Origin of the sequence: Flavobacterium lacus (genome assembly GCF_003268815.1) — a bacterium.
GTDB lineage: Bacteria > Bacteroidota > Bacteroidia > Flavobacteriales > Flavobacteriaceae > Flavobacterium > Flavobacterium lacus.
Genome location: NZ_QLSV01000004.1, coordinates 115344 through 173014 on the forward strand (window position 1 = coordinate 115344; position 57671 = coordinate 173014).

Annotated in this window: 42 protein-coding genes, 2 tRNA genes and 1 pseudogene (2 of these 45 cut by a window edge); 28 read left to right on the top strand and 17 right to left on the bottom strand. The window is 34.9% G+C overall.

Annotated elements, in window-relative coordinates; genetic code table 11:
- Nucleotides 1-177: the 5' portion of a DUF1456 family protein gene (locus B0I10_RS05130; RefSeq protein WP_112085424.1), read on the bottom strand. The gene continues 261 nt to the left of window position 1, outside the view; 177 of the gene's 438 nt are visible here — the first part of the coding sequence; the start codon lies at nucleotides 175-177; the stop codon falls past the left edge of the window.
- A gap of 311 nt (nucleotides 178-488) precedes the next feature.
- Here B0I10_RS05130 and pdxH point away from each other — a divergent pair, with 311 nt between their 5' ends.
- A complete protein-coding gene (gene pdxH / locus B0I10_RS05135; RefSeq protein ID WP_112085425.1) occupies nucleotides 489-1133 on the top strand; it encodes a pyridoxamine 5'-phosphate oxidase in 645 nt (214 codons plus the stop codon).
- 222 nt (nucleotides 1134-1355) lie between these two features.
- Nucleotides 1356-1847: a CAP domain-containing protein gene (locus B0I10_RS05140; protein WP_112085426.1), complete on the top strand. Its 492-nt coding sequence runs from the start codon at nucleotides 1356-1358 to the stop codon at nucleotides 1845-1847.
- A 40-nt stretch (nucleotides 1848-1887) separates the two neighbouring features.
- Here the strand turns inward: B0I10_RS05140 and B0I10_RS05145 are convergent, their stop codons facing one another.
- Nucleotides 1888-2724 carry a DUF6929 family protein gene (locus B0I10_RS05145; protein WP_112085427.1) on the bottom strand — a complete coding sequence of 279 codons (837 nt, stop codon included), beginning with the start codon at nucleotides 2722-2724 and terminating at the stop codon, nucleotides 1888-1890.
- Between the two features lie 47 nt (nucleotides 2725-2771).
- Here B0I10_RS05145 and B0I10_RS05150 point away from each other — a divergent pair, with 47 nt between their 5' ends.
- The 5 genes from B0I10_RS05150 (at nucleotide 2772) to B0I10_RS05170 (ending at nucleotide 12840) form a co-directional block, all read left to right on the top strand.
- On the top strand, nucleotides 2772-3653 hold the full coding sequence (locus tag B0I10_RS05150; protein ID WP_112085428.1) for a PPK2 family polyphosphate kinase: 882 nt from the start codon (nucleotides 2772-2774) through the stop codon (nucleotides 3651-3653).
- Between the two features lie 315 nt (nucleotides 3654-3968).
- Nucleotides 3969-8933 carry a translocation/assembly module TamB domain-containing protein gene (locus B0I10_RS05155; RefSeq protein WP_112085429.1) on the top strand — a complete coding sequence of 1655 codons (4965 nt, stop codon included), beginning with the start codon at nucleotides 3969-3971 and terminating at the stop codon, nucleotides 8931-8933.
- Nucleotides 8934-8936: 3 nt separating this feature from the next.
- On the top strand, nucleotides 8937-11228 hold the full coding sequence (tamL, locus tag B0I10_RS05160; protein WP_112085430.1) for a translocation and assembly module lipoprotein TamL: 2292 nt from the start codon (nucleotides 8937-8939) through the stop codon (nucleotides 11226-11228).
- Between the two features lie 68 nt (nucleotides 11229-11296).
- Nucleotides 11297-12415 (top strand): PQQ-dependent sugar dehydrogenase, encoded by a 1119-nt coding sequence (locus B0I10_RS05165; protein WP_112085431.1) that lies wholly within the window; start codon nucleotides 11297-11299, stop codon nucleotides 12413-12415.
- Nucleotides 12415-12840: a c-type cytochrome gene (locus tag B0I10_RS05170; protein ID WP_112085432.1), complete on the top strand. Its 426-nt coding sequence runs from the start codon at nucleotides 12415-12417 to the stop codon at nucleotides 12838-12840. Before B0I10_RS05165 ends, B0I10_RS05170 begins: the two co-directional genes overlap by 1 nt.
- Here B0I10_RS05170 and B0I10_RS05175 read toward each other — a convergent pair whose 3' ends face one another.
- On the bottom strand, nucleotides 12841-14925 hold the full coding sequence (locus tag B0I10_RS05175; RefSeq protein WP_245942951.1) for a TonB-dependent receptor: 2085 nt from the start codon (nucleotides 14923-14925) through the stop codon (nucleotides 12841-12843).
- Between the two features lie 125 nt (nucleotides 14926-15050).
- Between B0I10_RS05175 and B0I10_RS05180 the strand changes: the two genes are divergently transcribed.
- Nucleotides 15051-16430: an MATE family efflux transporter gene (locus B0I10_RS05180; protein ID WP_112085576.1), complete on the top strand. Its 1380-nt coding sequence runs from the start codon at nucleotides 15051-15053 to the stop codon at nucleotides 16428-16430.
- Nucleotides 16430-16861: a hypothetical protein gene (locus tag B0I10_RS05185; protein ID WP_112085434.1), complete on the top strand. Its 432-nt coding sequence runs from the start codon at nucleotides 16430-16432 to the stop codon at nucleotides 16859-16861. Before B0I10_RS05180 ends, B0I10_RS05185 begins: the two co-directional genes overlap by 1 nt.
- A 53-nt stretch (nucleotides 16862-16914) precedes the next feature.
- On the opposite strand, the gene lpdA is transcribed toward B0I10_RS05185, so the two are convergent.
- Nucleotides 16915-18318, bottom strand: a complete 1404-nt coding sequence (gene lpdA / locus B0I10_RS05190; RefSeq protein WP_112085435.1) for a dihydrolipoyl dehydrogenase — start codon at nucleotides 18316-18318, stop codon at nucleotides 16915-16917.
- Nucleotides 18319-18585: 267 nt separating this feature from the next.
- Between lpdA and pckA the strand changes: the two genes are divergently transcribed.
- The 3 genes from pckA to B0I10_RS05205 all read left to right on the top strand — a co-directional run bounded on the left by pckA (nucleotide 18586) and on the right by B0I10_RS05205 (nucleotide 22656).
- Nucleotides 18586-20205: a phosphoenolpyruvate carboxykinase (ATP) gene (gene pckA, locus B0I10_RS05195; RefSeq protein ID WP_112085436.1), complete on the top strand. Its 1620-nt coding sequence runs from the start codon at nucleotides 18586-18588 to the stop codon at nucleotides 20203-20205.
- Nucleotides 20206-20338: 133 nt separating this feature from the next.
- A complete protein-coding gene (locus tag B0I10_RS05200; protein WP_112085437.1) occupies nucleotides 20339-21553 on the top strand; it encodes an RsmB/NOP family class I SAM-dependent RNA methyltransferase in 1215 nt (404 codons plus the stop codon).
- 5 nt (nucleotides 21554-21558) lie between these two features.
- The gene (locus B0I10_RS05205) at nucleotides 21559-22656 is read left to right on the top strand and encodes an endonuclease (RefSeq protein ID WP_112085438.1); all 1098 of its coding nucleotides are present in this window, start codon (nucleotides 21559-21561) and stop codon (nucleotides 22654-22656) included.
- Nucleotides 22657-22769: 113 nt separating this feature from the next.
- On the opposite strand, the gene B0I10_RS05210 is transcribed toward B0I10_RS05205, so the two are convergent.
- From B0I10_RS05210 to purL, 7 genes are all read right to left on the bottom strand, one after another.
- Entirely contained in the window at nucleotides 22770-24560 is a 1791-nt protein-coding gene (locus B0I10_RS05210; RefSeq protein ID WP_112085439.1) for an acyl-CoA dehydrogenase family protein, read from the bottom strand.
- Between the two features lie 104 nt (nucleotides 24561-24664).
- Entirely contained in the window at nucleotides 24665-25846 is a 1182-nt protein-coding gene (locus B0I10_RS05215) for an acetyl-CoA C-acyltransferase (RefSeq protein ID WP_112085440.1), read from the bottom strand.
- Between the two features lie 81 nt (nucleotides 25847-25927).
- Nucleotides 25928-28318: a 3-hydroxyacyl-CoA dehydrogenase/enoyl-CoA hydratase family protein gene (locus tag B0I10_RS05220; RefSeq protein ID WP_112085441.1), complete on the bottom strand. Its 2391-nt coding sequence runs from the start codon at nucleotides 28316-28318 to the stop codon at nucleotides 25928-25930.
- Nucleotides 28319-28450: 132 nt separating this feature from the next.
- Nucleotides 28451-28882: a MarR family winged helix-turn-helix transcriptional regulator gene (locus B0I10_RS05225; RefSeq protein WP_112085442.1), complete on the bottom strand. Its 432-nt coding sequence runs from the start codon at nucleotides 28880-28882 to the stop codon at nucleotides 28451-28453.
- 183 nt (nucleotides 28883-29065) lie between these two features.
- Nucleotides 29066-29476, bottom strand: a complete 411-nt coding sequence (locus tag B0I10_RS05230) for an OsmC family protein (RefSeq protein WP_112085443.1) — start codon at nucleotides 29474-29476, stop codon at nucleotides 29066-29068.
- Between the two features lie 117 nt (nucleotides 29477-29593).
- Nucleotides 29594-31366, bottom strand: a complete 1773-nt coding sequence (locus B0I10_RS05235) for an AMP-dependent synthetase/ligase (protein WP_112085444.1) — start codon at nucleotides 31364-31366, stop codon at nucleotides 29594-29596.
- A 136-nt stretch (nucleotides 31367-31502) separates the two neighbouring features.
- Complete coding sequence (gene purL / locus B0I10_RS05240) at nucleotides 31503-35174, bottom strand: phosphoribosylformylglycinamidine synthase (RefSeq protein WP_112085445.1); 3672 nt, start codon at nucleotides 35172-35174, stop codon at nucleotides 31503-31505.
- 191 nt (nucleotides 35175-35365) lie between these two features.
- On the opposite strand from purL, the gene B0I10_RS05245 reads away from it, so the two are divergent.
- Nucleotides 35366-36106, top strand: a complete 741-nt coding sequence (locus B0I10_RS05245) for an FkbM family methyltransferase (RefSeq protein ID WP_112085446.1) — start codon at nucleotides 35366-35368, stop codon at nucleotides 36104-36106.
- A gap of 5 nt (nucleotides 36107-36111) precedes the next feature.
- Here B0I10_RS05245 and B0I10_RS05250 read toward each other — a convergent pair whose 3' ends face one another.
- Entirely contained in the window at nucleotides 36112-37671 is a 1560-nt protein-coding gene (locus tag B0I10_RS05250) for a hypothetical protein (RefSeq protein WP_112085447.1), read from the bottom strand.
- A 127-nt stretch (nucleotides 37672-37798) separates the two neighbouring features.
- On the opposite strand from B0I10_RS05250, the gene B0I10_RS05255 reads away from it, so the two are divergent.
- The 4 genes from B0I10_RS05255 (at nucleotide 37799) to B0I10_RS05270 (ending at nucleotide 40164) form a co-directional block, all read left to right on the top strand.
- On the top strand, nucleotides 37799-38230 hold the full coding sequence (locus B0I10_RS05255; protein ID WP_112085448.1) for a PaaI family thioesterase: 432 nt from the start codon (nucleotides 37799-37801) through the stop codon (nucleotides 38228-38230).
- Nucleotides 38230-39255, top strand: coding sequence for a chorismate-binding protein (locus B0I10_RS05260; RefSeq protein ID WP_112085449.1), 1026 nt, complete (start codon nucleotides 38230-38232; stop codon nucleotides 39253-39255). Before B0I10_RS05255 ends, B0I10_RS05260 begins: the two co-directional genes overlap by 1 nt.
- A gap of 1 nt (nucleotide 39256) precedes the next feature.
- Entirely contained in the window at nucleotides 39257-39979 is a 723-nt protein-coding gene (gene bshB1, locus B0I10_RS05265) for a bacillithiol biosynthesis deacetylase BshB1 (RefSeq protein WP_112085450.1), read from the top strand.
- A gap of 109 nt (nucleotides 39980-40088) precedes the next feature.
- Nucleotides 40089-40164 (top strand) — tRNA-His (locus tag B0I10_RS05270).
- A 76-nt stretch (nucleotides 40165-40240) separates the two neighbouring features.
- Here the strand turns inward: B0I10_RS05270 and B0I10_RS05275 are convergent.
- On the bottom strand, nucleotides 40241-40831 hold the full coding sequence (locus B0I10_RS05275; protein ID WP_112085451.1) for a hypothetical protein: 591 nt from the start codon (nucleotides 40829-40831) through the stop codon (nucleotides 40241-40243).
- A 118-nt stretch (nucleotides 40832-40949) separates the two neighbouring features.
- On the opposite strand from B0I10_RS05275, the gene B0I10_RS05280 reads away from it, so the two are divergent.
- Complete coding sequence (locus tag B0I10_RS05280) at nucleotides 40950-43025, top strand: M1 family metallopeptidase (protein WP_112085452.1); 2076 nt, start codon at nucleotides 40950-40952, stop codon at nucleotides 43023-43025.
- Between the two features lie 13 nt (nucleotides 43026-43038).
- Here B0I10_RS05280 and B0I10_RS05285 read toward each other — a convergent pair whose 3' ends face one another.
- Both B0I10_RS05285 and B0I10_RS05290 read right to left on the bottom strand, forming a co-directional pair.
- The gene (locus B0I10_RS05285; protein ID WP_112085453.1) at nucleotides 43039-43641 is read right to left on the bottom strand and encodes a transglycosylase domain-containing protein; all 603 of its coding nucleotides are present in this window, start codon (nucleotides 43639-43641) and stop codon (nucleotides 43039-43041) included.
- An 11-nt stretch (nucleotides 43642-43652) separates the two neighbouring features.
- Nucleotides 43653-44177 carry a DUF7935 family protein gene (locus tag B0I10_RS05290; protein ID WP_112085454.1) on the bottom strand — a complete coding sequence of 175 codons (525 nt, stop codon included), beginning with the start codon at nucleotides 44175-44177 and terminating at the stop codon, nucleotides 43653-43655.
- A gap of 303 nt (nucleotides 44178-44480) precedes the next feature.
- Here B0I10_RS05290 and B0I10_RS05295 point away from each other — a divergent pair, with 303 nt between their 5' ends.
- The 9 genes and pseudogenes from B0I10_RS05295 (at nucleotide 44481) to guaB (ending at nucleotide 55016) form a co-directional block, all read left to right on the top strand.
- Nucleotides 44481-45161, top strand: coding sequence for a hypothetical protein (locus tag B0I10_RS05295; protein ID WP_112085455.1), 681 nt, complete (start codon nucleotides 44481-44483; stop codon nucleotides 45159-45161).
- Between the two features lie 82 nt (nucleotides 45162-45243).
- Entirely contained in the window at nucleotides 45244-47565 is a 2322-nt protein-coding gene (locus B0I10_RS05300; protein WP_112085577.1) for an ATP-dependent helicase, read from the top strand.
- A 187-nt stretch (nucleotides 47566-47752) separates the two neighbouring features.
- The gene (locus B0I10_RS05305) at nucleotides 47753-48229 is read left to right on the top strand and encodes a DUF6495 family protein (protein ID WP_112085456.1); all 477 of its coding nucleotides are present in this window, start codon (nucleotides 47753-47755) and stop codon (nucleotides 48227-48229) included.
- Nucleotides 48230-48272: 43 nt separating this feature from the next.
- A complete protein-coding gene (gene ligA / locus B0I10_RS05310) occupies nucleotides 48273-50264 on the top strand; it encodes an NAD-dependent DNA ligase LigA (protein ID WP_112085457.1) in 1992 nt (663 codons plus the stop codon).
- Nucleotides 50265-50350: 86 nt separating this feature from the next.
- On the top strand, nucleotides 50351-51664 hold the full coding sequence (locus tag B0I10_RS15630) for a hypothetical protein (RefSeq protein WP_181456902.1): 1314 nt from the start codon (nucleotides 50351-50353) through the stop codon (nucleotides 51662-51664).
- A pseudogene (locus B0I10_RS05320) lies at nucleotides 51663-52097 on the top strand (BRCT domain-containing protein); the annotation flags it as partial. The gene B0I10_RS15630 and the pseudogene B0I10_RS05320, both read left to right, overlap by 2 nt.
- A 9-nt stretch (nucleotides 52098-52106) precedes the next feature.
- Nucleotides 52107-52277, top strand: coding sequence for a hypothetical protein (locus B0I10_RS15635; RefSeq protein WP_181456898.1), 171 nt, complete (start codon nucleotides 52107-52109; stop codon nucleotides 52275-52277).
- Between the two features lie 174 nt (nucleotides 52278-52451).
- Nucleotides 52452-53303 carry an alpha/beta hydrolase gene (locus B0I10_RS05325; protein ID WP_112085459.1) on the top strand — a complete coding sequence of 284 codons (852 nt, stop codon included), beginning with the start codon at nucleotides 52452-52454 and terminating at the stop codon, nucleotides 53301-53303.
- 240 nt (nucleotides 53304-53543) lie between these two features.
- A complete protein-coding gene (guaB, locus tag B0I10_RS05330) occupies nucleotides 53544-55016 on the top strand; it encodes an IMP dehydrogenase (protein WP_112085460.1) in 1473 nt (490 codons plus the stop codon).
- Nucleotides 55017-55429: 413 nt separating this feature from the next.
- Here guaB and B0I10_RS05335 read toward each other — a convergent pair.
- Both B0I10_RS05335 and B0I10_RS05340 read right to left on the bottom strand, forming a co-directional pair.
- Nucleotides 55430-55511: transfer RNA gene (locus B0I10_RS05335), tRNA-Tyr, on the bottom strand.
- A 151-nt stretch (nucleotides 55512-55662) separates the two neighbouring features.
- Nucleotides 55663-56796 carry a TlpA disulfide reductase family protein gene (locus tag B0I10_RS05340; protein ID WP_181456899.1) on the bottom strand — a complete coding sequence of 378 codons (1134 nt, stop codon included), beginning with the start codon at nucleotides 56794-56796 and terminating at the stop codon, nucleotides 55663-55665.
- Nucleotides 56797-56963: 167 nt separating this feature from the next.
- Between B0I10_RS05340 and B0I10_RS05345 the strand changes: the two genes are divergently transcribed.
- A protein-coding gene (locus tag B0I10_RS05345) for a Gfo/Idh/MocA family protein (protein ID WP_112085462.1) crosses the window boundary here: on the top strand, nucleotides 56964-57671 show its 5' portion. It continues 270 nt past the right edge of the window; the window shows 708 of its 978 coding nt (coding positions 1-708); the start codon lies at nucleotides 56964-56966; its stop codon lies off the right edge, out of view.

Genomic DNA, 57671 nt, shown 5'->3' on the forward strand with positions numbered 1-57671 from the left:
ATTACGAAGGACTTGATCGCCACATTCCATAAAATTGGGATGGTCTTCGTTACGGAAAAAAGCTCCTAACTCAGCTTTCGAAATGCGAAAATCAACTAATTCTAAAATTTCTACAATTTGATCATCACGAAGTTGAAGAGCTACACGGAGTTTTTTGAAGATATCGTTGTTGTTCATATTTTTTGAGTTGCTGATTAACAGAGGTTAAATTATTGTCGCAAAGATAAGAGCTTAAATTTATCAAATGTATTTTTATTTTGTCTTTAGGCTTTTTATTTAGTTACTTTTTTAAAAACTGGATTTCGGACCTATTTAGTAAACTTTGTGATTTCATTTTTTATGGATTTGCTATTCAATTGGAGCAAGTCCATCTTCTCAATAAAAAAATATGTGCTATTAAAAATTTATTATTGCACTAAAACTAACCTTTTCAACTTTTCCATTTATTCGTACCTTAGCCACTCAGTATCATAATACCTCAAAAAAAAATGAAAGATTTAAGCGATTACAGAAAATCATACGAAAAAAGCGAACTTTTGGAAACCAATATTCCGGAGGATCCAATCAATTTATTTCACCGTTGGTTTTATGAAACCGAGGAGCAAAGCGATATTGAAGAAGTCAATGCCATGACAGTTGCTACAATTGGATTGGATGGTTTTCCCAAGTCTCGTGTAGTTCTTTTAAAAAAATTTAACGAGGAAGGTTTCATTTTCTATACCAATTATGAATCCGAAAAAGGAAAAGCGATTGAAGCAAACCCAAACGTATGTCTGTCTTTTTTTTGGCATTCGATGGAAAGACAAGTCATTATTAAAGGAATTGCAGAAAAAACCGCTTCATCAATCTCCGATGGATATTTTGATTCCCGTCCGGATGGAAGTAAACTTGGAGCAATTGTTTCCAATCAAAGTAGGGTAGTTGAATCCAGAACTGTTTTAGAGGAAAAGCTTAAAGTTCTGGAATCTGAATTTTTGGGGAAAGAAATTCCACGACCGGCTTTTTGGGGCGGATTTTTAGTTCGTCCGCAAGAAGTAGAATTTTGGCAAGGTCGCCCAAATCGTCTTCATGACCGAATTCGGTATCAGTTACAAAATGATTATTCTTGGAAAATAGAACGATTAGCACCTTAGATTGTAAGAAAATAAGTATTTATAAATAAAAAAAATGTAGTTCATCGATTTTATTTGGCATTTTAACGACATAGTAGTAATATTGAACTGTCTAACAAGATAACACGTTCACAAATTATAAAGCACCAAGATATTTGCCCCACATCTATCAAAAGCTAAAAAATATTTAGATAATAAAAAGGTATTTGCCCCACATCTACTTTTAAAACTTAACCTACTACTATGAAAGCAAAAATGTTCAGAGCATTGTTGCCAATTGCAATTATGTTCACTTTAGTTTCTTGTTCTTCTGATGCGTCAGAAGATACTATTGCTCCTATCGTCGAAAATTTTTCTTACAGTGATACCGAGCTGGATTTAATGAATAAAATCAACAATCACAGAGTTAGTGTTGGGTTAAATCCTCTAGAACAAATCAACCACATATCGTTTAAATCTTCTGAGCACAATGACTACATGATTGAAAATGATGTAGTTGGTCACCAGTATTTTGATCAAAGAGCGACCAATATCAGACAAGTTTTGGGTGCAGTTCAAGTAAGTGAAAATGTAGCTTACAATTATCAATCTAACGCAGGTGTATTAAATGCTTGGTTAATGAGCGACGGACACAAAGACAACATCGAAGGTGATTTCACTCACTTCGGAATATCAGTTAAAACAAATCCTGCTACAGGAAGAAAATACTACACCAACATTTTTATGAAAAGGTAATTTTGCCCCGAATTTACCTTAACCTAAGAAAAACCATTCGTTATCGAGTGGTTTTTTTTATGGTTAATTCGTAGATATCAGCTTTCAAAATTTCTGAATCATTGTCTTCACAAAGTAAAAAAGAGATTTCCGATTTAGAATTTTTATAAACCGTTAAACCCTCAAATTTAAGAGCATCACTAATTTTTTCTGTAAATTCTATCTCAAAATTGTCAGGATTCAAGGTTCCTATCCAACTGCCTAGCACATCACCATCTTCATACGTAGAATTTGAATCTTCTGCTGCAGCTAAAAAATAGATTTTGTTATCAACCAAAACCGCATCAGTAAAAGTAGCATGAACACCTTTTTCTTTTGGTAAAATAATTGGAACATAATTTATATGGCTCGGATTCGCAAATGATTCCGCTAAAACAAAAATTCCATTCTGATTAGCTAGACCATTTCCGCGTTGAAATAAAAGCCAATTATTTTGATAACTAACAACTCCTTCAATATTCAAATTTTTTTTATCTACTTCAGTCGATTCACAAATTTTTTCAAATAAATCGGTCAAATCCGTTGTAACTGATTTCTTCGTTCTTGTATCATAAAAGGCTGATACCATTCTCTTCTCAGTTGAACCGGAACCAAGAATCAAAATGGAATCTCCAACGAGCGTAATCGATTCAAAATCAGGCTTATCCTTTTTGACTATATTTTGCTGGCTATTTTCAAAAAGCTTTATTTTATCCAACTTTTCATTCTTTACGTTATAGGCATACAAAAACGAACTCGAATCCGAAATTAAAAAAAGAGAATTATTTTCAAAGACCAATCCCGATGTTGCTCCAATTCCTAAAATCGTAAAAAACAGTTCTAATTTAAATTTATCCATACTTTTTTGTACTTTGCTGTAAAATTAATCAATCTAATCCATATCAAATGAAAAATCTAAAACCGGAGCATTTTAGAGTTGATTCTGAAATCAGTTTAGCGACAACACCTACTTTTTTAGACATTGAAACTTCCGAAAAAAAGAAGGAAAAAATACTTCAAAAAACCCGCGAAAAGTTGAGCAAATTGCAAGATAAAATGTATGCTCACAACCGTTACGCAGTCCTCATTTGCTTGCAAGGCATGGACACGGCAGGAAAAGATAGCCTGATTCGTGAAGTTTTTAAGGAATTCAATGCTCGAGGTGTCGTGGTGCACAGCTTCAAAACACCCAATTCATCCGAGTTGGAGCACGATTATTTGTGGCGGCATTATATTGCACTTCCTGAAAAAGGAAAATTTGCTGTTTTCAACCGAACACATTATGAAAACGTGCTCGTAACCCGCGTTCACCCCGAATATATTCTTAATGAAAATATTCCCGGCATCGAAACCGTCGAAGATATCACGCCTGAATTCTGGGAAAACCGTTTTGAAAGCATCAATGCATTTGAAAAACACATCGCTTCAAACGGGGTACTTATCCTTAAATTTTACCTTCATCTTAGTAAAGAAGAGCAACGTCAACGACTCCTTCGCCGACTCGAAACCGAGAAACACAACTGGAAATTTTCTCCTGGTGATTTAAAGGAACGAGGGTTGTGGAACGACTATCAAAATTACTATGAAGAAGCCATTAACCGCACTTCTAAACCACACGCCCCGTGGTATATTGTGCCGGCAGACAACAAAGAGACCTCTCGCTATATCGTGGCAAAAACCATTCTCGAAGAGCTTCAAAAATACACCGAAATCAAAGAACCCGAACTCGAAGATAAAGTCAAAGATAACATCAAAATGTACCACGATTTGCTAAAATCAGAAAAGTAGTATTTGGCCGCACTTCGGGCTATTCGCTCCAATTCCTCAAGTCAAACCACAAAAAACTAAGCCGCAAAAATAGCTTCCGCTGGTCGCTTTTTTGCGGCAAGTTTTTTTGTGTTTTGGCTTTCCGGGATTTCCGCTGCTATCCCTGGCGGAATCGTTGCAATCAGGCGATTTTATTATAAAATATGGCAATCCTATAACAACTCAACGTTAAAATATAATTAATTTCATTATCAGAAAATTACCTTTGTAAGGATTTTCATTTTGTAATACTAGAAAACTCAATAAAAAGCCTAATTTTAAACCAAAAAGGATACTTTGAAAAAGAACTTAAAAAAGGTAGTACGAATTTTACTTTGGATAATTGGTTCCATCGTGCTGACGTTTCTCCTTTTGGTAGTTTTACTGCAAGTTCCTGCCGTACAAAATTTTGTCAAAGAAAAAGCAGTTTCTTACCTTGAAGAAAAAATTAAAACCAAAGTGTCCATCGACCGAATCGAAATCGGTTTACCCAAAAACGTCATTGTAGAAGGAATTTATTTTCAAGACCAACAAAAAGATACGCTTTTGTTTGCCGAAAAAGTATTGGTCAACATCAGCTTATTCAAACTTATCAGCAGCAAAGTCGATATCGAAAATGTTGAACTTACCGGAATCGTAGCCAACATCAACAGAAATAGTGAAGGCGAATTCAACTTCGATTACATCATCAAAGCTTTCGCTTCCGAAGAACCCAAACCGGAATCAGAGCCAACCGAAATTTCGTTAGACAAAATCAACTTAAACAACATTCGTTTCACCTTCGATGACGCGTTAACGCAAAACGATTTCAAACTTAATCTAGGTCATTTCAACACCCGAATCAAAACTTTCGATTTAGAAAATCTCGATTTCGAAGTACCAAAAATTAAGATTGATGGCTTAACACTTCAATTAAAACAAGGAATCGCACAGGTTCTTCAAAACACAGAGGAAGTGGCAGAAGATGCCAGAAACGAACCTAACTTAAAATTAAAAATAGGCGAAGTCGATTTACGAAAAATCGACATTCGTTTTGAAAGTGAATCTAATCAATTGAAAACCGGATTAGCTTTTCAAAAATTAGTAGTCAACTTTAATGAAATTGATTTACAAAAACAATTCATCGATATCGCCTCATTGGATTTGAAACAAACCAAAGCTAACTTAGTTTTAGGAAAAATCGAAGAACAAGTAACCAAAGAACCATCGACTGAAACCGCGTCCAAGAATTGGAAATTTAAACTCGACAAAATTTTAGTTGAAAAATTAGATTTTCAATTCGACGACGAAAAATCAGCACCAATCGCCAAAGGAATAGATTATAAACATCTTTACCTACAAAACCTAAACCTTGATGCTTCCAAACTAAGCTACGCCAACGAGAATATGGATGCAAACATTCATTCATTTCAAGTAAACGACAAAAGCGGTCTGGAAATTCAATCCTTTTCAACCGATTTCAAGATGACTCCAACCGGTATTTCGCTTGAAAAATTAGATATAAAAACACCGCAAACCGAAATTAAAAATAGGTTAGTTTTAGGTTTTTCATCACTGGAATCAATGGGTGAAAATCCCGGAGAAATTGCCATCAATGCAAGGCTTTTACAAACCAAAATAGCCTTTCAGGATGTGTTGCTTTTTGCTCCGCAATTGGCTCAGGATAATCCGTTTAAAAGTCATCCAAACGCCATTGTGCTATTAAATACAGAACTTTCAGGAAAATTGGATAATCTTCAAATTCCATTTTTTGAAATCAGCGGAATTGGTCAAACCAATGCTTCACTTTCCGGTAGAATCGTTGGTTTACCCGATATTGAAAAAACGTATTTTGATCTTGCGATTAATCAATTTCAATCTACTTCAAAAGATGTGTTGACATTCGTTCCACCAAATACAATTCCATCGAATATCCAGCTTCCCTCAACATTTAATCTTAATGGAAATTTCAAAGGATTAATCAATGATTTTGCCACCAATTTGAATTTGAAAAGCAGTTTTGGCGATGCAAAAGTGGTCGCTCTTTTTGATCAATCCCAAAAAGGAAACGAAAAATATGATGCTCAAATTGACTTGACAGAATTTGATTTAGGTAAATTAATTAAAAACGATTCCATAGGAAAATTAACTTTAAAAGCGGATGTAAAAGGTACTGGTTTTGAACCAAAATCAGCTTCTGTCGATGCTGATTTAGAAGTGATTAAAGCGACTTACAATTCCTACACTTACCAAAATGTTTCATTAAATGGAGCAATTCAAAATGGCAATTTTGAAATCACAACCGCAAGTCAAGATCCAAACGTCACGTTTGACGGAATTGCTTCAGGAAGTTTCAAAACTGAATATCCAACAGGAAAATTGAAGTTGAATTTAGAAATGGTTGATTTGGAAAAACTCAATTTTATGGAAAAACCTTTCCGATTTAAAGGAATTGTTGAAGCCGATATGACATCCACCGACATTGATTTTCTGAATGGTGACGTGGTTTTGCACGAATTTATTGTAGCCAATGAAAAAGAACAATTTGTGCTCGATTCAATCAAAATTTCGGCTGAATCAACCGCTGAAACTAATAGTGTAAAACTGGAATCTCAATTTGTAGATGCTGCCATTTTAGGAAAATATAAACTATCCAAAATTGGAGAATCACTGTCCAATTCAATTCGGAAATATTATAATTCATCGGAAACGACATCCGTAAAAAATACAGAAGAACAACATTTTGCTTTTAATGTTGAGGTAAAAAATACACCAATACTTCAAAAAATTGTTCCGGATTTAATCAGTTTAGAACCGATTTCGATCGATGGAAGATATAATACGGTGAATGATTCCATCATTATGAAAGGCAAAATTCCATTAGTAAAATATGAAAAAATCACAGTTTCCAATGCGGTAATCGATTTAAATACCGAAAAAAATGCCTTGGTTTATAAGTTAGAAGTTGATGACATCCAAAGTGAACAATTTCAAATTCCGCACACGATTGTTAGCGGAAAAGTTGAAAATAATGTGGTGAATTATGCTTTACTATTGCTCGATGCGAAAGACGAAGAACGTTATTATTTAGCCGGAACCTTAGCAGCAAAAAACGGTATCAACGAAGTGAGTTTAGATCCTGAAAAATTGATTTTAAATTACAACGAGTGGCAATTGGCGGCCGATAATCTCATTCGTTTTGGGCTACAAGGAGTTAATGCAACCAATTTTGAGTTGTCAAAAGGCGAGAATAAATTAACTGTTCAATCGGAAACCAGCAATATGAGTTCTCCAATTGCAATCGATTTTGAAAATTTTGAGATTGAAACTTTGACCAGTTTCGCTCAACATAGTCAGTTAGAAATGACCGGAAAAATCAAGGGAAATGCTAATGTTAGAGCTATCAATTCAACACCAATTTTCACATCCGATTTAACCATTGAAAATTTCACGTTCAAAAAAGATACAGTCGGTGATGTTAAACTGAAAGTGAACAATGAAACGGCTTCTACTTTCAACGCAGAAGTTTCCATTACAAGCCAAGATAACAAAGTGGATTTGAATGGTTTTTACCGCACGAGTGACAGTAGTTTTGATATGAAATTAGCCATCGACCGATTGAATTTAAAAAGTATTCAAGGTTTCACCATGGGTAATTTGACCAACAGCACCGGTTTTTTCACCGGAAATTTTGACATTTCAGGAACAGTTGATAAACCCAATGTAGTGGGAACGTTAGATTTTAATGAAATCGGATTTAAAGTGACTTCACTCAATTCGAGTTTTAAATCCATTAATGATCAAATCAAATTTACAGGAGAAGCCATTGTATTTGACAATTTTGGAATTAAAGATGAAAAAGACAATGATTTGAATATCAACGGAAGAATTTTAACTTCCACTTTTCAAGATTTTCAATTTGATTTAGCCGTTGCTGCCGATAATTTTAAAGCTATCAATTCAACTGCCAAAGACAGTGATTTATATTATGGTGAATTGTATATCGACACAAAATTAGATATTAAAGGCGATTTGAATAGTCCGGTTGTAAATGGAAATTTAAAAGTAAATAAAGACACAAAATTTACAGTTGTTTTGCCACAATCGGATCCATCTATTGCCGATCGTGAAGGAATTGTGGAGTTTATCGATCCAAATACAGTCAAACTATTTGAAGATACGTTGACGTTGAAAGATTCACTCAACACGACTGATATTCGTGGAGTTTTAGCTTCAGTCAATATCGAAATTGATAAAGAAGCCGAGTTTTCCATCATCATCGACAAAGCCAACGGAGATTTCTTACGATTGAAAGGTGAAGCTCAATTGAGTGGCGGAATTGATCCTTCCGGAAAAACAACCTTGACCGGACGATATGAATTTACCGAAGGTAGTTATGAAATGAACTTCAATTTAATCAAACGAAAATTTGAAATAAAAAACGGAAGTTATATTCTTTGGACGGGTGAACCAACTTCCGCCAATATCAGTATTACGGCTGTTTATAAAACCGAAACTTCTCCATTGGATTTGGTTAGTGATCAATTGGGAGCGGTTTCAGCTGATGTGCGAACTCGCTATTTGCAACGCATCCCATTTGAAACAGAATTGATTATGACCGGGGATTTAATGAAACCTGATATTACTTTTGATATTGTTTTACCTGATGGAAATAATAGTGTTTCTGCGGATATTATCAACATGACTCAACCTAAATTATCCCAATTGCGTCAACAACCGGATGAGTTAAACAAACAAGTTTTTGCGTTGTTATTATTGAATCGATTTGTGAGCGAAACCACTTTCGCATCATCGGGCGGACCATCGGCGGAGTCATTAGCAAGAGATAGTGCCAGTAAAATTTTATCGCAACAACTTAACAATTTGGCGGGCGACTTAATTAAAGGTGTCGAAATGGAATTCGATTTAGATTCTTCCGATGATTTTACAACTGGACAAAGAGAAACCAGAACGGATTTGAATGTAGCTCTTTCCAAAAAATTATTAGACGATCGTTTGAAAATTACCGTTGGAAGCAGTTTTGGATTAGAAGGTCCGCAACAAGAAAACCAAGATGCAACAAACATTGCCGGTGATATTGCGGCTGAATATCAATTGTCTAAAGATGGTCGTTATCGTGTTAAAGCCTATCGAAAAAACCTCTACCAAGTAGCTTTGTTAGGTGAAGTGGTAGAAACCGGTGTGGCATTTATCATCACGATTGACTACAATAAATTCAGAGAAATTTTCAGCAAGAAAAAAGAAGAGAATTCAAAAAAGTAATTTATGAAAAAGTTGAATAATCTATATATTTTTTCCATTATTGCATTTCTTGCTTCTTGCAGTAACACACGTTTTTTGCCGGAAGGGGAATTATTATACACCGGAGCAAAAGTAAAAGTAGAGGGTGACAGTCTCTCCAAAAGCGAAAAAAAAGATTTAAAAACGCAGTTGAATGAATTACCCCGCCCAAAACCCAATTCTTCTATATTAGGGTTAAAACCGAAATTATATTTTTATAACCTCGCTGGCGAACCCAAAAAGGAAAAAGGATTTCGTCATTGGTTGAGAAATACGGTTGGAGAAGCACCGGTTTTATTTAGTCAAGTGGATCGACAATATAACCAAGATGTATTGCAAAATTATGTTGAAAATAGTGGTTATTTCAATGCTGAAACAAAATCTGATTCGACTAGAAGAAATAAAAAAGCAAGTGTAGTTTATACCGTCAAACCCAAAAAGCAATATAGTATTAGAAATGTAACTTTTCCGGATGATTCTACTCAGCTGGCAAAAGATATTCGTGAATCAACTCGAAGAAGTCGCTTACGTCCTAAGCAAGGTTATAGTTTAGAAGCCATAAAAGAAGAGCGAATTCGTATTGATTCTCGCTTAAAAGAAAAAGGATATTATTATTTCAATGCGGATTATTTATTAATTCAAGCCGACACAACTGTGGCTCCACATCAAGTGGATTTGGTTGTGAAAATTAAAAATGAAACACCCGCTTTGGCTAAGAAGCAATTTCGTATCAAAGATATTGTGGTTTATCCAAATTATACAATTCAAAATGACAGTATTCGAATAGCTTCCGATTCCAAAGTTCAATACAAAGATTTTACGATTATAGATCCCGAGAATCTATTCAAGCCCCAAATTTTTGATCGCACTTTGTATTTTAAAAAGAATGATTTATACAACCGAACAGATCATAATTTATCACTAAATAGATTGGTTAGCATGGGAACTTTTAAGTTTGTAAAAAATGAATTTAAAGTGGCTGATACCACCGGAAATTATTTGAATGCTTATTATTACTTAACACCAATGCCAAAAAAATCCATTCGAATGGAACTGTTAGCAAAAACCAACTCGGCTAATTATACGGGAACAGAATTAAATATTAATTGGAGTAATCGAAATACGTTTAAAGGTGCTGAATTGCTTACCATTTCTGCTTTTGGTGGAATGGAAGTACAGGTTTCAGGACAAAATAATGGTTTTAATGTTTATGGGGTTGGAACCGAAGCCAGTTTAGTTTGGCCAAGAATAATCGCTCCGTTTAAGTTTGAATCAGCTAGTGGTTTTGTTCCAAGAACTAAAGCTACTATTGGGTATGAATTTCAACAACGCAGTAAATTATATTCGCTTCAAACTTTCAAAGGTTCTTTTGGTTATTTATGGAAAGAAAATGAACGAAAAGAGCACCAATTGACGCTGTCTGAAATCACGTATACGAGTCCGCAAAATGTAACGCAATTGTATCAAGATCAAATTGCTATTAATCCAACTTTGGAGCGAATTATTGAAAAGCAATTAATTTTCGGACCAACCTACTCGTACACGTATACCAACACGATGCAGCGAAGAAGAAAAAGCACATTTTACTATAAAGGAAGTGTCGATTTTTCTGGAAACATAACAGGATTGTTAACTGGAGCTGATGTTAAAAATGACAAACAGGTTGAAATTTTTAGTGTTCCATTTAGTCAATTTGTGAAAATTGAAAATGAATTTCGTCATTACTTAAAGTTGGGAAAAGAATCGCAATTGGCAAGTCGATTCATTGTTGGAGCCGGATTTGCCTATGGAAATTCAGAGGAAATGCCATTTATTAAACAGTTTTTTATCGGTGGAACCAATAGTATTCGGGCGTTCAGAGCTCGTTCGATCGGACCGGGAACATACGACAACACGCTTAATGCCGGTGTTTTTTTGCCAGATGAATCAGGTGATGTTAAATTGGAATTTAATACCGAATACCGTGCTCAGATCTATAAATTTTTAAAAGGAGCCGTGTTTATTGATGCCGGAAATATTTGGTTGATGAATGATAACCCAAATAAACCAGGTTCTAAGTTTTCAAAGGATTTTATGAACGAACTTGCCGTTGGAACTGGTGTTGGACTTCGGTTTGATTTTTCATTTTTAGTTTTGCGAACCGACTTTGCGTTTCCTATAAGAAAGCCTTATTTGCCGGATGGTCAACGTTGGGTTTTGGATGATATAAATTTTGGAAGCGGAAGTTGGCGAAAAGAGAATCTAATATTCAATTTAGCGATTGGTTATCCGTTTTAATTTCAGTTTTAGCTTAATTTTAGGAGTTATTCTTTTCAATTTTATGTATTTTTAAAAAAAAATAAATTATGATACGACCAATTATTTTACTGATACTTTTTACACTATCCAGTTGTAAAGCCCAAGAAAAAGCAAATGATATTGTTCTTCAGCCGGAAGAAATAAATTATACTTTTGAAACAGTTGCGGCCGATATTGATATTCCTTGGGGAATGACTTGGCTTCCGGATGGTTCAATGTTAGTTACGGAAAGATCAGGTGCAATTTACCACATTAAAGACAAAACAAAAAAGGAAATTTCAAATGTTCCTACAGTTGTGGCTAGAGGTCAAGGCGGTTTGTTAGATATTGCAGTTCATCCCAATTATGCTCAAAACGGTTGGATTTACATCACATACTCTTCGGATGAAGGCGAAGAAAAAGGAGCTCATACACAACTTATTCGAGCTAAATTAGAAGGACAAAGTCTCACTCAAATCCAAGCGCTTTATAAAGCCACGCCAAACACTACTAAAGGACATCATTTTGGTTCTCGAATTGCTTTTGATAATGATGGATTTGTCTATTTTACAATTGGAGATAGAGGAAATCATCCTGAAAATCCACAAGATATAAAAAGAGATGGTGGAAAAGTATATCGTTTGCACGACGATGGAAAAATACCAGTTGATAATCCTTTTGTGGGTCAACAAGGAGCAAAAGAAGCCGTTTATTCATTTGGTCACCGCAATCCGCAAGGAATGGCAAAACATCCTGTTTCTGGAAAAATTTGGACTCATGAACACGGTCCAAAAGGCGGTGATGAAATCAATATTGTCAAAAAAGCAGCCAATTATGGTTGGCCAGTCATTACTTACGGAATAGATTATGATGGTTCAACGATATCAACACTTACCGAGAAAGAAGGAATGGAACAACCCATTTATTACTGGCTTCCGTCTATCGCACCAAGTGGAATGGTATTTGTTGTAGGCGAGCGTTATCCAACTTGGAAGGGACATTTATTAGTTGGTTCTTTAGTTTTTCAATATTTGGAATTGGTAAAATTAGATGGCGAAAAAGTGATTGGTCGTCAAAAAGTTGCGACAGATATTGGTCGTTTACGTGATGTAAAACAGGGTCCGGACGGCTATATTTATATGGCTGTGGAAGGAAAAGGAATCATTAAAATTGTACCAAAAGGATAATGAAAGTATTTTTTATTCTAACTTTATTGGTGATGGGAAGTTTATTTTCTTCAGAGAAAAAAACTTCTTACGAACCAATTGTTCCAACAAACAATGAGTTAGCAAATAGTATCCAACGCGGTAAAGAAGTATACGCCGATTTTTGCATTCAATGCCATCTAGCAAACGGAAAAGGGAACGAGTCCATTCCACCTTTGGCAGGTTCAGATTGGTTGGTAAATAAACGAAAAGAAAGTATTCACGCCGTTAAATTCGGTCAATCTGGTCCAATAAAAGTAAATGGAAAAAATTACAATGGCAGAATGTCTCCGATGGGTTTATCCGATGAAGAAGTCGCCGATGTAATGAATTATATTATGAATTCTTGGGGAAATAAGCAATCCAAAATGGTGACGGTTTCTGAAGTGAAAGCGGTGAAAAAGTAGCTAGTTAAATTGATAATTCAAACTCATCCCACCATAATAATTTCTTGGATTTCCTGGGTAAAAATACCTCGGAGCTGCATTCCCAAAACCTACAGCATTTGGTAAAACGCTCGCCGCATATTTTTTATCTAAACTATTTTGAACACCAAATTGAAGGTTTACGTTGATATTTTTCCAAATTGAAAAAGTATAATTTGTGTTGATGTCTAACAATTGATAAGGTTGCGAAGAAAGCGAATTGGAATCATTTAAAAACATTTTGCCAACTGTGCGATACGATGTTGAAAAAGTGAATGATTTTGCCGTAAAATCCAAACCAAAATTCCATTGAAATTCCGGCACACTTGGCAATTGATTTCCAGAGAAATCGTTGTCATTATCAATAAAATCTACAAATTCAAAATGATTTAAACTTCCTGATACATAGGAATTTAATTGAATTTTTTCGGTTGAAATTAATTTGCCATTAATCATAAATTCAATTCCTTGATGAAGACTTTCTCCGGCATTAATTCCAACATATTGATCTTCGGCAACTCGTCTGGCAACCAATAGATTTTTAATGGTTGTTGCATAAAGATTTACTTCCGTATAAATTTTATTCTTCAAAAAGTTTCCTTTAAATCCAATTTCATAATTGATACCGATTTCCGGTAAAATGTCCGGATTCAATTGACCTTCGGGCGTTAATGTTTCGGCAACAGTTGGATGTGAAAATCCTTTACTAACCGAAAAATAGAGATTTTTTCCTTTCGAAAATTCATATGATAAACCAATTCTTGGCGACAAAATGGCATCAAAGGAATAGTTTTCTTTCGTGTTTTCATCTGTCTGAAAATCATCTTTTTGAGTATAATTCGTTTGATTGAAAGCAATTCCTGACTCTAAATTCAATTTTTTGGTCAATTGCATTTCCATCTGCCAAAACAAGTTGATGTAATTTCTGTTCTGACTAGCATCACTAAATTTGTCACCTTGAATACTTCCTTGTCCAGGTTGGGTTTGGTATTCATTTTCATACAATGAAAAAGCATATTTTTCACGCAGTAACTCGGTTCCAACGCTCATTTTTGTTGGTATAGAGAAAAGTTTATCGGAGTAATTCAATTTACTTCGTAAACCAAAATTCACGATATTATCTTCTAAAATGTCAAATGGTCTCGGTTCGTATGCTTCTTTAAAATTAGAAAAAACCGTTGAATTCCAATTCCATTTTTGTGAAAATTGATGATCGTAACCAATTCCGAGAAGCAATTTGTCATACGATTCATAACCGCGAGCCGCAGCCCAATTGGCAGCTGCAATTTCAGGAGAATTTTCAAAATCAGTCTGATTTATCGAACTTGGAATAAATGCTTTCAATCGAGTCGCAATAGCAATAAAATTCAATTTTCCTTTTTCCGAAAGTTGATGCTTTCCAAATAAATTAATCGATTGTCTATCGTAACTACTATTTGCTCTAAAACCTTCGTTTTGCAAATTACTGTAATTGGCATATAAATTTGTTTTGGAATTTGACATTTGACCGGAAATCGAATTTTTGTACAAACCAAAACTACCAACCGTTGTCGCCGATTTAACAAACGAATTTTCTTCCGAAGATTGATTTCCTAGCAAATGAATCACTCCACCCAAACCCGCACCAAAACTACTGGAATTTGGTCCTTTGATGATTTCAATTTTATTCAACACACTCAAATCAATATCTTCCAAAGTTGTTTCACCTTCTCCCGTGGATAGCGGAATTTCTTCAAAATAGGCTTTCACTCGGTTGGTGCTAAATTGCGAACGGGCTCCAATACCGCGAATCGTAATTCGATTTGTATTTAATGCTCCTTGTTGCATATAAACGCCTGTCGTTTTATTCAGAAGCGGAGTTAAAATCACGCCATCCGTTTGACTGATTTCCTTGGCAGAAATAAGAGCAACCGACGAAGCCGATTTTTGCATCGTGTTTTTTATTGGCGAACCAATCAAAATCACTTCAGAAAGAGCAGTTGTGTCTTTTATCGTTTGTGTTTTCCCTTCTAAAAACATCAGAAAAAGAAATCCGAAAAGTAATAAGGAAGTTGTTGATTTTCGCAAGGAATAATTTTTACGGTTAAAATTAGGGTTTTCTTTCCACTAAGCCAAAGATGTTGCTGTCCTTAACTTTTTCTTTTCATTTTATCAGTCCAAATGATGTACTTTTGCCGTCGAAATTACGAATTATGAATCTTCAAACATATACCAAAGAATTCAACTACAATATGCGATTGGCTTATCCCATCATCATTGGAATGTTGGGTCACACGGTCGTTGGTATTGTGGATAATGCGATGGTGGGTCAACTCGGGCCAAAAGAACTGGCAGCTGTTTCGTTGGGAAATAGTTTTATTTTTATTGCGATGTCGTTGGGAATTGGTTTTTCCACCGCCATTACGCCAATTGTAGCCGAAGCTGATGGAGAAAATTCGATTGAAAAGGGGAGAAGTGCTTTTCATAACGGTTTGTTTTTGTGCACATTATTGGGTGTGATTTTGTTTCTTCTCATCTTTTTTGCCAAACCCGTAATTAGTTTTATGGGACAGCCGGAAGAGGTGGTGAATTTGGCCAAACCGTATTTGGATATTGTGGCTTTTTCACTCATTCCGTTGATTATGTTTCAAGCTTACAAGCAGTTTGCTGATGGAAAAAGCGAAACAAAATATTCGATGTGGGCAACGATTATTGGTAATATTGTGAATGTTATCATCAATTATTTTTTGATTTTTGGAATATGGATTTTCCCCGAAATGGGAATAGTTGGCGCGGCCATCGGAACGATTACTTCGCGAATTGTAATGTTGGCTTTTATGCATTATGTGATGGTTAAAAAACCAAAATTTCATCCGTATTTTGAAAAATTCAGTTGGGATGAAATTTCTAAATCGATGATTAAAAAAATTGTTAATTTAGGAACGCCATCAGCAATGCAAATGTTTTTTGAAGTGGCGTTGTTCACCGGAGCAATTTGGCTTAGTGGAATGATTGGTACAACCAGTCAGGCTGCGAATCAAATTGCGTTGAGTTTAGCCTCGTTAACGTTTATGTTTGCAATGGGATTGAGTGTGACGGCTATGATTCGAGTTGGAAATCAAAAAGGATTACAAGATTATACGAAGCTAAGAGTGGTGGCCATTTCCATTTTTTTATTGGCTACGCTTTTAGAAATTTTATTTGCATTGATTTTTGTCGTTTTCCATAAAGTTTTACCGTTACCATTTTTAGATTTGGAACAAGCTGTTTATTTGAAAGACAATTTGGAAGTCGTTGCAATAGCTTCCAATTTATTGTTAGTGGCGGCTTTATTTCAAATTTCTGATGGATTGCAAGTGGTAGTTTTAGGAGCTTTACGCGGATTGCAAGATGTGAAAATACCGATGTATATTACCTTTGTGGCGTATTGGATTATTGGTTTTCCTATTTCAATTTATTTAGGATTATATACCGAACTGAAAGCAATTGGTATCTGGATTGGTTTACTGGCCGGACTAACCGTAGCCGCTTTATTCTTGTTTTATCGATTTAACTTATTAACAAAAAAATTAATTAATCAACAAAATATATAATGGAAATTAAACCAAAATTCGGATTTGATAAACTTCTTTTCGGAATGAAACAAAAGGATGTAGAAGCCATTTACGGCAAAGCCAATCATTCTTTTATTGATGAAGAGGATAATATGGTTTTGATGTATAATGCTTTGAAAGCTCGCTTAACTTTTTATGCAGAAGAAGATTTTAAGTTAGGTTACATTATTATTTCAAACCCGAATGCGATTTTATTTGATGAAAAAATCATCGGTCAAAACGCCAATGAATCCAAAGAATATTTATCTAAAAAAGGATTAAAATCATTTGAAGTGGAATCATTTGATTCTTTCTCAAATTTATTCAATGAAGACTTTTGGACGATTCTACAAACTGAATTTGATGAAGTCATCAAAGTAGAAATTGGTGCAATTATCAAAAATCAGGATGAATTTGATTGGAAGTTTTAAGCATAAAAAAACCAACTTGAGAAAGTTGGTTTTTTTGTATTTTATATTTTGATTTACACATGCAACGCCCGATTATCCGTAGCCGCCAAAGCCGCTTCTTTAACCGCTTCTGCAAACGTTGGATGAGCATGACTCATTCTTGAAATATCTTCGGCACTGGCTCTAAATTCCATTGCGGTAACGGCTTCAGCAATTAAATCGGCACAACGTGGACCAATCATATGAACACCTAAAACTTCATCGGTTTTGGTATCGGCTAAGATTTTTACAAATCCATCTGTGTCGCCACCAGCTCTTGCTCTTCCTAGTGCTTTGAATGGGAAACTTCCCGATTTGAAGGCAACGCCTTCTTCTTTTAATTGCTCTTCTGTTTTTCCAACAGCGGCAACTTCCGGCCAAGTGTAAACCACACCCGGAATCAAATTATAATCGATGTGTGGTTTTTGTCCGGCTAAAATTTCGGCAACCATAACACCTTCTTCTTCGGCTTTGTGAGCTAACATCGCACCACGAACCACATCGCCAATTGCATAAATGTTTGAGACTGATGTTTGCAAATGATCGTTCACTTCAATCTGACCTCTATCGGTTACTTTTACACCGGCTTTATCGGCATTCAAACCATCTGTATAAGGTCTTCTTCCCACAGAAACTAAACAATAATCACCTTCTAAAGATAAAATTTCTCCTTTTGGCGTTTCGGCTTCCACAGTAACAGCTTTCCCTTTTCGGTTAACCGATTTTACTTTGTGAGAAGTATAAAATTTCATGCCTTGTTTTTTCAACACTTTGGTCAATTCTTTCGATAACGAAGCATCCATTCCAGGAATAATTCTATCCATGAATTCCACTACAGAAACTTGTGCTCCTAAACGAAGATAAACTTGACCTAATTCAATTCCGATTACTCCACCGCCAATAATGACTAAATGTTTCGGAACTTCTTTTAATTTCAAGGCTTCCGTAGAAGTAATTAGGCGATCTTTATCTAAGGTAATAAATGGCAAATTCGATGGTTTTGAACCCGTTGCAATGATAGAATATTTGGCTTCAATAGTTTCAGAAGAACCATCGTTTTTGGTCACTTTCACGTGTGTAGCATCTTCAAATGAACCAATTCCTTCAAAAACGGTAATTTTATTTTTATCCATCAAAAACTTAATTCCGCCGGTAGTTTGATCCACCACAGCTTGTTTTCGACCAATCATTTTTTCAAGATTTAATTTCACTTTTCCCACCTCGATACCATGCTCTTCAAAATGAGCTACCGCATCGTGATAATGATGAGATGATGCAAGTAAAGCTTTAGAAGGAATACAGCCGACATTTAGACAAGTTCCACCTAAAACCGAATATTTTTCGATAATAGCCGTTTTAAATCCTAATTGTGCACAACGGATGGCTGCAACATATCCGCCAGGTCCTGAACCGATAATGGCCACGTCAAATTGACTCATATATTTTTATTTAGTAATTGAAAATCAGTTAAACGATTGCAAAATTACGAAAGTTTTAGAGTACTTTAAAGCATTAACTTATTAAACTTTAGCCAATTTATTGCGGATGAATCAACTATTTGTCAATGTTCTGAAAATCAACAGCTAATAAAGAAAACGTTTTCGTAGATTTATTGAAAATCTGATATTTATCAGGTTTTTTTTGAATGATAAATCGGAAATTTGATACATAAGATAAATGAAATTACAATCTTAAATATCCATATTATGAAAAACATTAAAGTCATTCAGGAACTACACGATTTAGGCATAACGGGCTATCACGAAGTGGTTTATAACCCTTCTTATGAGGAATTGTTTCAAGCCGAGACATCTCACATGCGAAAAGGATATGAAAAAGGGGCGTTAACCGATACAGGAGCAGTGGCCGTGAAAACAGGAGTATTTACCGGACGTTCTCCCAAAGATAGATATATTGTTAAAGATGAAGTTACAAAAGACACGATCTATTGGGATGAAAAAGTGAATTTTCCAACAACTCAAGTAGTTTATAGTGAATTGAAATCCTTGGTTTTGAAACAACTTTCTACATCCAAAAAATTATATGTGGTAGATGCGTTTTGTGGAACCAATCCTGACACAAGATTAAAAGTTCGTTTTGTGATGGAAGTGGCATGGCAAGCTCATTTTGTAACCAATATGTTTATTCGCCCATCCATTTACGAATTGGAAAACTTTGGTGAACCCGATTTTATTGTGATGAATGGTTCTAAAACCACTAATCCGAACTGGGCAGCACACGGGTTAAATTCTGAGAATTTTGTGGTGTTCAATTTAACCGAAAAAATTCAAATTATTGGGGGAACATGGTATGGTGGCGAAATGAAAAAAGGAATGTTTGCCATGATGAACTATTATCTTCCATTAAAAGGAATGGCTTCCATGCATTGTTCTGCTAATGTTGGTGAAGAAGGAGATGTTGCTGTTTTCTTCGGATTATCAGGAACAGGAAAAACCACTTTGTCTGCCGATCCTAAACGTTATTTAATAGGTGATGATGAACACGGTTGGGATAATAATGGTGTTTTTAATTATGAAGGCGGATGTTATGCCAAAGTAATTGATTTAAGCGAAGAAAACGAACCCGACATTTGGAGAGCCATCAAACGAGATGCTTTATTAGAGAATGTGGTGGTAAACGAATATGGTGAAGTAGATTATTACGATCATTCAATCACTGAAAATTCAAGGGTTTCCTATCCAATTTATCATATCAACAAAATAGTTCTTCCTTCCAAAGCGGGTCACGCTAAGAAAATTATTTATTTATCTGCCGATGCATTTGGAGTGTTGCCTCCTGTTTCTATCTTAGATGAAGACCAAGCACAATATCATTTCTTGTGTGGTTATACGTCAAAATTGGCAGGGACAGAAAGAGGAATTACTTCACCGGAACCATCGTTTTCTCCAGCTTTTGGTGAAGCGTTCTTAACCTTACATCCAACGATGTATTCTAAAACATTAATTGGAAAAATGAAAGAACACGGAGCAAAAGCCTATTTAGTGAACACAGGTTGGAACGGAACCGGAAAACGAATTTCTTTGAAAAATACGCGTGCCATCATAGATGCCATCATCAGTGGTGAAATTGATCAAATGGAAACCAAACACATTCCGTTCTTGAATTTAACTATTCCGGTTGAACTACCAAATGTTGACAAAGCAATCTTGGATCCAAGAGATACTTACAAAACTGAGGAGGAATGGGAAGTGAAAGCTAAAGATCTGGCTGCTCGATACATCAAAAATTTTGAACAATATACGAACACAGAGGACGGGAAACGTTTGGTTTATGCCGGACCTACCTTGGAAACTGTTTTAGTGTAGCTCAATTCAACCCTTAATTATTCAAAACCCGACACTATTTATGTCGGGTTTTGTGCATAAATAACTTAAAATTAATTCTTCTACTCTTATAAATCACAAATAAGTAATACCTTTGCAGGCTATTAAAAAAATAATGAGATTACATAGAAATTTAGTTTATACCACCATTGACTCGTTGAATGCCATATTCAATGAAGGCGAATATGCCGACAAAGTGGTGGCAAGAGCTTTAAAAAAGGACAAACGTTGGGGAAGTTCCGATAGAAAGTTTGTGGCTGAAACCATCTACGAAATTGTGAGATGGAAACGTTTGTACGCCGAAATTGCCGAAGTAAAAGAACCATACGATCGTGATGATTTATGGCGAATGTTCGCCGCTTGGGCTGTTCTTCGTGGTTATACCATTCCTGATTGGAGACAATTGGAAGGAACACCACAACGCAAAATCAAAGGACGTTTTGACGAATTATCTAAAACTAGAAAATACCGTGAATCTATTCCTGATTGGATGGATGAGTTGGGCGTAAAAGAATTAGGCGAAGAACTTTGGTCTAAAGAAATTGCCGCTCAAAACCAACAAGCTCAGGTGATTTTACGTGTAAATACATTAAAAACAACCAGACAGAAATTACACGCTATTTTGATGGATTTAAACATCGAAACAGAATTTTTAAAAGACCAACCGGATGCTTTAGTGTTGAAAGAAAGAGCAAATGTTTTTTTAACTGATGCTTTTAAAGATGGTTTTTTTGAAGTTCAAGATGCTAATTCACAGTTGGTTGCTGCCTTTTTAGATGTTAAGCCTGGAATGAAAGTTGTTGATACGTGTGCCGGTGCAGGTGGAAAAACATTACACATGGCTTCTTTAATGGAAAACAAAGGTTTGTTGATTGCAATGGATTTATATGAAAGTAAATTAAAGCAATTGAAACTTCGTGCCAAACGAAATGGTGCTTTCAATATCGAATATCGCATTATTGATTCCACGAAAGTGATTAAAAAATTATACGACAAAGCAGACCGAGTTTTAATTGATGCTCCATGTAGCGGTTTAGGTGTTTTGAAAAGAAATCCTGACAGTAAATGGAAATTACAACCTGAATTTATTGATAATATTCGCAAAGTTCAAGCCGAAGTTTTAGAAAATTATTCCAGAATAGTAAAACCCGGCGGAAAGCTTGTTTATGCTACATGCTCAATCTTACCATCTGAAAATCAGGAACAAGTAAAGCATTTTTTAACAACCGAAAACGGAAAAAACTTTACCTTTGTACAAGATAAAAAAATTCTAGCCTCAGAATCTGGTTTTGATGGGTTTTATATGGCCTTATTGGAACGAAAATTATAATTAATATGAAATTGAAAATCACCCTTTTATTTATTTTTTCAACTTTAGTTGCATTTGCTCAACCTCCAGCGGGATATTACAATACGGCAACTGGAACAGGTTTTACTTTAAAGACACAACTCTTTAACATTATTAAAGATCATAATGATCAAGGTTATAATGCGATTGATAATTTTTTTCCTATTGCTGATCTAGATATTTATTATGAAAATGACAATACTATTTTAGACGTTTATTCTGAAAATCCAAATGGTACCGATCCTTATAATTTTTTTGTATTTAATACTTGTGGAAATTATAATGGTGAAGGCGATTGTTATAATAAAGAACACATTATTCCTCAATCTGTTTTCAGTTCAAATACACCCATGCGTGGTGATGCGCATCATTTGTTACCAACCGATGGTCGTGTAAATGGCTTTAGAGGTAGTTATCCTTTTGGAATTGTAGGTTCAAATTTGATTTCTCAATCCGGAATTTCTAATCCAACTCAAAATGGTTCAAAGGCTGGGAATAATATTAACACAGGAGTAGCATCGGGTTTTAGCGGAGTGGTTTTTGAGCCAATAGACGAATTCAAAGGAGATATTGCCAGAATTCATTTTTATTTTGTTACACGTTATCAAAATTTAATTTCAAATTGGTCATCTTATGCTATGTTTGATGGAAGTTCAAACAAAGTTATTTCATCTCCTTTTTTAGATATTCTTTATTCATGGCATATTAATGATCCTGTTTCTCAAAAGGAAATTGATAGAAATAATACTATTTATCAATACCAAGGTAATAGAAACCCATTTATAGATAATCCACAATGGGTGGAAGTTATTTGGGGAAATTCGCTTTCTGTTCCTGTTTCAGCCACTCAGTTTAATTTGACAATTTATCCAAATCCGTCGAATTCTAATCGAATTCATATAGAATCGGATTCTATTTTAGATGAAATTCAATTGATTACAATCAATGGACAAGTGATGCAACTAATTCAAAATCCATCTCAACAGAATAATACCTATACGATTGAAAATATATCTTCTGGGTTTTATTTCTTAAAAATTACTTCAGATAATCAATCGGTGACTAAAAAAGTTATTATAAACTAATTGAAGATTCATAGTTTAATCTAAAAACTCCAAAGAAATTTGGAGTTTTTTTTTAATAAAAAAACCACGCTTTTTCAAACGTGGCCTTTAATCAACAACTAAACTAAAAATTTTTAGAAACAGTAACTGTTTTCAGCTACTAATTTCGTGGTAATCGTTTCTCTTAAGCCTACAATGTTTGGCATATTGGTGTATTTTGTAAAGCGACGTAATCCCATCAACATCATGCGTTGCTCATCACCTTCGGCAAACGAAATGATGCTTTCTTTTCCTTTTTGAGATACTACATCAACAGCTTTATACAAATATAATTTGGCCATTGCAATTTGTTCTTTCGCTTTGTCTTCGCCAACTTTTTTAGCTAATTTTTCAGTTCGCAGAACGGTACTTTCGGCTACATAAATTTCGATTAACATATCCGCAGCAGCCATTAACAATTGCTGGTGAGCATCCAAATCCATTCCGTATTTTTGAACGGCAGCTCCGGCAACCATTAAGAACGCTTTTTTCAATTTGCCAACCATTTCTTTTTCCTCCGAAAATAATTCTGAATAGTCTGGTGTATCAAACGATGGAATCCCCATTAAATCTTCCTGAACTTTCATTGCCGGGCCTAATAAATCAACGTGACCTTTCATTGCTTTTTTAATCAGCATTCCAACAGAAAGCATACGATTAATTTCGTTTGTACCTTCATAAATTCTGGCAATTCGCGCATCTCTCCAAGCACTTTCCATCGGAGTATCTTCGGAGAATCCCATACCACCATAAATTTGAATTCCTTCATCGGCACAATTTTGAACATCTTCTGAAACCGCAACTTTTAATATGGAACATTCGATAGCAAATTCTTCCACACCTTTTAATTCGGCTTCTTGATGCGTTGCACCTTCTGCTTCACGAAGTTTAATTCTGTTTTCGATGTCTTTTGCAGCACGATAGGTGGCACTTTCTCCCGCATAAGCAGAAGTGGCCATTTCAGCTAATTTGTAACGAATGGCTCCAAATTGTGCGATTGGTGTGTTAAACTGAATTCTTTCATTGGCATAGTTGATTGCATTGGAAGTTACACGACGTTGAGCATCCAAACACGCGGCTGCCAATTTAATTCGACCAACATTCAATGCATTCATCGCTATTTTGAAACCTTCACCACGTGCGGCCAACATATTTTCAACCGGAACTTTTGTGTCCGAAAAGAAAACTTGTCGAGTAGAAGAAGCACGAATTCCTAATTTGTGTTCTTCTTCGTTCATCGTAATTCCGTTGGACAGATCATTTTCTACAATGAAACCGGTAATATTTTTATCATCTTCAATTCTTGCAAATACGATGAAAACCGAACAAAATCCCGCATTGGAAATCCACATTTTTTGTCCGGTAATGTTATAGTGCGTTCCGTCTGCTGACAAAACAGCTTTTGTTTTTCCTGAATTGGCATCAGATCCAGCACCCGGTTCGGTTAAGCAATAGGCTCCAAACCATTCACCTGAAGCTAATTTTGGTACGTATTTTTGTTTTTGTTCTTCGGTTCCGTATAAGGTAATTGGCATCGTTCCAATTCCTGTGTGAGCACCAAAAGCAGTTGAAAATGAACCGGTTGCACCCGAAATGTAATCGCATACTAAACACGTATCAACAAATCCCATTCCCATTCCGCCATAGGATTCCGGAACAGCAACACTCAAAAATCCCATTTCTCCTGCTTTACGCATTACTTCTTCGGTAAATGCATAATCTTTCTTTTCGAATCGGTCTTTGTTGGGCCAAATTTCTTTGTCTACAAATTCTTTTACCGAATCACGCATCATGATTTGCTCTTCTGAGAAATCTTCGGGCGTGAATACATTTTCACATTTGGTTTCTTTTACCAAAAACTGTCCGCCTCTTGTTATGTTTTCCATAATTAATTTTTAATCTTTAATATTTTTGGAACACAGATTTAAAAAATCAGAGAAATTTTTAAAATTTTATAAATTTCTTAAATCTGTGTTCCTTTATCTTTTAGTTATAGCAATTCAAAAATCCCCGCAGAACCTTGTCCGGTTCCCACACACATACTAACAATACCATATTTACTTCCACGTAAACGCATCTCGTCAAATAACTGAACAGACAATTTCGCACCTGTACAACCCAATGGATGTCCTAAGGCAATCGCTCCACCATTCACGTTCACGATATCAGGATTTAAGCCTAATTCACGAACTACGGCTATTGATTGGGAAGCAAAGGCTTCGTTTAATTCGATTAAGTCAATATCATTTAATGTCAAACCTGCTTGTTTCAATGCTTTCGGAATTGCTTTTACCGGACCGATTCCCATGATTCTTGGTTCAACTCCGGCAGATGCAAAATTGACTAATCGTGCGATGGGTTTTATTCCTAATTCGTTGACTAATTCTTCACTCATAATTAAAACAAATGCAGCACCATCACTCATTTGCGATGAATTTCCGGCTGTTACAGAACCATCAGCAGCAAATACGGGTTTTAGTTTTGATAAGGCTGCTACGTTTGTATCTGCTCTTGGCCCTTCGTCTTTTTTTACGACATAGGATTTTGTTTCTTTTTTACCGTTTTCATTAAGGAACGTTTGTTCTACGGTAATTGGAACGATTTGTTTGTCAAATTTTCCTTCTGCTTGAGCTTTTAAAGCTTTTTGGTGGGAATGAAAGGCAAATTCATCTTGGTCTTCTCGGGAAACATTGAATTGCTTGGCCACAGCTTCCGCAGTTAAACCCATTCCCCAATAGTAATCTTCATTTCCGGCTGCAGCAACGGCATAATCCGGGGTTGGTTTGTAGCCACCCATTGGTATAAAACTCATGCTTTCGGCTCCGCCTGCAATAATACAATCGGCCATTCCGGATTGAATTTTGGCAGTTGCCATTCCAATCGTTTCTAAACCGGAAGCACAATATCGATTCACGGTTACACCTGGAACATCGGTTACTTTTAATCCCATTAAGGAAATTAAGCGACCTACGTTTAAGCCTTGTTCGGCTTCGGGCATTGCGTTGCCTACCATGACGTCGTCAATGCGTTTTTTGTCGAAATCGGGTAGTTCATTCATCATAAATTGAATGGTTTCTGCCGCTAATTCATCTGGTCTTTTAAAACGGAATAGTCCTTTTGGTGCTTTTCCGACTGCGGTTCTATACGCTTTTACTATGTATGCTGTTTTCATTTGTTTATATTTTTTGAACGAAGAATTATAAAATTTAAAAAATTTCTATAATTTTTTAAATCTGTGTTCCATCATTTATGATTAGTTACGTAATGGTTTTCCTTTGGTCAGCATAAATTGAATGCGTTCTAATGTTTTTCGTTCTGTACATAACGATAAAAACGCTTCTCTTTCAATATCCAACAAATACTGTTCACTTACCAATGTAGGTTCAGATAAATCCCCACCCGCCATCACATACGCTAATTTGTTGGCAATTTTTCTATCGTGTTCCGAAATGTATTTTCCGGCTTGCATTTGGTCGGTTCCCACTAAGAACATTCCCAACGCTTGCTTTCCTAATACTTTTATGTCTTTTCGTTGGATAGGTTGTGTGTAACCTTGTTCTGCCATTTGTAACGCGACTTGTTTAGCCACCGCAATTTGACGATCACGATTAACGACCACAATGTCTTTTCCTTGTTGAAGAATGCCTAAATCAAAAGCTTCATAAGCAGAAGTGGCTACTTTTGCCATTCCGATAGTTAGGAAATACTCTTGCAGCACATTTAATTCCACATCATTTTTATGAAATAAATCGGAGGCACGAACGGTCATTTCTTTAGAACCACCACCGCCGGGAATAACTCCAACACCAAATTCTACTAAACCAATATAGGTTTCTGCAGCTGCAACCACTCGGTCGGCGTGCATACTCATTTCGCAACCACCACCAAGTGTCATTCCGTGAGGAGCAACGATCACAGGAATTGAGGAGTAACGACAACGCATCATGGTGTCTTGAAACATTTTGATGGCCATATTTAATTCATCGTATTCTTGTTCCACAGCCATCATAAAAATCATACCGATGTTGGCTCCTACAGAAAAATTAGTTCCTTGGTTTCCAATGACTAATCCGCTGTATTCATTTTCGGCTAAATCGATTGCTTTATTAATGCCTTGTAAAACACCACCACCAATCGTATTCATCTTGGAATGGAATTCTAAATTCAAAATACCATCACCTAAATGATGAATCGTTGCATCAGAATTACCCCAAACTTTATGACTTTCTCTAATATTATTTAAGATGATAAATGCATCTTGACCCGGAATTTTCTCCTGTGATTTTGTTGGAATATTGTAAAAATAAGTCGCTCCGTTTTTCACTGTATAAAAAGAAGCGTTTTCGGAAGTAACCATTTCAGCCACCCACGCTGCCGGTTGATAACCTTCGGCACGCATCATTTCAATTCCTTTGGCAACACCGATGCTGTCCCAAATTTCGAAAGGACCATTTTCCCAGCCGAAACCGGCTTTCATTGCATCATCAATTTTATATAATTCGTCTGAGATTTCAGGAATTCTGTTGGAACAATACGCAAACATAGCCGCAAAATTCTTTCTGTAAAAATCACCGGCTTTGTCTTTTCCTTTTACTAAAACACGAAAACGATCAATAGGTTTATCAATAGTTTTAGTTAATTCTAACGTCGCGAATGATGCTTTTTTTGCTGCTCTATATTCAAGCGTATCTAAATCTAAGGATAAAATTTCTTTGCCTTCTTTTTTATAAAATCCTTGTCCGGTTTTGCTTCCCAACCATTTGTTTTCCATCATTTTATCAATGAAAGAAGGTAATTTGAATAAATCGTGAGCTTCGTCATTCTGACAGTTTTCGTGAATTCCGTTTGCCACGTGAACCAACGTATCCAAACCAACCACATCAACCGTTCTAAACGTAGCTGATTTTGGTCTTCCAATAACAGGTCCGGTTAATTTATCAACTTCTTCAATGGTTAGGCCCATTTCTTTCACTTGGTGAAAAAGACTCATGATGCCGAAAATTCCAATTCTGTTACCAATGAAGGCCGGAGTATCTTTGGCTACAACCGAAGTTTTTCCTAAAAATTGTGAACCGTAATTAGTTAAGAAATCTAAAACGGTTTGACTTGTTTTTGGACCCGGAATGATTTCAAACAACTTTAAATAACGAGCAGGATTGAAGAAGTGCGTTCCGCAGAAATGTTGTTGAAAATCTTCCGTTCTGCCTTCGCTCATAAATTGTATCGGAATTCCGGATGTATTGGAAGTGACTAATGTTCCGACTTTTCTATATTTATCAACTTGTTCGAAAACGACTTTTTTGATATCTAATCTTTCCACCACCACTTCGATAATCCAATCGACCGAAGCGATTTTTGGCATATCATCTGTAGTGTTTCCGGTCGTAATTCGGTTAGCAAATTTCTGACTGTAAATAGGTGAGGGGTTCGATTTTAAAGCATTAGCCAGACTTTCATTCACAATGCGATTGCGAACTGCTTTGCTTTCTAACGTGAGTCCTTTCTTTTCTTCGGTTTCGGTCAGTGCGTTTGGAATAATATCCAACAAAAGCACTTCTACACCAATGTTTGCAAAATGACAAGCGATACCGGAGCCCATGATTCCGGAACCGATGACAGCCACTTTCTTGATAGTTCTTTTCATTTTTATAATCTTATTGCGGTTTGCTTGTTTCCGCTGGTTTTAGTTTGTTTTATTTTTTGAACACAGATTTGAAAAATTATAAAAATCTAACTGCCAATATCTGTTTTCTATTTTCTTTTCTCTATTTTCTTATCAAAAGATCTTCTTCTCATTAATCAATTCCGTAATCACATCGGCGACTTCGATAAAATTTTTCAATTTATCTTCGGAAACGTTTTGACGAATAACTTCATTAAATTTCAATACCGTATTTCGCGATAATTCTCTTTTTTCTTTGCCTAAATCGGTAAGGTAGATTAAAACGCCTCGACCGTCATCGGGATTTTTTTTTCGAATGATTAATCCTTTTTCTTCTAATGTTTTGAGTGTTCTTGTTAAGCTAGTCGCCTCCATTCCCATTCGATTACTGATGTAGGAGGAAGGCGTTCCTTCTTCCTTATCAATGCTGAGCAACGCAAAGCCGATGGCCATTGAACCGTCAAATTTAGAAGCTTCTTCGTTGTACATTCTGGCGACTGATTGCCAAGTTGCCCGAAGGATATAATCTATTGTTTTATCTTTCATAGTTTACGCAAACGTTTTCAAAGATAATAAAAATTTATTATGCGTGCATAGTAAATTTAATAATTTAACATTTTTAAGTTCACTATGAATTTAATTAACTTAAATAGATAATCATAAACTAAGTAAAATAAAAAGACGGATATGTATCCGTCTTCCTTGATTTTTTGTTAAAAAGTTGAATTATTAATTCAATGTATGTTCCACTGAAATTGAGGTATTCAATAACTTTGAAATCGGACAATTTAATTCGGCATCTTTCACTAATTCGGCAAATTTGTCTTCAGAAATTCTGTCCACAGTAGCTTTTAGAATTAAATGTGATTTGGTTATGGCACCATCTTCAAAAGTAATTTGGCATTTTGTTTCTAATTCGGTTGGAACAAAACCGGCTTCACCTAAGTTGAAACTCAATTTCATGGTAAAACAACCGGCATGAGCAGAAGCAATTAATTCTTCTGGATTGGTTCCGATTCCTTCTTCAAAACGTGAGCCAAATGAATATTGTGTTTTGTTTAAAACCGTGCTTTGTGTAGTTAAATTTCCTTTTCCCTCTTTTCCTGAACCGTTCCAAACGGCTATTGCATGTCTTTTCATCGTTATTGATTTTATATTTTGTCTAATTTACAAAATCAATCTTTATTGCTTGTTATTATTGTGTTAAGTGTTTTTTAAAAACTAAAAAGCTCCTATTTAAAAGAGCTTCTGTTGTTATTAATTATAAATTTTGTCGTAAAGATGTTTATATTTTTCTTTTACGATTTTACGTTTTAATTTCATGGTTGGTGTTAAATGCCCCCCATCAATAGACCAAACATCGGGCGTTAGCTCGAAGCGTTTGATTTTTTCCCAATTACCGAATTTTTCATTGGCATGATCTACTTCCTCTTGAAAGCGTTCAATTACTTTTGGATTATTTACTAATTCTTCATTGGAATCAGTGACATTTACATAATGTCTTTTTGCCCATTCCCGCACAAAATCAAAATTAGGTTGTATGAATGCTCCCGGCATTTTTTCGCCATCACCAATCACCATAACTTGTTCGATAAAGAAGGATTGTTTTAATCGGTTTTCAATTAATTGAGGTGCAATGTATTTACCACCGGAAGTTTTAAACATTTCTTTTTTGCGGTCGGTGATACGAAGAAACCCGTCGGTGTCAAATTCGCCAATATCACCGGTGTGAAAATAGTTGTCCTTAATGACTTCATTAGTCAATGTTTCATCTTTATAATAGCCCATCATCACGTTTGGACCTTTACAAAGAATTTCGCCGTCTTCAGCAATTTTTACTTCTACGTTTTTAATTAATTTTCCAACGGTTCCAACACGAAACAAGCCATTTCGCATATCATTCACAGAAATTACGGGAGAAGTTTCAGTTAAACCATACCCTTCCATTACCGGGATTCCGGCAGCGGCAAAAATTCTCGCTAATCGTGGTTGTAGTGCAGCACTACCGGAAACCATCACGTCTAAATTTCCGCCCAAGGCTTCTTTCCATTTACTGAAAATTAATTTTCGTGCCAGCCCAAGTTGTTTTTCATAAAACCATCCGTTTTGTCCATAAGGTTTATAACGTAAACCTAAATTAACGGCCCAAAAGAAAAGTGTTTTTTTAATTCCAGTTAGTTCAGCACCTTTTCCATAAATTTTATCATAAACTTTTTCCAATAAACGAGGAACAACCGTCATCACATTAGGATGTACTTCTTTTAAATTGTCAGTAAGTTTTTCAATGCTTTCTGCAAAATATACTGAAACGGAATAGTATTGGTAAATGTAAAGAATTACTCGTTCAAAAATGTGGCAGATTGGGAGAAAACTCAGGGCAACACTAGTTCCTTCGGCAAACGGAATTCTCGGAGCACTATCCAACACATTAGAAACAATATTATTATGTGAAAGCATTACGCCTTTTGGTCTTCCCGTCGTTCCTGAGGTGTAAATGATGGTGGCTAATTCTTCCGGTTTTACATTGTTTTTTCGGTCTTCCACCACATCTTGATTAGAGGTGTCTGAACCTAATTCTAACAATTCTTTCCAATTTTTACAACCTAAAATTTCGTCAAACGAATAAATATCTTTTAAAGTTGGAACATTTTTCTGAATAGCAATGAGTTTATCATAAACCACTTGATCTGAAACAATACAATAATTAGATTCAGAATGATTTAAGATGTATTCGTAATCCTCCGAAGCAATTGTTGGATAAATTGGCACCGTTTGAGCTCCAACTTGCAATGAACCAATGTCAAAAATATTCCATTCTGTTCGGTTGGTAGAGGATATTAAAGCTATTTTATCATTTTTTTGAACGCCTAAACGAATAAATGCTCTGGAAATCGCATTGGCTTTGTCAACATATTCTTGTGTTGACGTTTTTACCCACTCACCATTGTATTTAGTAACCAAACAATCAGGCACATTATTTTTGGCAAGTTGATAATACGGAAAATCAAAAAGTCGGGTTATTTTAATCATCTTTTAAAAGAATTTGATGCAAATTAGAGAAAAAACAATCATTTTCAAATGATTTTAATAAAAAAAGGAGTTGAAAATTGTCAACTCCTTGATTTATATGAAATAAACGAAATTATTTTTTAATAAATTTCGCCATTTACGATTTGTTTTTCAACCAATTTTTAGCATTCACAAACGCTTCTAACCAAGGTGAAACTTCATCGTTTCTGTCTTTTGGATAATGAGCCCAATTCCAAGGAAAAGTAGAACGTTCAATGTGTGGCATCATCACCAAATGACGACCGGTTTTGTCGCAGAGCATCGCTGTATTGAAATCGGAACCATTTGGATTGGCAGGATAATTTTCGTAACCATATTTGGCTACAATATTATACTGACTTTCTTCGTAAGGTAATTTGAATTTTCCTTCACCGTGTGAAACCCAAACGCCTAACGTTGTTCCGGCTAGCGATTTTAACATCACCGAATTATTTTCCTGCACTTTCACAGAGGTAAAAATACTTTCGTGTTTCTGACTATCGTTATGATGCATTTTTCCGTGAATTTCGTGTTCCGGATTGATGACTTCCAATTCCATAAACAACTGACAACCATTACAAATTCCGACAGACAACGTATCTTCTCGTTTGAAGAAATTATCCAACGCTGTTTTTGCTTTTTCGTTATATAAAAAGGCACCGGCCCAACCTTTGGCAGAACCCAATACATCCGAGTTTGAAAATCCGCCCACAGCACCAATAAACTGAATGTCTTCCAACGTTTCACGACCCGAAATTAAATCGGTCATGTGTACATCTTTTACATCAAATCCGGCTAAATACATGGCGTTGGCCATTTCGCGTTCAGAATTACTTCCTTTTTCACGAATAATGGCTGCTTTTGGTCTTGGTTTTGAAAAATCAACTTCCGGTTTTTTTCCATTAAAATGGGATGGAAATTGATACAGCAACGGTTGATTTTTGTAATTCACAAAGCGAGCTGCTGCTTTTCCATTTTTGGTTTGTTTTTGATCTAATAAATAGGAAGTTTTAAACCAAATATCTCTCAATTTTGAAATGTCTAACGAATAATTTTCAATTTCTAAAACATTCGATTCAGTGACATTTCCTAATTTATGAAAAGTGATGTTTTCTTCTTTCAAGAATGATTCAAATACGTTATCATCATTCGCCTGAAGCACAATTCCGATGTTTTCTGCGAATAAAATTTTCAACACATCTTTTTCTTTAAACGATGAAAAGTCAAGTTTTGCACTCAAATTGTTGTCTGCGAAACACATTTCTAACAAAGTTGTAATCAAACCACCACTTCCAATATCGTGTCCGGCAGCAATTTCATCGTTTTTGATTAATTCCTGAATGACGTTAAATGCTTTTTTGAAGAAAGCTGCATTTTTGATGGTTGGTGTTTCTTTTCCAATCGCATTTCTAACTTGAGAAAAAGATGATCCACCCAATTTGAACTCGTCTTGCGATAGATTAATATAGTAAACAGAACCGACATTTTTTTGAAAAACAGGTTCCACCACTTTCGTAATATCATTGCAATTTCCGGCAGCAGAAATAATCACCGTTCCCGGAGCAATTACTTCGGCATCAGCATATTTTTGCTTCATGGAAAGCGAATCTTTTCCGGTTGGGATATTGATTCCTAATTCAATAGCAAAAACCGAACACGCTTCAACCGCTTCATATAAACGAGCATCTTCGCCTTCATTTTTGCAAGCCCACATCCAGTTGGCAGAAAGCGAAACACTTTTTAAACCGTCTTTTAATGGAGCAAAAACAATATTTGAAAGAGCTTCTCCAATGGCATTTCGACTTCCTGCTGTTGGATCAATTAAAGCAGAAATAGGCGAATGACCGATGGAAGTCGCAATTCCTTCTTTTCCTTTGTAGTCCAATGCCATTACACCCACATTGTTCAAAGGCAATTGTAATGGTCCGGCACATTGTTGTTTGGCTACTTTTCCACCAACACAACGATCGACTTTGTTGGTTAACCAATCTTTGCAGGCAACAGCTTCTAATTGTAAAACTTGTTCTAAATAGCTTTCAAAATCCCCTTCTTTATAATTAATTTCGGTAAAATTTCGTACCACCGAAATATCATTCATTATCACTTTTGGCGAACTTCCGAACATGTCGGCCAATTCAAAATCCATTGGTTTTGCTCCGGTAGTTTTCGATTCAAATGTAAAGCGATGATTTCCTGTTACATCACCCACTTCATACATGGGTGAACGTTCTCTGTTGGCTATGCGTTGCAACGTATCCATATCTTTTTGACCAATCACTAATCCCATTCGTTCCTGACTTTCGTTGCCAATGATTTCTTTAGCTGATAGAGTAGGGTCGCCCACAGGCAATTTATCCAAATCGATTAATCCGCCGGTTGCTTCAACTAATTCAGACAAACAATTTAAATGTCCACCCGCACCATGATCGTGAATGGAAACAATCGGATTTTCATCACTTTCCACCAAACCACGAATGGCATTGGCAGCTCTTTTTTGCATTTCAGGATTAGAACGTTGGATGGCGTTTAATTCAATTCCTGAACCAAAAGCACCTGTATCTGCTGAGGAAACGGCAGCTCCACCCATTCCGATTCGATAATTTTCACCACCTAAAATTACAATTTTATCACCGATTTTTGGTTCTTGTTTTTGAGCTTGGTCGGCTTTTCCGTAACCAATTCCACCCGCTAACATAATAACCTTATCAAAACCTAATTTTCGAGCATCTTCTTCGTGTTCAAAAGTAAAAACAGAACCTGTAATTAACGGTTGACCGAATTTATTTCCAAAATCAGAAGCACCATTCGACGCTTTGATTAAAATGTCCATTGGCGTTTGATATAACCATTTTCGTTCCTTCATTGCATTTTCCCATGGACGATTTTCTTCCAAACGAGAATAAGAAGTCATATATACTGCTGTTCCGGCCAATGGAAGCGAACCTTGTCCACCTGCAAGTCGGTCTCTGATTTCTCCACCCGAACCAGTTGCAGCTCCATTAAATGGTTCAACCGTAGTTGGGAAATTATGTGTTTCTGCTTTAATTGAAATGACTGAATCGAAATCTTTCGTTTGATAAAAATCCGGTTTATCGGCACTTTTTGGAGCAAATTGTTCCACGGTTGGTCCTTTGATGAACGCAACATTATCTTTATAAGCCGAAACAATATCGTTCGGATTTTCAGCAGAAGTTTTTTTGATTAGTTTAAATAGGGAAGAAGGTTTTTCTTCGCCATCAATCACAAATGTTCCGTTGAAAATTTTGTGACGGCAGTGTTCGGAATTTACTTGAGAGAAACCAAAAACCTCGGAATCCGTTAAATTGCGTTTCAATTTGATAGCTAATGTATTCAAATAATTAACTTCTTCTCCGCTCAAGGCCAACCCTTCTTGTTTGTTATAAGCAGCAATATCTTCAATTTCTTTGATGGATTCGGGCTGAATGTTGATGGTAAAAATATCTTGATGCAATTCAGTATATTTCTGAAATAACATCGGATCAAAATCAGAATGATTGCTTTTCACTTTATGAAACTCTTCAATTCGAATGATGCCTTCAATTCCCATATTTTGAGTAATTTCTACTGCATTGGTGCTCCAAGGCGTAATCATTGCGGCACGAGGACCAACAAAAAAATCCGCTAAGACGGATTTTGGTTTACGATGAGAATCTGAAACAAGTTCAGCTTGAAAAAGCCAGTTTAATTTTGCGATGTCCTGAGCCGAAAGTTCGTTTTGCGTTTGAACGGCAAAAACAGTAGCACTTTCGTTTCCGAAGAAATGAATCATATTGAAAGGATTTGTGTTGTTGTAGGTGCAAATTTACGTTGAAAAAAGGTAGTTTCAAAGTATATTTTTTCACCAAGTTGTAAACAAAAAGACTGTCGTGTGGAAAGTCAATTTAGATTTATGACATAAAAAAAATATTTTTTTTGTATAATTTAACATATGTTTGCAGTCAAGTTTTATGATTAGAAAAAATGAGTAGATTTAAACAATATAGAAGACAGTTTGGAATTATCAAAGGAGCAGAAATATATTTAAAATTAAAGTTAGGTATAGTAAATGCATTGAAAGTACCAGGAATCAAATTTCCAATTAAACTAAGACCGGGTACTTCTGATATCAGAACATTTTATCAGGTTTTTGTGAAAAAGGAATATGATATTGATTTTAAATTAAATCCTAAAGTAATTATAGACGGTGGTTCAAATGTTGGCTTATTTGCTATTTTGATGAAAAACAGATACCCTGAGGCTAAAATTATTTGTATTGAGCCTGATCCTGAAAATTTTGAATTGCTTAAAACCAATATTTCAAATTACAGTGATATTTATTGTATCAACTCAGGACTGTGGAACAAAGATACCCTACTGAAAGTTTATGATAAATATAATTCTGGAAAATGGGGCTTGGTTGTAGAAGAGGATATTGAAAAAGGTACTATCGGTGCGATATCGATGGATAGTCTTTTTGAAAAATATTCTATTGATGCAGTTGATGTACTGAAGATAGATATAGAGACTAGCGAAAGGCAACTTTTCTCGAGTAATTTTGAAAATTGGCTTCCAAAAAATAAAATTGTTATTATCGAACTACATGATTGGATTGATGAGGGGTGTTCAGAACCTTTTTTCAAGGCCATTAACAAATCATTTGCTAATTACCATTATTCAACTAATGGCGAAAATGTTATAATCAGAAATAAAAGTTTAGCATAAAGAAATTAATCTTCTACAAAAATTGTGTGATTATAAGCACCCATATCTAAAGGGGGATTTCTAGGTTGATCCAGAATATCTGGTAGCGTTGAAAAGCTAGCATTTGCTTGTCCTTTCGCTGCGGAATCATCACCAATAATCAATTTGTTTTTAATTACATTCAAAAACTTAGGATTTGCCGCCGAATTATTTGTAGCGATGATACAATTAACATAACGAGTAGTATCAGTAAATTGATAAAGTAAGTTATTGGTATATATATTGTTAACATTGTTAAACTTAATTAAGCAATGATCAAATTTATAATTTAAAATACCTTCACCTCTTTTATCAACCAACATTTGAATTTGGTTTGAACCGTAGATAATACAATTAGTGAAAGTAGCTTCTTCTATGGGTAGAATTTCAGGTTCTGCTTCATCAAAGAAATTATTCAAATAAACAGAAAGTTGTCTTGAACTTGCCCAATTATTATTAAAAGTGGAATGATTGAAATTGTATTTTCCTCCATAAGTGCAAGCTAAGGCAAATTGTCCGGCACTGTTTATCACCACGTTTTCTCCTTTAATGTACGCTGTTCTCGCTAAAATTCCAAAATTGGAATGATCGTAAATTTGCACGTTCTTGAGTCTAACATCAGCTTCCGGATTGGTTAAACCGGTGTTTCCGTCGATTAAAAGTCCAACTACACCGTTTTTAATAATACAATTCGTAAATTCATTGTTCTTGCTACCTTGTGTGAGCCATATTGCTCCCCATTGTCCCGGAACATCTTCATATAATGGTTCTAAACGATCACCCTGAAAAATAACGTGCCTTTCTAATGGATTATCTGGATTATTAGAAATTTCTCCATTGACTTTGACACTTCCTTGGTCGCCAATAATCAAAACAGATTCCGCATGAAAATGAATTCTAGCTCCAGCTTCTATAACTAATGTTTTATTGGCAGGCACGGCAGCATAACCGTAAATTACATAAGGTTTAGAATTGTTCCAAATATATTCATTACCGTTAATCGGGTCGTTTTCATCTAAAATAAAGCCACGTTGCGGACTGCCTCCAATAGTTATATTTTCATACAATCCATCATCAAATCGTTGCGGATAAAGGAAATAAGCATCTTGAATTAACGTAATTAATTCCACTTTTTGCTCTGATGTTCCTTGACCAAATAGAATTTGATCGGTATATAAAAAATCGGTCGGATTTGCAGCAGCAACATCTGCGGTTACTTCTATAAAAATATACATACTGTCTTTGGCAAGCATTTCTACATTTTCAAAAATGCGATTGTTTCCCACCATACCATCTACAGTCATTCGGTATTTAGAATCCAATCCTTTTCCTAAACGGATAGATGGAATGCTTATGTCTTCATCGGAACGGTTATAGACTTTCAAAGTATATGTACTTGAACCGATATTACTAAAAACAGTGTCAAAATATACGGTATCTCTTGAAAATTCCAATCCGCCAGAACTGGGTTTAAATTCAAAATCATTTCGACAAGAAGTTAGTGAAATGGCAGAAATGATAAAAAATAGAAAAAGTAAATTACGCATGAGACTGATTTTTGGTAAAATTAACCATTAAATTGAAATAGCAAAATCAAATTAGTAAACGAATTTAAGAGGATTTTAGTTTATGCACCTTCTAAAAATCTTTATTTTTACCAAAAAAATAGATAAGATGACATTTGATAAAGCCAAAATTCTTCAATATTGTAACGATGTAAGTAAAAATACCTTGATGGAAACCCTCGAAATTGAGTTCATCGATGTAGGTGAAGACTTTTTAAAAGCCAAAATGCCGGTCAATTCCAGAATTCATCAACCAATGGGATTGTTGCATGGAGGAGCATCTGTTGCTTTGGCAGAAAGCGTAGGAAGTGCCGCTTCGATGTTGTTTGTGGATGCCGAAAAGCAAGAAGTGCGTGGCATTGAAATTTCTGCCAACCATTTACGAAGTAAGCGAGAAGGAACTGTTTTTGCCACCGCCAAAATGATTCATCAAGGAAGAAGCCTTCATTTGTGGGAAATTAAAATTGAAGATGAAGAGGGAAAACTAATCTGCCTTTGCAAATTGTCAAATATTGTTTTACCTAAAAAGACCTCCGAATAATGGCAATTTTGTCAAAAATTAAATTACAAGTAGAGCAAAAATTGCCTTTTGCTTTGTATGTGCTTCCGAATCAAAACACGATTTGTGGTATTTTTCAAAAGGATGATTCCATCCACGATTTCAAAGGTCAAAGCGGATTTGTTTTTGCCTCTTTCGATGCTAGCAAAAAAAATGTTATTCCTTTGGAAAGTTCCTGTTTTATGGAAGAGGAGTTTAGCTTTGACGCTGCAAAACATAAGGAAGATTTAGTTGTTTTTTCGGAATATGAAAAAAATAATTTTGAAAATAGTGTTGAAAAAGCAATAGCTTCCATTCAAAATGGCGATTTTGAAAAAGTGGTGCTTTCCCGAAAAATTGAAATTGAAAAAAAAATTGATTTGATTGAAACTTTTTTAAGATTAGCTAATCGTTATCCAACTGCTTTTCGGTCATTGTTTTATCATCCGCAAATTGGTTGTTGGATGGGTGCCACACCGGAACAGCTCATTAAAGTTGAAAACAATCATTTTGAAACCGTTTCATTGGCAGGAACGCATCAAAAAATCAGTTTTAAAAATTGGTCAACTAAAGAAATTAATGAACAACAAATTGTGACGGATTACATTTTGGATAGTTTGCATAAAGAAGTACTTTCTTTGAAAGTTAGCGAACCATTCACGGTAGAAGCCGGTTCGTTAGTTCATTTAAAAACCACTATTTCAGGCGAGGTTTTTTCGATTGAAAACACCAAAAATACAATTCAAAATTTGCATCCAACACCTGCAGTTTGTGGTTTACCAAAGGAAAAAGCATTGCAATTTATCAACGAAAATGAAGGTTACGACCGAAAATTCTATGCCGGTTATTTAGGTTTATGGAATGAAGATGAAGCATCTGCCAATCTTTTTGTAAATTTACGTTGTTTAGAAGTTGAGGGAAATAAAATAAACATTTATGTTGGTTGCGGAATCACTGGAGAAAGCAATCCAGAGAAAGAATTTTTTGAAACCGAACACAAATCACAAATCATGAAATCCATTTTATAAAATGAGTTTAAAATTAGACATATTGGCTTTTGGAGCCCATCCCGATGATGTAGAATTAGGTTGTGCAGGAACATTGGCTAAAGAAATTTCGTTAGGAAGAAAAGTCGGCATCATCGATTTAACGGAAGGCGAATTAGGAACGCGTGGTTCCGTTGAAATTCGTTACAAAGAAGCTGCAAAAGCCTCTGAAATTTTAGGTATTTCTGTTCGTGAAAACCTAAAAATGAGAGACGGTTTTTTCAAAAATGATGAAGAACACCAAATGGAAGTGATTAAAATGATTCGCAAATACCGACCAAAAATTGTGCTATGCAATGCCATTGACGACCGTCATATCGACCACGGAAAAGGAGCAAAATTAGTTTCAGATGCTTGTTTTTTATCCGGTTTAAAACGAATTGAAACCGATTTAGAGGGTGAAAAGCAAGAAGCTTGGCGACCGCTTGTCGTCTATCATTACATTCAATGGAAAGATTTAAAACCTGATTTTGTGGTTGACATTTCGGGATTTATGGATAAAAAAGTGGAAGCTATCATGGCTTATGATTCGCAATTTTATAATCCTAACACAAATGATAGTGTTACACCAATTGCCACCAAAAACTTTTTGGACAGCATAAAATACCGTTCGCAAGACTTGGGACGACTGATTGGTACTGACTTTGCAGAAGGTTTTACAACCGAAAGATACGTGGCTGTCAATAGCTTGGGAGATTTGATTTAAATTTGCAAAAAAAATCTTTGTAGAATTCAATCATTGCACTATATTTGCACTCGCAAACAGAGCTTTGACGAATTTAATTCGAAAAAGTGCTGTAATGCAAAAAACAAATGGTGGTTGTAGCTCAGTTGGTTAGAGCATCGGTTTGTGGTACCGAGGGTCGCGGGTTCGAGCCCCGTCTTCCACCCAGAAATACAAAGCTTCGAGGAAACTCGAGGCTTTTTTTGTGGAGTTAATTGAACTTATTAATTTGAATTTTTTAATTTAATTCAGAGGAGGAGTTAGTGGGGGTGGTGGAGGCACTATACCGCTAATTAATATATGTAACATTAACTGATTATTATTTAACTCATCAAAAGCCCTTGTAATTAGTATAAGATATTTTTTTAAATCTGTTATTTTTTGATCTTCATTGAAATATATTATTACAAGTGCTTTGTCTGGTGAATCTGAATAATTTTCATCTTTACCATAATAAAAATAATGTTTTTTCATTATTACTTTTAATTCTGAAAGAGGATAATTTTTTTCTTTAACAATAGAGTCATTTTCAATACTCAAAATATTTTTATTATAAATTGTACCATCACCAATTGAAATAATTTTAATTTTTTTTAAAATATTATCATCAATAATCTCTATTATTGTTTGCTTTTTCTTTTCTTCGAGTTCATAAAGGATAGTGTCAAATTCTTTAAAGTTCATTTTTAAAGAATCTAAATCAAATACAACACTTGAAGTATCGTTAACAATATCTTCTGTGGGATAATAATTTACTGTAATTTCCTTTTTTTCACAACTCATTAAAGTAATAATAAGTAGATAAGAGATTAAAATTTCAAATGTTTTTTTCATGAGATAAATTTAAAATTTTAAATCAATAATTGTACCTTTTAAATAATATTAGTAGATTGATTTTATAAGAAATCATAAAAATGAAACAACGTATATTTGTAAAATAGTAATTCATAAAATGCGATACCTTTTTTTACTTTTTTTCTCCATCTCCTTCGCTCAACACTCTCAAAAAGTTGATTTCAAAACAGTACATGCTACTTTACTTCCCAATGCAATTCAAAAATCAATTTCAGGAGAAGTTAAGTATGAATTTGAAGTTTTGTCTTCCATTGATACGATTGCCATCGATGCCATTAGAATGGATTTCACTAACGTAAAAATCAACGGAAAATTAGTAAATTTCAAAAATTCTCAAAAAGCGTTGCAATTATTTGAAGGGTTTAAAAAAGGAAAAAACACGCTGACTTTTAACTACAAAGCCATTCCGAAACAAACACTTTATTTTATTGGTGAAGGCGAAAATTTACAAATTTGGACGCAAGGTCAAGGAAAATACACCAGCCATTGGTTGCCTAGTTTTGATGATGTGAATGAAAAAGTGATTTTTAACATTTCTATAAAGTTTAACGATGATTACACGATACTTTCCAACGGAGTTTTGAAAAATAGAGATCATAAAAGGAATGGTTACGAGGAGGGATTTACAACTTATAATTACCAAATGTCCAAACCCATGTCTTCCTATTTAGTAATGATAGCAATCGGAAAATTCGCCAAACAAACCGCCAAAACCAAATCGGGAACACCTTTAGAATTTTATTTAGATCAAAAAGATGGCAATAAATTTGAAACAACCTACAAATACACCACTCAAATTTTTGATTTCTTTGAACAAGAAATAGGCGTGAAGTACCCTTGGGAAATTTACCGCCAAGTTCCCGTTCGTGATTTTTTGTATTCGGGTATGGAAAACACAACTTCCACCATTTTTTCGCAAGATTTTGTAGTAGATGAAATCGGTTTTAACGACAAAACCTACATCAACGTCAACGCTCACGAACTGGCTCACCAATGGTTTGGTAATCTCATCACCGCCGAAACGGGAAAACACCATTGGTTACAAGAAGGTTTTGCCACTTACTATGCTTTATTGGCTGAAAAAGAACTTTTTGGCGACGATTATTTTCAATGGGAATTGTATGAAATGGCCGAGCGTTTGCAACAAGCTTCCAAAACCGATACGATTCCATTATTGAATGAAAAAGCGAGTTCGCTCACGTTTTATCAAAAAGGAGCTTGGGCTTTGCATTATTTACGATCAACTATCGGAGCAGAAAATTTTCAAAAAGCAGTCAAAAATTATTTGAAAAAATATGGTTTTAAAAATGTAAATACAACCAATTTTTTAAAAGAAGTCAACGCAGTTTCTAATTTTAACACAGCAATTTTTCAACAAAATTGGCTTGAAAAATCAGGTTTTCAAGTGAACCAAGCTCTCGATTTACTTAAGAAAAACAACTTCATGAAATCGTATTTGGACTTGGTTCAACTACAGCCCAAACCATTTGCAGAAAAGGCAGCCTTGTTTGAAACCATTTTAAAAAGCAACGATTTTTATCCCATCAAAGAAGAAGTCATTTATCAATTGGCAGAAATTCCGTTTGAAGAAAAGGAATCATTGCTAAACCGCGCATTAGATTCCAAAAACATAAAAATTCGTCAGGCAATTTCTCGAATTATGATCGAAATTCCACGCAATTTTCAGTCGGAATACGAAACGTTACTCAACGATGATTCCTATATTACCAAAGAAATTGCATTAGGAACCTTGTGGAAATTATTCCCCGAACGACAAGAGCATTACCTCAATTTATCCAAAAACTGGGTCGGATTTAATGATAAAAACTTGCGAATTTTGTGGCTGACATTAGCTTTAATTTCTGAAGGTTACGAAGTAAATGAAAAAGTAAATTTTTACGATGAATTATTAGATTATTCTTCTTCAAAATACGAAAGTTCCATTCGTCAAAATGCCTTAACCAACTTGTTGTATCTCAATCCAAACGACCAAAATATTCTTCAAAATTTGGTCAACGCGACCACACATCATAAATGGCAGTTTACACTTTTTGCACGCAATCAAATTCGGGAATTAATTAAAACCGAAAGACATAAAAAGTATTTTCAGGAAATGTTGCCGACATTAAATTACGCCGAACAAAATCAGTTAAAACGACTTTTGTCTGATTAAGTTTTATGTTGAACTATTTTATTTTTTCTAAAAACTTTTCATAAACTAAAATTTTATTTTGTCGAATTTCTCTATTCCTTTTAGGATCGAAGAGAATTGGATTTTCTAACATAATGATTAATTCTAGTAATTCTCTTTCATTTAAGGAATCAATTTTTTTATTGAAGAAATAAAGAGATGCTTCTTTGATTCCTTCATTGTCATACAACAAATCAGCTTTTGACAAAATTAACTTCAAACAATCTTCCTGACTAAACTCTTTTTCAATTTTTAAAGTATACAAAATTTTAACAAAAGGAATTTTAAAATTTCTTAAATTATTAGCTCCATAATATCTAGCAACATCTAAACACGGACAATCGTCTTTTGGAAAACCTAATTTGCTGTTTTTTAAACTGTAAAATTTAATGCTTTTTTGATTATAAATTTTGTTGTAAAGATTTAAAAAATGTTTAAAATCTTCATTTTTAGATTTATTAATTTCTTCTTTGATTGCAATAAAATCATCTCTTTTAAACATCGGATTAAGATCACTTAAAAGCAATTGATAAATCATTACCATTACTAAAAAAAGTAATGTTGTAATTTTTAAAACTTTTGTTATTTTGGTTTTCATGAACTCGAAAACTAACTCATCATCTGAATCACCTCAAATTTCAAATAGCTAATTGCCACATAACTAGGTGATTGCTTGTCTAATAAATCACTCAAAATCACCTCTCTCAACTTGTGCGAAGTATCCACACGGTCGCTCATATTCGACTTTCTAATCGATTGAATGATTGTGTTTTTAGCCGTAGAAATCACCGTCCAACACTCTTCCGTGATATAAATTTGTTGCGTTAAATTATGCTCAAATTCCTGCTCAATTTGTTGGATTAATTGGTTTTCGTACGCATTTTTATCATCCGAATACGGTGCCACGCGAATCAACAATTTCGCCGGATTTATCCTTTCCAAATACAAAACCATTCGCTCATACGCCTGCAAACGAATTGGCAACGACTCCTTTTGCAACGCCTTTCGCATCAAATGTTTTCGCCTGTCTTCCAGACCTTTATGATGCAAATGAAAAAATGAATAAGCCACAATTCCGGTAATAATCGCCGGCAAAGTATACGATAAAAGTTCAATCCACTTAATTGATTCCATATTTTTTAGTTTTTTAATTTGGAGCTATTTCCCGCTTACCGTTCCAAAATTTTTTCGCAAAATCTTTTTTTCTAATGCCAAAAAAAGAGCTTCCGCTGGTCGCTTTTTTTTGCCAAGAAAAAATAGATTTTCCAAAAAAATGTTTTCCACTGCAATCGGGGCTAGAACGTTTACTGCAAAAATAGAATTTTAGTTGATAATTCGTTACAATTTTAATTGTAATAAATCATAAGTAAGCTTATTTTTGGTGATTGATAAAAAAAGTTGTTTAGAATTTATTAATTAACTCAATTAAACTTTTGTATGAAAAAATTTGTATTCCTAATATTTTTACTTTCATTTTTTTCTTGTAATAAAATAAGCGAAAGTCAAGTTGAAGTAGATGCGGTTCAAGAAGTTTTAAATTTTTATAATGGTGAATGTAAAAAATCTAAAGGTGTTTCATTGGTTAATGGTACAAAATCAAATAATTATCAGCTTGAAATAAGTAAAAGTGATTTGCTAAATCAAGATAGTAAATATTTAAAGTTTCATTCAGGAAATATTGCATATTTATTTTACTCAAATTTAAACGAAGAGAAGGCTAATTATGATGAAATTAAAGTCAAAATTAATTTATCAAATGGAGAAAGCCATGATTATAGTTATTCTGATAAAGAATTAATTGAAATTGAAAGTTTACTAAGAAAATTAATTAAAATTGAAAAATTCATTAAAGAAAAGGATTTTGAAAGTTTATCAAGTGAATTTGATGAATCGTTAAATGTTGAAAGAAAAAATATTGAAGATTTGTTTGTTACATTGGAAAATCAATATGGTAAAGCTTCCAGTTTTCAATTTCAAGGATTTGAATTTGCAGATTCTAATAATTTTGGGCAACTGATTGTGGTAAAAGAAGTCTTAATGTTTGAAAAAGTAAACGCTACAATACTATTAATTTTTAATAGAAAAACTAAGAATTTAATTGCTATTGAATTCCCTTAAAGAAAAATTGATGAATTTTGAATTCGCATAATTAAAAGAGCAAAAAAATATGGTTCATATTTATGAACTTAAAAAAACTATGATACAAGAATATATAAATCAACTCAACGAAGCTCAACGTGCACCCGTGCTACAAAAAGACGGCCCAATGATTGTGATCGCCGGTGCCGGTTCCGGAAAAACACGTGTGCTCACAATGCGAATTGCCTATTTAATGAGTCTTGGCGTTGATGCGTTCAACATTTTATCACTCACGTTTACCAACAAAGCGGCTCGCGAAATGAAGAAGCGAATTTCCGATATCGTGGGCAGTAACGAAGCCAAAAACCTTTGGATGGGAACTTTTCACTCGGTTTTTGCTAAAATTCTTCGCATCGAAGCTGAAAAATTAGGTTATCCAAGCAATTTCACCATTTATGATGCTCAAGATAGTGTTCGCTTAATCGGAGCCATCATCAAAGAAATGCAACTTGACAAAGACATTTATAAACCAAAACAAGTTTTTAGCCGAATTTCATCCTACAAAAATTCGTTAATCACCGTAAAAGCCTATTTCAATAATCCGGAATTGATGGAGCAAGATGCAATGAGTAAAAAACCACGAATTGGTGAAATATACAATAATTATGTGGAACGTTGTTTCAAATCGGGAGCAATGGATTTTGATGATTTGTTATTAAAAACCAACGAATTACTGAATCGTTTTCCGGATGTGTTGGCCAAATACCAAGACCGTTTTCGCTACATTTTGGTGGATGAGTACCAAGATACGAATCACTCGCAGTATTTAATTGTTAGAGCTTTGTCTGATCGTTTTCAAAATATTTGCGTGGTGGGTGATGATGCTCAAAGTATTTATGCGTTTCGTGGAGCCAACATCAATAACATTCTGAATTTCCAGAAAGATTATGCTGATGTGCAACTATTCCGTTTAGAACAGAATTACCGTTCTACCAAAAACATTGTAGAAGCAGCGAATTCCATCATCGATAAAAACAAAACCAAACTTGACAAAGTCGTTTGGACACATAATCAAGACGGTCCAAAAATAAAAGTCAATCGCAGCATTACCGATGGAGAAGAAGGTCGTTTTGTCGCTTCCACCATCTTCGATGAAAAAATGCGAAACCAAATGAAAAACGGTGAATTCGCTATTTTATATCGAACCAATGCTCAATCCCGTGCGATGGAAGATGCCTTGCGAAAACGTGACATCCCGTACCGAATTTACGGTGGATTATCTTTTTACCAGCGTAAAGAAATCAAAGATGTGTTGTGTTATTTGCGATTGGTTATCAATCCAAAAGATGAAGAAGCATTGGTGCGAGTAATCAATTATCCCGCTCGTGGAATTGGTGATAGCACAATCGAAAAATTGACTGTTGCGGCCAATCATTACAAGCGTTCCATTTTTGAGGTGATGGAAAATATTGATAAAATTGACCTCAAACTCAATTCAGGAACCAAACGAAAACTCGAAGATTTTGTAATGATGATCAAAAGTTTTCAAGTTATCAATGAAAACCAAGATGCTTTTTTTCTTGCCGATCACGTTTCTAAAAAAACCGGATTGGTGCAAGAACTCAAAAAAGATGGAACGCCCGAAGGAATTGCGAGAATTGAAAACATCGAAGAATTACTAAACGGTATCAAAGACTTCATCGAAGGTCAAAAAGAAATTGATGGAGCACGAGGAGCCTTATCAGAATTTTTAGAAGATGTAGCATTAGCCACCGATTTAGACAAAGACACCGGCGACGATGACCGTGTGGCTTTGATGACCATTCACTTATCCAAAGGATTAGAATTTCCAACCGTTTTTGTGGTCGGAATGGAAGATGATTTGTTTCCGAGTGCGATGAGTTTAAATACACGAAGCGAGTTGGAAGAAGAACGTCGTTTGTTTTATGTCGCATTAACCCGAGCTGAACATCAGGCTTATCTCACGTATGCTCAGTCCCGTTACCGATGGGGAAAATTAATGGACAGCGAACCTTCTCGTTTTATCGAAGAAATTGACGACCAATATTTGGAATACATTAGTCATACCGAATCCGGATATCGTTACAAACCGATGATGGATATGGATATTTTTGGTGATGTAGACAAATCCAAATTACGATTAGCAAAACCAACTAATGGAACTCCACCTAAAAAATATGGCGAAGAACCGACTTCAACAATAAGAAAACTAAAACCCGTTTCCGGCAACGCACCATCTGGAAATAATCTGTTTGATTCCGGTTTAGTTCCCGGTAATATCGTTATGCACGAACGATTCGGCAAAGGTCAAGTGTTAAACCTCGAAGGAGTAGGAGCAGATAAAAAAGCCGAAATTAAATTTGATGTGGGTGGGATTAAGAAGTTGTTGCTCAGGTTTGCGAAACTAGATGTTATTGGCTAGAAAATGGTGATTGGTGAAAGGTAATGGGTAAAAGGAAGTTGATTAATAAAAACCAATTTTGAATAGAAGCTCTCTCAATTTTGTCATTCCGACGCAGGAGGAATCTCATAAAAAATAATGAATAATTAAAAAAAAACTAAGCTTCTCAGTTTCTCAGCAACTCAGAATCTCAGCAACTCAGAAAAAAATGAAATACTCAAGACTATCCAAAGAACAATTCGAAGCCCTTCATCAAGAATTTGCTAATTTTTTAGCCACACAATCCATTGACAAAAAAGAATGGGATGAGATAAAAACCAATAAACCGGAAGTAGCTGAACAAGAACTCGACGTTTTCTCCGATTTAATTTGGGAAGGTGTTTTGGCTCAAACCAATTATTTAGAGCATTTTTCTAAAAATCATATTTTTCTATTTCATTGTTTGGAAACAGAAGTCAAATCCATTGTTTTAAAAACCTTAGAACCCGAAGTAGATTTTATGACGTCACAAGGTTTGGAATGGATGGTGAAAAATTTGTTCACCGACGCCATTGATATTCACGTAGGTCGAAAAGAATACCAAGGCGAACGAAATGCCGCTATTTTTGACATCATCCAGCAAGGAGCGATTTTAAGTGACGGACAATTGTACCAACAAATTGATAATATTGTAAACGCAAACTAAAAACTCAGCAACTCAGCGACTCAGTAACTCAGCAACTCAGACCATGGATATCCAAACCACAATTCAATCCCTTCGTGACGAACTCAGCCAACACAACCACAACTATTACGTGTTGGATAAACCCACTATTTCCGATTTTGAATTTGATCAATTATTGAAAAAATTACAAGATTTAGAAATGCAGCATCCGGAGTTTTTTGATGAAAATTCGCCAACGCAACGGGTAGGAGGAAGTATTACTAAAAATTTTACTACCGTTGCTCACGAACATCGAATGTATTCGTTGGATAATTCGTATTCTACTGAGGATTTAATGGATTGGGAAGTTCGAATTCAAAAAATATTGGGAAATGTTGATTTGGAATATACGTGTGAATTAAAATATGACGGTGCATCGATTAGCATCACTTATGAAAACGGAAAATTAAAAAAAGCTGTGACACGTGGCGATGGTTTTCAAGGTGATGAGGTGACGAATAATGTTAAAACCATTCGTTCTATTCCACTGCAGTTAAAGGGAAATTATCCCCCAAAGTTTGCTATTCGAGGTGAAATTATTTTGCCTTTTTCTGGTTTTGAAAAAATGAATCAGGAATTGATTGAAATTGGTGAAACGCCGTATTCCAACCCAAGAAACACCGCTTCGGGAAGTTTAAAATTACAAGATAGTGCAGAAGTGGCCAAACGTCCGTTGGATTGTTTGTTGTATTTTATAGTGGGAAATAATCTTCCGTTCAAAACACAATTTGAAGGATTGGAAACAGCCCGTAAATGGGGATTTAAAGTACCAACGCAAGCCAAATTAGCCAAAAATATGCAAGAAGTGTTGGAATTCATCACCTATTGGGATGTTCACCGACACGATTTACCATATGAAACAGATGGAGTTGTAATTAAAGTCAACAGTTTGCAACACCAAGACGAATTGGGTTACACCGCCAAATCACCACGTTGGGCAATGGCATATAAATTCAAATCGGAGCAAGTTTCCACCCGATTAAATTCAATTTCGTATCAAGTGGGAAGAACGGGAGCGATTACGCCTGTTGCCAATTTAGAACCGGTGCAATTGGCAGGAACGATTGTGAAAAGAGCTTCGTTGCACAACGCGGATCAAATACAAAAATTAGATATTCGCATTGGTGATAAAGTTTTTGTGGAAAAAGGTGGCGAAATTATTCCGAAAATTATTGCCGTTGCCGAAAGAGGAAATGAATCTTTTCCAACGGTTTACATTACCAATTGTCCCGAATGTCAAACTGCTTTAGAGCGAAAAGAAGGCGAAGCCAATCATTATTGTCCGAATTTTTATGGTTGTCCGCCACAGATTGTTGGTCGTATTCAGCACTATATTACCCGAAAAGCAATGGACATTGAAGGATTGGGTGGCGAAACGGTGGCGTTGCTTTATCAAAATGGTTTAGTAAAAAATTATGCAGATTTGTATGATTTAAAAATCGAACAAATTCTTCCGTTGGAACGAATGGCTCAAAAAAGTGCGGAGAATTTAATCAACGGCATTGAAAAATCAAAAGAAGTCCCGTTTGAACGGGTTTTGTATGCGTTGGGAATTCGGTATGTAGGCGAAACAGTCGCTAAAAAGTTAGCGAAACATTATAAAAATATTGATGCCATTGCGAATGCCAGTTTGATGGATTTGATTTTGGTAGATGAAATTGGTGATAAAATTGCCCAAAGTGTCATCGAGTTTTTTGAGAATATTGAAAACAGAATAACCATCGAACGTTTAAAAGCGGTTGGAATTCAGTTTGAATTAGTTGAAAACAACACACAAGTAAGTGATAAGTTTGCCGGAAAAACGTTTGTTGTTTCCGGTGTTTTTGAAAAATTTTCTCGTGATGATTTAAAGAAAGCCATCGAAGACAACGGCGGAAAAGTAGGAAGTTCCATTTCTACCAAAACGGATTATGTGGTAGCCGGAGAAAATATGGGCCCGGCAAAATTAGAAAAAGCCAATCAATTAAAAATTGCAATTATTAGTGAAGAGGATTTTTTGGGGATGATTGGGAATTAGGGTTTGATTAGGAATTAAAATAATTATCAAATTTTAAAGAATCAGATAGTTGGATAAATTGGTTAATATACAAGTCGCACATAATTATGAATAAACCTATTACAATCATATTGATTTTACTCTTTTCTATCCAAATAGTGTTTGGACAGAATGATAATTCAAAGAATAATTGGGACAAAATTGTGATACACGATGTTTATGTGGGTTGGTCATATTTTGACAACAAATTTCAAATTAAAAAGGAAGATTTATTACTTACTTCTTTAGAAAAACCCGACTCGATTATCAAAAAAGTTGATCCTAAATTAATTAATGAAATAGTCGGTCTACTACAGAATAATGGTGAATCATATTTATCAAAAGAGTCAATGAGCTTTTTTGGAAAAGATTCATTATGGCTTGATCAGAATGCTGCAAAATTATGGAAAGAATATAGGAAAAACTGGAAAAAGACAAAGGAAATAGATTCAATTGCAATCGGTGCAATAAAAGATGTTAGAAAAGCAAACAAAATAGCTATATCACTTCAAGGTTCGAATAGCACGGATGATTATCCATTTGTTTTTATCCAATTAATTAATAAAAATGATACTTTGTCTGTATCTTCAAATGGGCAATACCCATATATGTTGCCTTGGCACATCAAAAAACATAAAGTTTATAATTCTAGATTGTCTGAATTAATCGCTGAATTATTACCAGATAAAGTTCCAAGCAATAAAGAACGATTAAGTGGTAAAGATTTTAATTATCATTTTATTAATGAATTTTATCGAGAATTTATTAAAGACAAAGAAAATTACTTAGAGGCAAGAAATAAATATTCGAGAGCTTTTAAATTATTAGAAAAAGAATTTGAAATTAAGAAAGCTGAGATTGTAGATATGTCTTCAATTGAATGGGGCGGAGACTTTGGCAGGCGTTGTCTTGAAATGTCTTTAAAGGATTCTATAGTTTCAAAAAACGTTGAATTTTATACAATTTTCGGAACAAATAAGATTATGAACTCGCCTAAGACAATTCTTTATGAAAAAGATAAATTGATTAATCGATTAAAATTAAATCCAATCTATAATTATACTTTAAATTGCGATAATTGCCTCGGAGAAATACATTGGGTTAATTCTAAATCTTTGAGTAAAGAGGCAGAAAATTCTTTTAAAGAAGATTTAGCAGATAATGGTATTGATAAAAATAAATATAACGGTAGATATAAGGACGCCATTTTCTATGAGTTAACAGAAAAAAGAGATACTGAAACAAGCTTTTCTAGATGGATTTTTCTTAAAGATGGTACATTAATATTATGGCAATTAAAAGGGAATTATTTAATGACTTTTCCCAAAGGTTTTGTTGAAAATAAAGGTTATATATGTAAAGAAATTGTGTTAAATAAATAAATTAGCCAAACACTACAAAAGTATTGATTCAATTGCCAATGCAAGTTTGATGGATTTGATTTTAGTAGATGAAATTGGTGATAAAATTGCTCAAAGTGTCATCGAATTTTTTGAGAATATTGAAAATAGATTAACCATAGAACGTTTAAAATCGGTTGGAATTCAGTTTGAAATAGTGGAGAAAAACACACAAGTAAGTGATAAGTTTGCCGGAAAAACATTTGTAGTTTCCGGTGTTTTTGAAAAATTTTCTCGTGATGATTTAAAGAAAGCCATCGAAGACAACGGCGGAAAAGTAGGAAGTTCCATTTCAGCCAAAACGGATTATGTGGTAGCCGGAGAAAATATGGGCCCGGCAAAATTGGAAAAAGCCAATCAATTAAAAATTGCAATTATTAGTGAAGAGGATTTTTTGGGGATGTTGAATAATTAATTTATACTTATGAATGATACAAAAAATAAAAACATAATAACTCTCGGAGAATTCAAAGAGAAAAATTATGGAAAATTAGGAACGAAAGAACGTGATGAACTTGAATTTGGATATAAAAATTTCAAGATTGATGAATTGAATCGTATTTCTTCTTTGGAAATAGAAATATCTGAGGAGTAGTTCCTTAACAGTACAATTCCCTAGCCCGTATTGCAGCAAAAATCTTTGTGCCGTTGCGGTTTAGTTTTTCTTAAAAGCGGGAAGCGACCAACGGAAGGTACTTAGCTATTTTTTGTTTAACAAATTCAAGTTTTAAATTAGTATTCTTTTAAGTTTGTTAATTACATTTATCAAATGAAACGAATAAATGAGCCAATTGAATTAATTACACCGGACAAAGAAAAAGTGGTACTTTGGAAAATTGCCAATCTAACAAACGAGAAGAATGTTTTCTTGACTCACGGAACTTTTTCGGATAAAAAAACAGTAATAGGATTGGCTGATTTTTTAGTAGAAAACGGATACAATTGCTGGGTTTTAGAATGGCGAAGTCATGGAAATAGTCCAAAATCGACAACTCAATTTGATTTTGAAACCATCGCTTTAAATGACATTTATAGTTCATTTGACTATTTAGTTCATAAATTGAAAATTACTAATTTAAGTTGCATAACCCACAGCGGTGGAGGAATTTGCTTGACGATGTTCTTGTTGCAGTATACAAATTTTCAACAATATGTTGATTCAATCGTGCTGTTTTCTTGTCAAGCGTTTAGTATAAACTATTCAAAATTAAATTATACCAAGCTTTTAACTGCAAATTTTTTTTCTGGTTTATTGGGAATTGTTCCAGGCAAAAGATTAAAAATTGGTAACCATAACGAAACGTACTTCACCATGCGGCAATGGTTTAATTGGAATTTAAAAAGTAAGTTTAAAGGAAAAGACTTTGATTATTTACCCAAAATGAAAACCCTAAGAATGCCAATCTATTCCATTTGTTCAGTAAATGATAAATTTATTTCTCCGCCAAAAGCATGCGAAACTTTTTTAGACGCATTTGATAATGAAAAAAATGTTTTTGAATGTTGTAGTCTATTGAGTGGATATCTTGAAGATTACAATCATTCACGCATAATCTTATCGAAAAATTCTAGAAAGGAAATATATCCTAAAGTACTAAATTGGTTGATTTCTAACGAATGATATTTTTTTAAGTTTAGAAAAATGTTTTTTTATTGCACAATTCCCTAGCCCGTATTGCAGCGGAAATCTTTGTGCCGTTGCGGTTTAGTTTTTTCTTAAAAGCGGGAAGCGACCCACGGAAGCTCTCCCGATTTTTTAGAAAAACAAACCGGAACAAACAAAATTGGAGCGGAAAGACGGAATAGCTTCTAATAAAAAAAAAGCGTATATTTGCACGCAATTTAACTACAAATTGCAACCATGAAAGCACACTCGACAAAAATCATCGGCGAAGGTTTAACTTACGATGATGTTCTGCTGATACCAAACTACTCTGAAGTTTTACCCCGCGACGTAAGCATTCAATCTAAATTTTCCCGAAACATTACACTCAACGTTCCAATTGCCTCAGCTGCAATGGATACCGTGACCGAAAGTTCGATGGCGATTGCCATGGCTCAAGAAGGCGGTATTGGCGTTTTACATAAAAATATGTCGATTGAACAACAAGCGGCGAAAGTTCGAAAAGTGAAAAGGGCAGAAGCCGGAATGATTATCGATCCTGTTACTTTACCTTTAACAGCAACAGTTGGCGATGCAAAAGCAGCGATGCGTGAATTTAGCATTGGCGGAATTCCGATTGTAGATGAAAACGGAATTTTAAAAGGAATTGTGACCAATCGTGATTTGCGTTTTGAAAAGATAAATTCCCGTTCCATTTTAGAAGTGATGACGACTGAAAATTTAATCACCGCTGAAGAAGGAACAACTTTGCAACAAGCCGAAGGAATTTTACAGCAAAATAAAATTGAAAAACTTCCGGTAATTGATAAAAACTACAAATTAGTGGGGTTAATCACCTTTCGGGATATTACAAAATTGACTCAAAAACCAATTGCGAATAAAGATAAATTTGGTCGTTTGCGTGTGGCTGCTGCTCTTGGAGTGACGGCTGATGCGTTAGAACGTGCCACAGCTTTGGTGAATGCGGGTGTGGATGCGGTTATAATCGACACAGCTCACGGACATACGCAAGGTGTGGTAACGGTTTTAAAGCAAGTGAAAGCAAAATTCCCTAATTTGGATGTGGTGGTTGGAAATATCGCTACACCCGAAGCGGCATTATATTTAGTTGAAAACGGAGCCGATGCGGTGAAAGTTGGAATCGGACCCGGTTCAATTTGTACCACACGAGTGGTTGCCGGAGTTGGATTTCCACAATTTTCTGCGGTATTGGAAGTTGCAGCTGCCATAAAAGGTAGCGGAGTTCCGGTAATTGCGGATGGTGGAATTCGTTATACAGGAGATATACCAAAAGCGATTGCTGCCGGAGCTGATTGTGTGATGTTAGGTTCGTTATTAGCCGGAACAAAAGAATCGCCAGGTGAAACCATTATTTTTGAAGGAAGAAAATTCAAATCGTATCGCGGAATGGGTTCGGTGGAAGCGATGCAAGAAGGATCAAAGGATCGTTACTTTCAAGATGTGGAAGATGATGTGAAGAAACTAGTTCCGGAAGGAATTGTGGGCCGAGTTCCATACAAAGGCGAATTAAACGAAAGTATGCAACAATTCATTGGCGGTCTTCGTGCCGGAATGGGTTATTGTGGAGCAAAAGATATTCCGACCTTACAAGAAACAGGCAGATTTGTGCGAATTACAGCTAGTGGAATAGGGGAAAGCCATCCGCATAATGTGACGATTACGAAGGAAGCTCCGAATTATTCGAGGTAATTTTTATAAAACCATAAAAAGTATAAAAACCATTAAGGTATTAAGTGTCATTAAGCAATGTAGACTTAATGCAATTTAATACCTTAATGGTTTAAAAAATGATGTGTTTTTAAATTTATGGTAAGGTTTCGTGGTTTTTCATTGGGCATTATCTGCTAGTGAGACAGGATTACCTTCGGTGAACCTGAGTGGGGGAAACCTTACCCAAAACAAAAATCCTTGACACTTACAAAAGTAAACTTTTTATTTTTAGTTGAATTTTGTGGTAAGGTTTCTTAGAATTTCATAGGACATTATCTGCTAGAGATAGAGGATTACCTTCGGTGAGCCTGAGTGGGGGAAACCTTACCCAAAACAAAAACCCCTGACACTTACAAAAGTAAACTTTTGACGTGTCAGGGATTTTTGTTTTGTGGGGAGAGCAGGATTCGAACCTGCGAAGATGTAATCAGCGGATTTACAGTCCGCCCTCGTTGGCCGCTTGAGTATCTCCCCCCTGCATTATGCGGTTGCAAATATAGAATTGTTTTTACATTGTACAAACCTTTTTTATTGATAATTTTTAAGAAAATGATAAGCGTTTGGGAATGAGTAGAATAAAAAAATCCCCAAATAGGGGATTTTAGTTTATTATCTGCTTCTAAAATTATGAACCTAATAGTTCAATAACTTTAGCTTTTAACTCGTCTCCTCTTAAGTCTTTGGCAACAATTTTTCCGGAAGCATCCAAAATAAAAGTAGCCGGAATACTTTGAACATTGTATTTCTTTGCGATTGGATCACTCCAATACTGTAAGTTAGAAACTTGTGGCCATGTTAGTTTGTCAGCTAAAATAGCATCTTTCCATTTTTGACTGTCACCTTCTTTTTCCAAAGAAACTCCAATAATGTTTAATCCTTTGTCATGAAGTTCATTGTATAAAGCCACTACATTCGGATTTTCTTTACGACAAGGAGCACACCAAGAAGCCCAAAAATCAATGATTGTTACTTTTCCTAATGATTCTTTTAACGAAACTATTTTTCCTTCCGGATTAGGGGCAGAGAATTCTGGAGCTGCTTTCCCTACCTCGGCGGAACTTCTATTTGAAATTAATTCACCAACACTTTTACCTGGTTTTGTATCTTTAACAGATTTATCAAGATTATTGAATGTTTTTTGAAGTTTTTCAAAGTCTGCATCAGGTTGCATTAACATGTTTTGTATCATTAAAACACTGATGAATGCTTTTGGGTTACTTTCTGCGAATTTGATGTTATAATCTTTAAGTTCGTCATTCAATTTCACAAAATTATCTCTTAAACTATTCATAGTCATGGAATCGTTTGTTTGCATGGCCAATTCCATTTTTTCCTTATTTAAGGTTCTAAAGTCGGCAATTTTTTTCTGAATAGCGTTTTGATCTTTATTGTAAATAGCGAATTGCTCATTATTATAGGATCCTCCGATAATCGATTTATTGATGCTATCTTTGAAAGCTTTTATGTTAATTTCACCGTTTTCTAAAACGAATACTAATTTCCCTTGAACACTATCAATTTGAATAAAACGTAATTCTGGTTCATTTGTAGTTCCCTTAAACTCAAACTTTCCATTTATAATAATAGCGGTATCGGTTGGTTTTACTCCCATTCCGTTTTCGTCTAAAGTTTCTAAGATAGCAAGTTTTCCATCTGCAATACCTTCAACAGTTCCACTAACAATAAATTCATTCTCATCTAATTTGTTACATGCTACAAATAAAGATGCTGTAATAAGTAATACAAGTATTTTTTTCATTTTTATGATTATTAATTTCATTTGCAAAAGTATCTAAAATATTAAACTAGAGTAGCACAGATTAACTTATTTTTAAACTTATTTACTAGCTTTTTTGAATTGGTTAAAAATGAATTTGTTGAGAATATAAAATTTATTACTTTTAGTGAAAATGAATAATGTAATTTATGTCAGTGAATAGCACCATCAAATGGGGAATAATTGGTTGTGGAAACGTAACTGAAAAAAAAAGTGGCCCTGCCTATTCAAAAATAGAGGGTTTTGAATTGTTTGCCGTGATGCGAAGAGATGCGGAAAAAGCAAAAGACTATGCTCTTCGACACAATGTTCCACATTATTTTACAAATGCAGACGAGTTGATTAATCATCCTGAAATTGATGCTGTTTATGTTGCAACTCCGCCAGACACACATAAATTTTATGCTTTGAAAGTCGCTCAAGCCGGAAAAACGTGTTGCATCGAAAAGCCAATGGCGGTTGATTATCAGGAATGTTTAGAAATTTTAAGAGCTTTTGAAGATAAAAATTTGCCTTTGTTTGTTGCTTATTACCGTAGATCGTTGCCTCGATTTAATCAAATTAAGCAATGGCTAGAGAAAGTCGAAATTGGCGAAATACGTCATATTAGTTGGTATTTAAGTAAAACTCCTTCTCCAATTGATTTAGCTCAAATAGACAATTGGCGAACCGATTCTAAAATTGCTCCTGGCGGCTATTTTGAAGATTTAGCCAGTCATGGACTCGATTTATTTGTGCATTATTTTGGAGAAATTACTTCGGTTAACGGAATTTGTTTAAACCAGCAAAAATTATATTCCTCAAAAGATGCTATTGTTGCAAACTGGTTGTATAAATCGGGTGTAACCGGATCAGGA

What these genes read in the sequence shown, in the direction of transcription:
- pdxH (WP_112085425.1), top strand. Translation starts at nt 489, where the DNA reads ATGAAAGATTTAAGCGATTACAGAAAATCATACGAAAAAAGCGAACTT.
- B0I10_RS05140 (WP_112085426.1), top strand. Translation starts at nt 1,356, where the DNA reads ATGAAAGCAAAAATGTTCAGAGCATTGTTGCCAATTGCAATTATGTTC.
- B0I10_RS05145 (WP_112085427.1), bottom strand. Translation starts at nt 2,724, where the DNA reads ATGGATAAATTTAAATTAGAACTGTTTTTTACGATTTTAGGAATTGGA.
- B0I10_RS05150 (WP_112085428.1), top strand. Translation starts at nt 2,772, where the DNA reads ATGAAAAATCTAAAACCGGAGCATTTTAGAGTTGATTCTGAAATCAGT.
- tamL (WP_112085430.1), top strand. Translation starts at nt 8,937, where the DNA reads ATGAAAAAGTTGAATAATCTATATATTTTTTCCATTATTGCATTTCTT.
- B0I10_RS05165 (WP_112085431.1), top strand. Translation starts at nt 11,297, where the DNA reads ATGATACGACCAATTATTTTACTGATACTTTTTACACTATCCAGTTGT.
- B0I10_RS05170 (WP_112085432.1), top strand. Translation starts at nt 12,415, where the DNA reads ATGAAAGTATTTTTTATTCTAACTTTATTGGTGATGGGAAGTTTATTT.
- B0I10_RS05180 (WP_112085576.1), top strand. Translation starts at nt 15,051, where the DNA reads ATGAATCTTCAAACATATACCAAAGAATTCAACTACAATATGCGATTG.
- B0I10_RS05185 (WP_112085434.1), top strand. Translation starts at nt 16,430, where the DNA reads ATGGAAATTAAACCAAAATTCGGATTTGATAAACTTCTTTTCGGAATG.
- lpdA (WP_112085435.1), bottom strand. Translation starts at nt 18,318, where the DNA reads ATGAGTCAATTTGACGTGGCCATTATCGGTTCAGGACCTGGCGGATAT.
- pckA (WP_112085436.1), top strand. Translation starts at nt 18,586, where the DNA reads ATGAAAAACATTAAAGTCATTCAGGAACTACACGATTTAGGCATAACG.
- B0I10_RS05200 (WP_112085437.1), top strand. Translation starts at nt 20,339, where the DNA reads ATGAGATTACATAGAAATTTAGTTTATACCACCATTGACTCGTTGAAT.
- B0I10_RS05205 (WP_112085438.1), top strand. Translation starts at nt 21,559, where the DNA reads ATGAAATTGAAAATCACCCTTTTATTTATTTTTTCAACTTTAGTTGCA.
- B0I10_RS05210 (WP_112085439.1), bottom strand. Translation starts at nt 24,560, where the DNA reads ATGGAAAACATAACAAGAGGCGGACAGTTTTTGGTAAAAGAAACCAAA.
- B0I10_RS05215 (WP_112085440.1), bottom strand. Translation starts at nt 25,846, where the DNA reads ATGAAAACAGCATACATAGTAAAAGCGTATAGAACCGCAGTCGGAAAA.
- B0I10_RS05220 (WP_112085441.1), bottom strand. Translation starts at nt 28,318, where the DNA reads ATGAAAAGAACTATCAAGAAAGTGGCTGTCATCGGTTCCGGAATCATG.
- B0I10_RS05225 (WP_112085442.1), bottom strand. Translation starts at nt 28,882, where the DNA reads ATGAAAGATAAAACAATAGATTATATCCTTCGGGCAACTTGGCAATCA.
- B0I10_RS05230 (WP_112085443.1), bottom strand. Translation starts at nt 29,476, where the DNA reads ATGAAAAGACATGCAATAGCCGTTTGGAACGGTTCAGGAAAAGAGGGA.
- B0I10_RS05235 (WP_112085444.1), bottom strand. Translation starts at nt 31,366, where the DNA reads ATGATTAAAATAACCCGACTTTTTGATTTTCCGTATTATCAACTTGCC.
- purL (WP_112085445.1), bottom strand. Translation starts at nt 35,174, where the DNA reads ATGATTCATTTCTTCGGAAACGAAAGTGCTACTGTTTTTGCCGTTCAA.
- B0I10_RS05245 (WP_112085446.1), top strand. Translation starts at nt 35,366, where the DNA reads ATGAGTAGATTTAAACAATATAGAAGACAGTTTGGAATTATCAAAGGA.
- B0I10_RS05250 (WP_112085447.1), bottom strand. Translation starts at nt 37,671, where the DNA reads ATGCGTAATTTACTTTTTCTATTTTTTATCATTTCTGCCATTTCACTA.
- B0I10_RS05255 (WP_112085448.1), top strand. Translation starts at nt 37,799, where the DNA reads ATGACATTTGATAAAGCCAAAATTCTTCAATATTGTAACGATGTAAGT.
- B0I10_RS05260 (WP_112085449.1), top strand. Translation starts at nt 38,230, where the DNA reads ATGGCAATTTTGTCAAAAATTAAATTACAAGTAGAGCAAAAATTGCCT.
- bshB1 (WP_112085450.1), top strand. Translation starts at nt 39,257, where the DNA reads ATGAGTTTAAAATTAGACATATTGGCTTTTGGAGCCCATCCCGATGAT.
- B0I10_RS05275 (WP_112085451.1), bottom strand. Translation starts at nt 40,831, where the DNA reads ATGAAAAAAACATTTGAAATTTTAATCTCTTATCTACTTATTATTACT.
- B0I10_RS05280 (WP_112085452.1), top strand. Translation starts at nt 40,950, where the DNA reads ATGCGATACCTTTTTTTACTTTTTTTCTCCATCTCCTTCGCTCAACAC.
- B0I10_RS05285 (WP_112085453.1), bottom strand. Translation starts at nt 43,641, where the DNA reads ATGAAAACCAAAATAACAAAAGTTTTAAAAATTACAACATTACTTTTT.
- B0I10_RS05290 (WP_112085454.1), bottom strand. Translation starts at nt 44,177, where the DNA reads ATGGAATCAATTAAGTGGATTGAACTTTTATCGTATACTTTGCCGGCG.
- B0I10_RS05295 (WP_112085455.1), top strand. Translation starts at nt 44,481, where the DNA reads ATGAAAAAATTTGTATTCCTAATATTTTTACTTTCATTTTTTTCTTGT.
- B0I10_RS05305 (WP_112085456.1), top strand. Translation starts at nt 47,753, where the DNA reads ATGAAATACTCAAGACTATCCAAAGAACAATTCGAAGCCCTTCATCAA.
- ligA (WP_112085457.1), top strand. Translation starts at nt 48,273, where the DNA reads ATGGATATCCAAACCACAATTCAATCCCTTCGTGACGAACTCAGCCAA.
- B0I10_RS15630 (WP_181456902.1), top strand. Translation starts at nt 50,351, where the DNA reads ATGAATAAACCTATTACAATCATATTGATTTTACTCTTTTCTATCCAA.
- B0I10_RS15635 (WP_181456898.1), top strand. Translation starts at nt 52,107, where the DNA reads ATGAATGATACAAAAAATAAAAACATAATAACTCTCGGAGAATTCAAA.
- B0I10_RS05325 (WP_112085459.1), top strand. Translation starts at nt 52,452, where the DNA reads ATGAAACGAATAAATGAGCCAATTGAATTAATTACACCGGACAAAGAA.
- guaB (WP_112085460.1), top strand. Translation starts at nt 53,544, where the DNA reads ATGAAAGCACACTCGACAAAAATCATCGGCGAAGGTTTAACTTACGAT.
- B0I10_RS05340 (WP_181456899.1), bottom strand. Translation starts at nt 56,796, where the DNA reads ATGAAAAAAATACTTGTATTACTTATTACAGCATCTTTATTTGTAGCA.